This is a genomic window from Streptomyces sp. NPDC006335 (assembly GCF_040612795.1).
Lineage (GTDB): Bacteria > Actinomycetota > Actinomycetes > Streptomycetales > Streptomycetaceae > Streptomyces.
The window spans coordinates 1-57519 of the sequence record NZ_JBEXQX010000013.1 but is presented as its reverse complement, the minus strand read 5'-3'; the positions used below and the strand labels follow the sequence as shown (position 1 = coordinate 57519).

The 57519-nt window shown below is 68.7% G+C and carries 46 protein-coding genes and 12 pseudogenes; 42 read left to right on the top strand and 16 right to left on the bottom strand.

Annotated features, from left to right (window positions below; genetic code table 11):
* The first annotated feature begins 213 nt into the window (after positions 1 to 213).
* From ABZ098_RS30410 to ABZ098_RS30385, 6 genes and pseudogenes are all read left to right on the top strand, one after another.
* Positions 214 to 864 carry a (2Fe-2S)-binding protein gene (locus ABZ098_RS30410; RefSeq protein WP_356596542.1) on the top strand — a complete coding sequence of 217 codons (651 nt, stop codon included), beginning with the start codon at positions 214 to 216 and terminating at the stop codon, positions 862 to 864.
* A 12-nt stretch (positions 865 to 876) separates the two neighbouring features.
* On the top strand, positions 877 to 1857 hold the full coding sequence (locus tag ABZ098_RS30405; RefSeq protein WP_356596540.1) for a xanthine dehydrogenase family protein subunit M: 981 nt from the start codon (positions 877 to 879) through the stop codon (positions 1855 to 1857).
* Entirely contained in the window at positions 1854 to 4049 is a 2196-nt protein-coding gene (locus ABZ098_RS30400) for a xanthine dehydrogenase family protein molybdopterin-binding subunit (RefSeq protein ID WP_356596538.1), read from the top strand. The genes ABZ098_RS30405 and ABZ098_RS30400 overlap by 4 nt, the downstream gene beginning before the upstream one ends.
* 162 nt (positions 4050 to 4211) lie before the next feature.
* Positions 4212 to 5342 (top strand): XdhC/CoxI family protein, encoded by a 1131-nt coding sequence (locus tag ABZ098_RS30395; protein ID WP_356596536.1) that lies wholly within the window; start codon positions 4212 to 4214, stop codon positions 5340 to 5342.
* A gap of 170 nt (positions 5343 to 5512) precedes the next feature.
* Positions 5513 to 5758, top strand: a pseudogene (locus tag ABZ098_RS30390) (DUF2255 family protein); the annotation flags it as partial.
* 562 nt (positions 5759 to 6320) lie between these two features.
* Positions 6321 to 6527 (top strand): hypothetical protein, encoded by a 207-nt coding sequence (locus ABZ098_RS30385; protein ID WP_356596534.1) that lies wholly within the window; start codon positions 6321 to 6323, stop codon positions 6525 to 6527.
* Between the two features lie 189 nt (positions 6528 to 6716).
* On the opposite strand, the pseudogene ABZ098_RS30380 reads toward ABZ098_RS30385, so the two are convergent.
* Together ABZ098_RS30380 and ABZ098_RS30375 are read right to left on the bottom strand one after the other, a co-directional pair.
* A pseudogene (locus ABZ098_RS30380) lies at positions 6717 to 6913 on the bottom strand (IS1380 family transposase); the annotation flags it as partial.
* Positions 6914 to 7036: 123 nt separating this feature from the next.
* Entirely contained in the window at positions 7037 to 8302 is a 1266-nt protein-coding gene (locus ABZ098_RS30375) for a tannase/feruloyl esterase family alpha/beta hydrolase (protein WP_356596532.1), read from the bottom strand.
* Positions 8303 to 8306: 4 nt separating this feature from the next.
* Between ABZ098_RS30375 and ABZ098_RS30370 the strand changes: the two genes are divergently transcribed.
* On the top strand, positions 8307 to 8477 hold the full coding sequence (locus ABZ098_RS30370) for a hypothetical protein (protein WP_356596530.1): 171 nt from the start codon (positions 8307 to 8309) through the stop codon (positions 8475 to 8477).
* Between the two features lie 169 nt (positions 8478 to 8646).
* On the opposite strand, the gene ABZ098_RS30365 is transcribed toward ABZ098_RS30370, so the two are convergent.
* Both ABZ098_RS30365 and ABZ098_RS30360 read right to left on the bottom strand, forming a co-directional pair.
* On the bottom strand, positions 8647 to 10515 hold the full coding sequence (locus tag ABZ098_RS30365; protein ID WP_356596528.1) for an AMP-binding protein: 1869 nt from the start codon (positions 10513 to 10515) through the stop codon (positions 8647 to 8649).
* Positions 10516 to 10761: 246 nt separating this feature from the next.
* Positions 10762 to 12006, bottom strand: coding sequence for a helix-turn-helix domain-containing protein (locus tag ABZ098_RS30360; protein WP_356596889.1), 1245 nt, complete (start codon positions 12004 to 12006; stop codon positions 10762 to 10764).
* Between the two features lie 88 nt (positions 12007 to 12094).
* Between ABZ098_RS30360 and ABZ098_RS30355 the strand changes: the two are divergent.
* The 5 genes and pseudogenes from ABZ098_RS30355 to ABZ098_RS30335 form a co-directional block, all read left to right on the top strand.
* Positions 12095 to 12205: pseudogene (locus ABZ098_RS30355) on the top strand (GNAT family N-acetyltransferase); the annotation flags it as partial.
* A 956-nt stretch (positions 12206 to 13161) separates the two neighbouring features.
* Positions 13162 to 14241 (top strand): LacI family DNA-binding transcriptional regulator, encoded by a 1080-nt coding sequence (locus tag ABZ098_RS30350; protein ID WP_356596526.1) that lies wholly within the window; start codon positions 13162 to 13164, stop codon positions 14239 to 14241.
* Positions 14242 to 14375: 134 nt separating this feature from the next.
* Positions 14376 to 16997, top strand: coding sequence for a carbohydrate-binding protein (locus ABZ098_RS30345; protein ID WP_356596524.1), 2622 nt, complete (start codon positions 14376 to 14378; stop codon positions 16995 to 16997).
* 145 nt (positions 16998 to 17142) lie between these two features.
* On the top strand, positions 17143 to 19611 hold the full coding sequence (locus ABZ098_RS30340) for an RICIN domain-containing protein (RefSeq protein WP_356596522.1): 2469 nt from the start codon (positions 17143 to 17145) through the stop codon (positions 19609 to 19611).
* A 237-nt stretch (positions 19612 to 19848) separates the two neighbouring features.
* Entirely contained in the window at positions 19849 to 20157 is a 309-nt protein-coding gene (locus ABZ098_RS30335; RefSeq protein ID WP_356596887.1) for an aldehyde dehydrogenase family protein, read from the top strand.
* Positions 20158 to 20208: 51 nt separating this feature from the next.
* On the opposite strand, the gene ABZ098_RS30330 is transcribed toward ABZ098_RS30335, so the two are convergent.
* Positions 20209 to 20760: a snapalysin family zinc-dependent metalloprotease gene (locus ABZ098_RS30330; protein ID WP_356596520.1), complete on the bottom strand. Its 552-nt coding sequence runs from the start codon at positions 20758 to 20760 to the stop codon at positions 20209 to 20211.
* A gap of 184 nt (positions 20761 to 20944) precedes the next feature.
* Positions 20945 to 22159: pseudogene (locus ABZ098_RS30325) on the bottom strand (helix-turn-helix domain-containing protein).
* 377 nt (positions 22160 to 22536) lie between these two features.
* On the opposite strand from ABZ098_RS30325, the gene ABZ098_RS30320 reads away from it, so the two are divergent.
* Positions 22537 to 22956: a hypothetical protein gene (locus tag ABZ098_RS30320; RefSeq protein ID WP_356596518.1), complete on the top strand. Its 420-nt coding sequence runs from the start codon at positions 22537 to 22539 to the stop codon at positions 22954 to 22956.
* Between the two features lie 51 nt (positions 22957 to 23007).
* Complete coding sequence (locus ABZ098_RS30315) at positions 23008 to 24087, top strand: LacI family DNA-binding transcriptional regulator (protein ID WP_356596516.1); 1080 nt, start codon at positions 23008 to 23010, stop codon at positions 24085 to 24087.
* A 685-nt stretch (positions 24088 to 24772) separates the two neighbouring features.
* On the opposite strand, the gene ABZ098_RS30310 is transcribed toward ABZ098_RS30315, so the two are convergent.
* Positions 24773 to 26392 carry an amidohydrolase gene (locus ABZ098_RS30310; RefSeq protein ID WP_356596514.1) on the bottom strand — a complete coding sequence of 540 codons (1620 nt, stop codon included), beginning with the start codon at positions 26390 to 26392 and terminating at the stop codon, positions 24773 to 24775.
* Positions 26393 to 26535: 143 nt separating this feature from the next.
* Between ABZ098_RS30310 and ABZ098_RS30305 the strand changes: the two genes are divergently transcribed.
* From ABZ098_RS30305 to ABZ098_RS30295, 3 genes are all read left to right on the top strand, one after another.
* On the top strand, positions 26536 to 27501 hold the full coding sequence (locus ABZ098_RS30305; protein ID WP_356596512.1) for an Lrp/AsnC family transcriptional regulator: 966 nt from the start codon (positions 26536 to 26538) through the stop codon (positions 27499 to 27501).
* Between the two features lie 363 nt (positions 27502 to 27864).
* Positions 27865 to 28011 carry a hypothetical protein gene (locus ABZ098_RS30300; protein WP_356596510.1) on the top strand — a complete coding sequence of 49 codons (147 nt, stop codon included), beginning with the start codon at positions 27865 to 27867 and terminating at the stop codon, positions 28009 to 28011.
* Between the two features lie 27 nt (positions 28012 to 28038).
* Positions 28039 to 28383, top strand: a complete 345-nt coding sequence (locus ABZ098_RS30295; RefSeq protein WP_356596508.1) for a hypothetical protein — start codon at positions 28039 to 28041, stop codon at positions 28381 to 28383.
* Between the two features lie 107 nt (positions 28384 to 28490).
* Here the strand turns inward: ABZ098_RS30295 and ABZ098_RS30290 are convergent, their stop codons facing one another.
* Both ABZ098_RS30290 and ABZ098_RS30285 read right to left on the bottom strand, forming a co-directional pair.
* Complete coding sequence (locus ABZ098_RS30290; protein ID WP_356596506.1) at positions 28491 to 29057, bottom strand: XRE family transcriptional regulator; 567 nt, start codon at positions 29055 to 29057, stop codon at positions 28491 to 28493.
* Between the two features lie 235 nt (positions 29058 to 29292).
* Complete coding sequence (locus ABZ098_RS30285; protein ID WP_356596504.1) at positions 29293 to 29775, bottom strand: hypothetical protein; 483 nt, start codon at positions 29773 to 29775, stop codon at positions 29293 to 29295.
* Between the two features lie 173 nt (positions 29776 to 29948).
* Between ABZ098_RS30285 and ABZ098_RS30280 the strand changes: the two genes are divergently transcribed.
* The 9 genes and pseudogenes from ABZ098_RS30280 to ABZ098_RS30240 all read left to right on the top strand — a co-directional run bounded on the left by ABZ098_RS30280 (position 29949) and on the right by ABZ098_RS30240 (position 36182).
* Entirely contained in the window at positions 29949 to 30161 is a 213-nt protein-coding gene (locus tag ABZ098_RS30280) for a hypothetical protein (RefSeq protein WP_356596502.1), read from the top strand.
* A 471-nt stretch (positions 30162 to 30632) separates the two neighbouring features.
* The gene (locus ABZ098_RS30275; protein ID WP_356596500.1) at positions 30633 to 31406 is read left to right on the top strand and encodes a class I SAM-dependent methyltransferase; all 774 of its coding nucleotides are present in this window, start codon (positions 30633 to 30635) and stop codon (positions 31404 to 31406) included.
* Positions 31407 to 31693: 287 nt separating this feature from the next.
* A pseudogene (locus ABZ098_RS30270) lies at positions 31694 to 32176 on the top strand (Tn3 family transposase); the annotation flags it as partial.
* Between the two features lie 255 nt (positions 32177 to 32431).
* A pseudogene (locus ABZ098_RS30265) lies at positions 32432 to 32995 on the top strand (DUF6531 domain-containing protein); the annotation flags it as partial.
* Between the two features lie 329 nt (positions 32996 to 33324).
* Positions 33325 to 33492, top strand: a pseudogene (locus ABZ098_RS30260) (hypothetical protein); the annotation flags it as partial.
* A 27-nt stretch (positions 33493 to 33519) separates the two neighbouring features.
* Entirely contained in the window at positions 33520 to 35166 is a 1647-nt protein-coding gene (locus ABZ098_RS30255) for a hypothetical protein (RefSeq protein ID WP_356596885.1), read from the top strand.
* A 48-nt stretch (positions 35167 to 35214) separates the two neighbouring features.
* Positions 35215 to 35595 (top strand): RHS repeat-associated core domain-containing protein, encoded by a 381-nt coding sequence (locus ABZ098_RS30250; protein ID WP_356596498.1) that lies wholly within the window; start codon positions 35215 to 35217, stop codon positions 35593 to 35595.
* Between the two features lie 251 nt (positions 35596 to 35846).
* On the top strand, positions 35847 to 35975 hold the full coding sequence (locus ABZ098_RS30245; protein WP_356596496.1) for a hypothetical protein: 129 nt from the start codon (positions 35847 to 35849) through the stop codon (positions 35973 to 35975).
* A 15-nt stretch (positions 35976 to 35990) separates the two neighbouring features.
* On the top strand, positions 35991 to 36182 hold the full coding sequence (locus ABZ098_RS30240) for a hypothetical protein (RefSeq protein ID WP_356596494.1): 192 nt from the start codon (positions 35991 to 35993) through the stop codon (positions 36180 to 36182).
* A 62-nt stretch (positions 36183 to 36244) separates the two neighbouring features.
* On the opposite strand, the gene ABZ098_RS30235 is transcribed toward ABZ098_RS30240, so the two are convergent.
* Positions 36245 to 36541 (bottom strand): GNAT family N-acetyltransferase, encoded by a 297-nt coding sequence (locus ABZ098_RS30235; protein WP_356596492.1) that lies wholly within the window; start codon positions 36539 to 36541, stop codon positions 36245 to 36247.
* 446 nt (positions 36542 to 36987) lie between these two features.
* Between ABZ098_RS30235 and ABZ098_RS30230 the strand changes: the two genes are divergently transcribed.
* Complete coding sequence (locus ABZ098_RS30230; RefSeq protein WP_356596490.1) at positions 36988 to 37254, top strand: hypothetical protein; 267 nt, start codon at positions 36988 to 36990, stop codon at positions 37252 to 37254.
* Between the two features lie 144 nt (positions 37255 to 37398).
* Positions 37399 to 37558, top strand: a pseudogene (locus tag ABZ098_RS30225) (IS5/IS1182 family transposase); the annotation flags it as partial.
* A 15-nt stretch (positions 37559 to 37573) separates the two neighbouring features.
* On the opposite strand, the gene ABZ098_RS30220 reads toward ABZ098_RS30225, so the two are convergent.
* Positions 37574 to 38314, bottom strand: coding sequence for an AraC family transcriptional regulator (locus tag ABZ098_RS30220; RefSeq protein ID WP_356596488.1), 741 nt, complete (start codon positions 38312 to 38314; stop codon positions 37574 to 37576).
* 9 nt (positions 38315 to 38323) lie between these two features.
* On the opposite strand from ABZ098_RS30220, the gene ABZ098_RS30215 reads away from it, so the two are divergent.
* Positions 38324 to 39127, top strand: coding sequence for an NAD(P)H-binding protein (locus ABZ098_RS30215; protein ID WP_356596486.1), 804 nt, complete (start codon positions 38324 to 38326; stop codon positions 39125 to 39127).
* 107 nt (positions 39128 to 39234) lie between these two features.
* Here ABZ098_RS30215 and ABZ098_RS30210 read toward each other — a convergent pair.
* Positions 39235 to 39528, bottom strand: a pseudogene (locus ABZ098_RS30210) (IS5/IS1182 family transposase); the annotation flags it as partial.
* A gap of 354 nt (positions 39529 to 39882) precedes the next feature.
* Positions 39883 to 40776, bottom strand: coding sequence for a hypothetical protein (locus ABZ098_RS30205; protein ID WP_356596484.1), 894 nt, complete (start codon positions 40774 to 40776; stop codon positions 39883 to 39885).
* Positions 40777 to 40901: 125 nt separating this feature from the next.
* Between ABZ098_RS30205 and ABZ098_RS30200 the strand changes: the two genes are divergently transcribed.
* The 8 genes and pseudogenes from ABZ098_RS30200 to ABZ098_RS30165 all read left to right on the top strand — a co-directional run.
* The gene (locus ABZ098_RS30200; protein ID WP_356596482.1) at positions 40902 to 45464 is read left to right on the top strand and encodes an AAA family ATPase; all 4563 of its coding nucleotides are present in this window, start codon (positions 40902 to 40904) and stop codon (positions 45462 to 45464) included.
* Between the two features lie 299 nt (positions 45465 to 45763).
* A complete protein-coding gene (locus ABZ098_RS30195; protein ID WP_356596480.1) occupies positions 45764 to 46507 on the top strand; it encodes a DUF4241 domain-containing protein in 744 nt (247 codons plus the stop codon).
* Between the two features lie 268 nt (positions 46508 to 46775).
* Positions 46776 to 47897: a peptidoglycan bridge formation glycyltransferase FemA/FemB family protein gene (locus tag ABZ098_RS30190; protein ID WP_356596478.1), complete on the top strand. Its 1122-nt coding sequence runs from the start codon at positions 46776 to 46778 to the stop codon at positions 47895 to 47897.
* A 13-nt stretch (positions 47898 to 47910) separates the two neighbouring features.
* Positions 47911 to 48150, top strand: a pseudogene (locus ABZ098_RS30185) (DUF6431 domain-containing protein); the annotation flags it as partial.
* A 286-nt stretch (positions 48151 to 48436) separates the two neighbouring features.
* Positions 48437 to 48562 (top strand): hypothetical protein, encoded by a 126-nt coding sequence (locus tag ABZ098_RS30180; RefSeq protein ID WP_356596909.1) that lies wholly within the window; start codon positions 48437 to 48439, stop codon positions 48560 to 48562.
* Between the two features lie 35 nt (positions 48563 to 48597).
* Positions 48598 to 49032, top strand: a complete 435-nt coding sequence (locus tag ABZ098_RS30175) for an AAA family ATPase (RefSeq protein ID WP_356596883.1) — start codon at positions 48598 to 48600, stop codon at positions 49030 to 49032.
* A 255-nt stretch (positions 49033 to 49287) separates the two neighbouring features.
* A complete protein-coding gene (locus ABZ098_RS30170; protein WP_356596881.1) occupies positions 49288 to 49824 on the top strand; it encodes a hypothetical protein in 537 nt (178 codons plus the stop codon).
* Between the two features lie 671 nt (positions 49825 to 50495).
* Positions 50496 to 50699, top strand: a pseudogene (locus ABZ098_RS30165) (transposase); the annotation flags it as partial.
* Positions 50700 to 50707: 8 nt separating this feature from the next.
* Here the strand turns inward: ABZ098_RS30165 and ABZ098_RS30160 are convergent.
* Together ABZ098_RS30160 and ABZ098_RS30155 are read right to left on the bottom strand one after the other, a co-directional pair.
* Positions 50708 to 51025 (bottom strand): hypothetical protein, encoded by a 318-nt coding sequence (locus ABZ098_RS30160; protein WP_356596476.1) that lies wholly within the window; start codon positions 51023 to 51025, stop codon positions 50708 to 50710.
* Between the two features lie 309 nt (positions 51026 to 51334).
* A complete protein-coding gene (locus ABZ098_RS30155) occupies positions 51335 to 51703 on the bottom strand; it encodes a hypothetical protein (RefSeq protein ID WP_356596474.1) in 369 nt (122 codons plus the stop codon).
* A 41-nt stretch (positions 51704 to 51744) separates the two neighbouring features.
* Between ABZ098_RS30155 and ABZ098_RS30150 the strand changes: the two are divergent.
* The 5 genes and pseudogenes from ABZ098_RS30150 to ABZ098_RS30130 all read left to right on the top strand — a co-directional run.
* A pseudogene (locus tag ABZ098_RS30150) lies at positions 51745 to 52773 on the top strand (hypothetical protein); the annotation flags it as partial.
* Positions 52774 to 53804: 1031 nt separating this feature from the next.
* On the top strand, positions 53805 to 54104 hold the full coding sequence (locus ABZ098_RS30145) for a DNA/RNA non-specific endonuclease (protein ID WP_356596879.1): 300 nt from the start codon (positions 53805 to 53807) through the stop codon (positions 54102 to 54104).
* A 284-nt stretch (positions 54105 to 54388) separates the two neighbouring features.
* Positions 54389 to 54766: a histone-like nucleoid-structuring protein Lsr2 gene (locus tag ABZ098_RS30140; RefSeq protein WP_356596472.1), complete on the top strand. Its 378-nt coding sequence runs from the start codon at positions 54389 to 54391 to the stop codon at positions 54764 to 54766.
* Between the two features lie 227 nt (positions 54767 to 54993).
* Entirely contained in the window at positions 54994 to 55527 is a 534-nt protein-coding gene (locus ABZ098_RS30135; protein WP_356596470.1) for an SMI1/KNR4 family protein, read from the top strand.
* Between the two features lie 265 nt (positions 55528 to 55792).
* On the top strand, positions 55793 to 56647 hold the full coding sequence (locus ABZ098_RS30130; protein WP_356596468.1) for an IS5 family transposase: 855 nt from the start codon (positions 55793 to 55795) through the stop codon (positions 56645 to 56647).
* A gap of 46 nt (positions 56648 to 56693) precedes the next feature.
* Here the strand turns inward: ABZ098_RS30130 and ABZ098_RS30125 are convergent, their stop codons facing one another.
* On the bottom strand, positions 56694 to 57089 hold the full coding sequence (locus ABZ098_RS30125) for a contact-dependent growth inhibition system immunity protein (protein ID WP_356596466.1): 396 nt from the start codon (positions 57087 to 57089) through the stop codon (positions 56694 to 56696).
* Positions 57090 to 57519: the final 430 nt, after the last annotated feature.

Below are 57519 nucleotides of genomic sequence, written 5' to 3'. Positions count from 1 at the left end.
AGTGCCCCCGATGACGTCGGCCAGTCGCTCCTGACGGAGAGTAAAGGGGGAGGAAAGTCTCCCTGCCACGCGCGTTGCCAGGGGTGCAAGACTCCCCATGACCGGTCGCTGCTGCCAGGCGCACGGTTGCCCCGTTCCCCGCGGTGACGACGATCCAGTCTCCCGTCCCCCTGTCGAGTACGGCCGATCCGTCCGCGATACGAAGGCGTACGTATGTCCACTGAACTCCCCGAGTCTGCCGTTCCACCCCCCACCGGAGCCGGCGAGTCCGCCCCGGCGCCCACTCGGCGCACCTTCATCGCCACCAGTACGGCGGTCGGTGGTGCGGTCGTCGCGAGCGGGGTGATCGGAGGGTCACTCCTCGCGGCTCCTCAGGAGGTGGTCGCCGCCGAGGCGCCGCCCTCCGGCCACGTGTCCCTGACGGTCAACGGCACTCGCCGGACCGTGACGGTCGACAACCGCACGTCCCTGCTGGACCTGTTGCGCGAGCATCTCGGCCTCACCGGCTCCAAGAAGGGCTGCAACGCCGGGGCCTGCGGCGCGTGCACCGTGCTGGTCGACGGCCGGCGGGTCAATGCCTGTCTGACGCTGGCCGTTCGCCTGGAGGGGGCCGAGGTCACCACGGTCGAGGGCCTGGCCGAAGGCGACCGACTCCACCCGCTGCAGCAGGCGTTCATCGACCAGGACGCCTTCCAGTGCGGCTACTGCACACCCGGCCAGATCGTCTCCGGTGTCGGCTGCATCAAGGAGGGCCACACCGGCTCGCCGGAGGAGATCCGGGAGTGGATGAGCGGCAACATCTGCCGCTGCGGTTGCTACGTGAAAATCGTGCGCGCGGTCGAGCAGACCGCCGCCCGGAAGTAAGGAGCGGCCGTCATGCATCCCTTCACCTACACCCGCGTGTCCGACACGCAAGAAGCCCTCGACGCCGGTCGCAGTGGCGGGCGTTACATCGCCGGCGGCACCACGCTGGTCGACCTGATGCGGGAGACCGTCGAGCGGCCCGAGGCGCTGGTCGACATCAGCGGTCTGCCGCTGGACCAGATCACCGTCACCGAGCGCGGCGGCTTGCGCATCGGCGCCCTGGTGACCATGTCCGAGGCCGCCGCCCACCGCAAGGTGCACACCCTGTTCCCGGTCGTCTCCGAGGCGCTGGAGCTGAGCGCGTCGGCCCAGCTGCGGAACATGGCGACCATCGGCGGCAACATCATGCAGCGCACCCGCTGCACCTACTTCCGGGACGTGACCGCCGACTGCAACAAGCGCGAACCAGGTTCCGGTTGCGCGGCGCTGGAGGGCGTCAACCGTACGCACGCCATCCTGGGCACGTCCGACGCCTGCGTGGCGACCCACCCCTCCGACGTCGCCGTGGCCTTCACGGCGCTTGAGGCGCAGGTGCGCCTGCTGGGCCCGGACGGGGAGCGGCAGGTCGCCTTCGCCGACTTCCTGCTGCGACCGGGCAGCACCCCCAACCGTGAACAGGCCCTGAGAAAGGGCGAATTGATTACCTCCGTGGAGATCCCCGCGTTGCCGCGTCCGCTGAAGTCGGGTTACCTGAAGGTGCGTGACCGGCAGTCCTACGAGTTCGCCCTGACCTCGGCGGCCGTTGCCCTGCATGTGCGCGGCGGGGTGATCCGCGAGGGGCGAGTGGCCGCCGGAGGGGTGGGCACGGTGCCGTGGAAGCTGCCGGCCGTCGAGCGGTACCTCGTCGGCGAGCGCCCCTCGGACGCGTTGTGGACGGCCGCTGCCGCCAAGGCGGCGGAAGGCGCCCGTCCCCTTCAACACAACCGCTTCAAGGTCGAGCTGCTCAAGCGGACCGTCGAACGCCAGCTGCGCATCGTAGGAGGTACCAGGTGAGCCCCCAGCCGCAGGCAGCCGTGGGTGCGCCGCTGTCCCGGGTGGACGGCCGGCTGAAGGTCACGGGCAAGGCGCAGTACGCTGCCGAGTTCGATGTAGGCGGGGCGGTGCACGCCGTCATCGTGGACGCGAGCATCGGTCGCGGGCGTATCACCGGTATCGACACAGGCGCCGCCGAAGCCCAGCCGGGCGTGTTGCGGGTGATCCACCACGGCAACGCACCGAAGTTGCCGTACCGCGACAACGCCGGGTCGAACAACCCGCCGGGCCAGAGGCTGCGGGTCTTCCAGGACGACCGCGTCCGCTTCCACGGCCAGCCGGTCGCCGTCGTGGTCGCCACCACCCTCGAGGCCGCACAGCACGGTGCGAGCCTGGTCAAGGTCGAGTACGACGCCGAACAGCCCTCGACCGACCTGCACGAGGCGGAGCGGGACAAGCCGACCAACTACGCACGCGGCGATGCGGAAGCGGGCCTGCGCGACGCCCCCGTACGGCTCGACCTGACCTACGAGCTGGCGCGCAATCATCACAATCCGATGGAGCCGCACGCCACCATCGCCCGCTGGGACGGCGACAAGCTGACCGTCTGGGACAAGACGCAATGGGTGATGGGCACGCATGACGAGCTCGCGGCCGTATTCGGCCTGCCCGCGGAGTCGGTGCGCGTCATCAACCCCTTCGTCGGCGGCGGCTTCGGCAGCGGCCTGCGCTGCTGGCCGCACAGCGTCGTCGCCGCCCTGGCCGCACGGGAGACGAAGCATCCGGTCAAGCTCGTGCTGAGCCGCAAACAGATGTACTTCGGCACCGGTTTCAGGCCGTCGTACGAGTACCGGCTGCGCCTCGGTAGCGACCGGCGCGGCCGGCTGTCCGCCGCGATCCACGACATCGACGCCGAGACCTCCTCGTACGAGACGTTCACCGAGGCCGTCATGGGCGCCGGGCGGATGCTCTACAGCATGCCGAACGTCAGCCAGGCGTACCGGACGGTCCCCCTGGACGTGAACACCCCGATCTGGATGCGCGGTCCCGGCTTCGCCTCGGCGTCGTTCGTGATCGAGTCGGCCGTGGACGAACTCGCGCACAAGCTCGGCGTCGACCCGATCGAGCTGCGCCTGCGCAACGAACCGAGCGAGGACGAGTCGAGCAACCTGCCGTTCTCCACCCGTCGGCTGCGCGAGTGCTACACCGTCGGTGCCCGCGAGTTCGGCTGGCAGCGCCGCAACCCCCGACCCCGTTCGAGGCGCGAGGGCGACTGGCTGATCGGTCTGGGTATGGCCGCCGGCGTCTACGACCCCGGGCGATACCCCGGACAGGCTCGGGCCCGCCTGGATGCCGACGGCACCGCTGTGGTCGAGGCGGCCACCAGTGACATGGGGCCGGGCACCTACACCTCCCAGACCCAGGTCGCCGCCGACGCCCTCGGGCTGACCATGCGCACGGTCACCTTCCGGCTCGGTGACTCCCGGTACCCGCCGACCTCGCCGCACGGCGGCTCGTCGACCATGGCCAGCGTCGGCACCGCCGTCCACGACGCCTGCACCCAGGTGCGGCGGCAGGCGGTCAAGCTGGCCGTCGAGGACCGCGAGTCACCGCTGTACGGGGTGGCGGCGGACGACGTGGTGGTACGCGGCGGCCGGCTGCACGTGCAGGACGACCCGGCCCGCGGCGAGACGTACCGGACGCTACTGGCCCGCAACGACCGCACCCACCTCGAAGCGGACGGCTCCTACACCGGGCCGCCCAGTCCCGCGCGGCACTCCTACCACGCCTACAACGCCACCTTCGCCGAGGTCGCCGTCGACACGACCCTGGGCCTCGTACGGGTCAGGCGCATGCTCGGCGTGTACGACGCGGGCCGCATCATCAGCCCCAAGCTCGCCGACAGCCAGGCGATCGGCGGCATCGTGGGCGGCATCGGCACCGCCCTGCTGGAGCACACGGCCATCGACCACCGCGACGGCCGGATCGTCAACGCCAACCTCGCCGACTACCTCGTCCCCGTCAATGCGGACGTCCCCGAGGTCAGGGCGATCTACCTGGACGGTGAGGACAACGACGGCAACGCGCTCGGCGTCAAGGGGCTCGGCGAGGTGGTCCAGGTGGGTGTGGCGGCCGCGATCGGCAACGCGGTCTTCAACGCCACCGGCCGCCGCATCCGCGAACTGCCCATCACCGTCGAGGCGTTGCTCTGACCCGTACGCTTCGGCCCGGCGCGGCGCACACCACTCGTCCGGCAGCCCGCGCATCGTCCGGCGGCCGGACTTCCGAGGGCCGCCGCCGCGTGACGTTTTCCCCTGCGTCGCGGCGGCGGCCCGTTTCACCTTCCGATCCTGGTCCTGCCGTGGAGAACTGCCATGCTCAACATCGCGGACACACTGCACCGCTGGTGCCGCGAAGCACGCCCTTTCGCCCTGGCCACCGTCGTCGACGTGCACGGCAGCGCACCCCTGCCGGCCGGTACGTCGGTCGCAGTCGACGAGGACGGCACCGCGATCGGCAGCATCTCCGGCGGCTGCGTCGAAGGCGCGGTCTACGACCTGTGCCGACAGGTGCTCCGTGACCGGGGCGCACCGCAGCGGACCTGGTTCGGCTACTCCGACGACGACGCCTTCGCCGTCGGCCTGACCTGCGGCGGCGAACTCGACGTCTTCGTCCAGCGCGTCGATCCCGCAGGCCAGCCGCACCTGGCCACCGCCCTCTGCGAAATCACACAAGGGCGACCGGCCGCCGTGGCGCAGGTCGTGGACGGCCCGGAGCACCTCCTCGGCGCCACGCTGAGCGTGCTCGGCGGTGATCGTGCCGCTCACGGGCGGGTGGCCGACGGCCCGGGAGACCGGGTGATCGCAGGCCAGGCCAGGGCCCTGCTGCGGACCGGCCGTACCGCCCGCGTCGACATCGGCGGGGAGGGGGACGGATGCGCCGCACGGCTGTCCGTCCTCGTCCACGTGCACGCGTCCCGGCCGCGCCTGCTGGTCTTCGGGGCCGTCGACTTCGCCGCCGCCCTCAGCCAGGCCGGCCGCTTCCTCGGCTACCACGTCACCGTGTGCGACGCCCGCCCCGTCTTCGCCACCCCCGCCCGCTTCCCGCACGCGGACGACGTGGTGGTCGACTGGCCCCACCGCTACCTGGAACGCACGAGCGTGGACGGGCGCACCGCCGTGTGTGTCCTGACGCACGACGCCAAGTTCGACATCCCCCTGCTGCGGCTTGCCCTCAGCCTGCCCGTCACCTACGTGGGGGCGATGGGCTCCCGCCGCACCCACGACGAGCGCATGCACCTCTTGCACGAGGAGGGCGTCACGGCAGACCAGTTGGCGCGGCTGCGTTCCCCGATCGGCCTCGACCTCGGAGCCCGCACGCCCGAGGAGACGGCCGTCTCCATCACCGCGGAGATCATCGCCCAGGCCAACCAGGGCACGGGCCGGCCACTGACCCGGATCACCGGCCCGATCCACCGGCCGCCGCGGTTGATGAACTACCGATAGGACCCCACGGAAAACCGCGCGCAAAAGGAGACATCGCGATGACGCACGGGACCAGCGCCCAGCTCAACGCGACCGAGCAGATTGGCGCACTGCACATCCAGCCCGAGCGAGCCGGCGGCCGACTGCGCACGCCCACCACCATCGGGGCGGTGCGCTAAGGAGACGACCTTTACATGCGTTCTACCGTTTACAGCCCCGACGGTGCCTGGTTCCGCACCGCGAAGAACAGTGGCACCGGACACATCCGCTGCGGCGGCATCGCCCAGGACCTCACCTTGACCCCGATCCACGACGGCGCGCTCAACGACCGCATCGACGGGGCTTACCGCACCAGGTATGCCGCCGCCAGCGTCTACGTCCCGCCGATGGTCGCCGACCGGGCCCGCGCCGCCACCCTCGAACTCACCCTCCGCTGACCGAAGCTGGTCAGTCCCTCGCAAGAAGTACCTCGTGACCACGTTCGCCCTCATCGGAGGGCTCGGGTCCGGCTGGGCGGGCGTGACACTGGTGGATCGCATCTGATGCCGACTGGCGTGTGGCGTCAGCAACCCCGCTAAGGTTCACATCTCGTCCACAATTGCTCTCGGCGAGGGTCTTGTTCGTGTCGCGGATTGCTGCCAGTCGTGCTTCGGACCCGGCCCGGATCGGGCGCTTTCGGGTAGTCGGGGTGCTGGGCGCGGGTGGGATGGGCACCGTCTACGCCGCGGTCGGGGAGGGGCGAGCGAGTAGCGGCGAAGGCCGTACACGCCGGGCAGGCCACGGAAGACCAGTTCCGGGCCCGATTCCGGCGCGAGGTCCAGGTTCTGCGGCGGTGTCGGGTCCCCCCTGCCGCACGTCGCCCAACCCCCGTCAGCCGCAGGTTCGGCAGCCAAGATCGCACCACAGCGACCTCACGGTCCATCGCCCGCCAAAGCATCGATAACGGCGGCCACGACGGGAAGATTGCCCTGCTGCTCTTCGACGACGACACCGTCGCCGATGTTGTACTGGGCCTTCGAACAGATGGCAGCGGCCACCGTCCCCCGCCAACTGCTGCTGGACAACCCGCCCCGCGTCCTGGGCGCCCGCCTCATCCGGGGAAGCGCCAAGGCCTTCCCGCAATCCCTTTCCTGCTACGTGCCCGGCTTCACCGCCACGCCGGTCCAGGTAACCGGCAGTTTCATCACGGTGACCCGCACCGCCTAAGCGCTTCGGCAATCCGGCGACAACCACGCAGCCGTCACGCTCCTGGGGAAAGCGCTGCGTGACGTAGCCCAACTCGTCAGTTCCGGCGCCGGACAAACCTGGCGGACGAGGCTGCGGACCATGTAGGTCCGCTGCGGGCCGCCCTCGCCAACGCGACCGGCGGACGCGAAGGAGTCCCCTTAACACGCAAGCCAACGACCAGGCAAGGTGGCGGACTTCGGAACGCGCGGACCGGATGGCCTGCGCGGCTTCGTCGCCCGAGGCGGCGAGGATGTCGATCAGGGGGAGACGCTCGGGCCGAAGACGGCCGGCTCACACCGCAGCCTCGCAACGTCCGCGAGGCGGTCCCCGCCCAGTGTGACCGCCAGGGCGACATCCAGCAGGATCGGCCTGGTAAGAGCGCGCCTTGGATTCGCCTCACCCCCTCCACGATGAAACCCCCAGGTCGAAGACGTGGGGGTTTCATCGTCACCTACCGGTGGTCCGTGCCGACCGAGACGCTCGGCGCGTCACTGGCGGCCGGTGCAGCGGAAGTTGGCGGCATCGTTCGTGTTGCCGTATCCGTCGTAGCGGGCTACGGCCGGCCACCGGCACAGCGGGCGGCTCATGGGCCCGTTCTCGGCGCGCAGTGTGGTGGGGGCCTTGCCCTGTTCGACCCACTTGACCAGGGCCGTCAGTGGGTCGGCAGGGGCGGCGCCGGACCCGCCCCTGCAGTGGCCCACGCCGGGGGCGGTGAACAGGCGGGCGAACTGCTCGGTCTTCGCCCTGCCGCCCATCGCGGCGGTGACCTGGGTGTAGTAGCTGGTCGTTCCCTGGGGAGGGATCAGCTGGTCGGCCAGGCCGTGCCAGAGGAGCAGTTTGCCGCCGGCGGCACGGAAGGCGCTCAGGTCGGGGTCGTCGGTGCCGACCACGGGGCCCCACTGGTGACGGGAGCGGTCGAAGTAGTGGGTGAAATTGGCCATGGTCAGGCTGTGCCAGTCGAAGGACGGGTCCTTCGCCAGCCAGTAGGTGAACCAGCCCGAGGCGAGGGGCGTCGGGACTCCGTCGCCGTTGACGGTGGCGGCGAGTCTGGCGAACGAGGCGCCGGGCAGGATTCCGTACCACAGGCGGGTACCGTCCGGGCGTCGTGGCCCGTCCCAGATCCTTTTCACCACCGCCGCGTCCTCGGTCGTGATCGTGCCGCAGGGCGTCACGGTGCCGACCAGCGAGTCGGGGTTGAAGCGGCAGGTCCGGGGGTCCGTGATGACGCCGTCGGTCACACCGTCCCGGCTGTCGCATGCGGCTGTGACCGCCTGGTTGAACGCGTCGGACTTGCACGAGGGCACGAAGTCGTCGAACTCGTGCATCACGACCTGGGGCCACATCGCCGCGGGGAGGAACCGGTCTGCCTGGATCGCCGGCGCGCCTGCCAGGATGCCGTCGTAGTCGCGCGGCTGGACCTGCGCTTCCTGAAGACCTTCCCTGCCACCGTTCGAGCAGCCGTTCCAGTACGAGTAGGCGGGTGACGTGCCGTAGAACGCCTGCGTGACGGCCTTGCCCTTGACGGTCGTCTCGTGCAGCGCGCGCGAGATGAAGTCATGGATGAGGGACGCGTTCATGCCGGTCGGGGACCAGGCCCACGAGGCGTCGCTGGAGTCGGCGGTGTGGCCGGAGTCGGAACCCGCGGCGGCGTAACCGGTCTTCGCCGCGCTCTCGGTGTCCGGGACGGAGCCGTCGAAGCCACCGCCTCCGACGCCTTGGAAGCGCCCGTTCCAGGTGTCGACGGGTAGCGACACGCGCATGTGGATGCTCTGGGGAACCAGCAGTTCGACGTTGCAGATCGCCGGAGTGGTGGTGGTCTGCGCGGCCCTGGTGACCGTCGTGCCGTCCGAGAAGCGCAAAGCCGTGAGGCTCTCGCAGGACCGGATCGGCTGGCCGGGGCCTGTGGTCGCGGCCGCGCTCGCGCCGTGAACCGGCATTACGCAGAGCCCTGCCGCGAGGATCAGAGATCCTGAGATTGCCAGTCGGCGTCGGACGGGGCCTCGCGGGGATCGTGCATGCTCGGCGCTGCCGGGGGAAGCCTTCCACTTCATGCCCGCTCACCTCCCTCTTTCTTTCTTGGCTGTGCGGATGGTGCCGGTCAGCGGTCGGCCGGCTCGTGGACGTCGGAGGGGATCGGGTCGGCGTACAGTGCGGCGATGTCCGCGCCGTACTTCTCGGCGATCTTCTGCCGTTTGAGCTTCAAGGTGGCGGTGAGTTCGTCGCTCGTCGCGTCCCAGTACGCGGGGATCACCCGGAAGCGCTTGACCTGCTCGACGCGTGCCAGCCGGCTGTTGCCCGCCGCCACGGCGGCCTTCAAGGCGTCGATCACCAAGGGGGATCGGGCGAGAGCACGCGGGTCCGGCTGCAGCCCGTGCTCGGCGGCGAAGGCCGCTGCGGCCTCGGCGTCCAGGACGAGCAGAGCGGTGATGTAGGGGCGGCCGTCGCCGATGGTCACAGCCGTGCCGATGAGAGGACTGGCGGTGGTGAGGGCCGTCTCGACCGTGACGGGCGAGATGTTCTTGCCCCCTTCGTTGATGATCAGGTCCTTCTTGCGGTCGACGATGGTCAGGTAGTCGTCCGGGTCGGACACGATGACGTCGCCGGTGTGGAACCAGCCGTCCTGGTCGAAGGCTTCGCGTGTCCGGTCGGGGTCGTTGCGGTAGCCCCTCGTCACCGACGGCCCGCGCACCAGGAGTTCGCCGTCGGCGGCCTGGCGTGCTTCCAGGCCGGGCAGCAGTGTGCCGATGGTGCCGAAGCGTGCCTGCGCGGGCGGGCTGACGGCGCCGAAGCAGCTCAGCTCGGACATGCCCCAGCCCTCGCAGATGGGGACGCCGAGCGCGGCGAAGAATTCGAGGGTCACCGGCGGCGTGGGTGCCGCGCCGGTCACCGCCCACCGCACCTGGTCCAGCCCCAGACGGGACCGCAGGGCCGACAGGACGCCGACGTCTGCCTTGGCGTTCGCGGCGGCGAGCTCATCGTCGACCGGCATGCCCGCCTGCAGCAGGCGCGTACGCCTGAAACCGGTCTCCAACGCCTCCCTTGCGGCCGCCCGCCGGGCCGCGTCCGGCTCGCTCTCGATGCCGATTTCCACGGACTGTTTGATTTTGTTCCAGACCCTGGGGACGGCGCACCAGATCGTCGGCCGGCAATCCGGCAGGGCCTTGGCGATCTCCTTGATGTCGGACACGACCGTGACCTGCACACCGAAGATTGCCTGTGCGTAAAGGCAGGTGAAGCGGTCGACGACATGGGCTGACGGGAGGTAGGAGGTGGTCCGGTCGCCGAAGCGGAAGTCAAGTACCTGTGCCACTCCCGCGGCTTGGGCGAGCAGGTTGGCGTGGGTGATCTCCACGCCCTTCGAAGGGCCGGTCGTTCCCGAGGTGTAGATCAGGGTGAGCACGTCGTCCGGCTGGACGGAGCGCCAGGTAGCCTCGAAGTCGAAGGCGGTGTTCGCCCGGCCCCGGGCGCGGAGGGTCTCCAGACTGAGGGTGTCTTGCGCCGGCTTCGCTTCGTCGCCGACCGTCAGGATTTCGTCGCCGCGCGCCGGGGCTTCGTCGCCGTCCACCAGAATGAGATGCTCGATGGCTATGCCCGCTTCCCGGATGACGGGAAGGTACTGGGTCTCGCACACCATCACCCTGCTTCCGGAATTGCGCAGGACGTGGGCGAGTTGGGCCGGCGGCAGTGTGTTGTAGACGGAGAACGGGATGGCGCCCAGGTGCTGGGCCGCGAGGTCGACGGGGAAGAACTCGAGCCGGTTGGTCATCATCAGCGCGACAGTGTCACCGCGCCTGACTCCAAGCCCGGCCAGCCCGGCCGCCAGGAGGCGCACGTCCTCGGCGAGGGCCCGCCAGGTGACGGTGAGCGTCGCGCCCACGGTGCGCAGAGCCACCGTGTCGGGCGCGACGGCTGCCGTGCGCTGGAAGGCAGCACAGAGCGTGGCGGGTATGGGGGTGGGGTCGGTCATCTGGCTCAGTTCCCGTCGATCGGCTCGTACCGGAACACACGCTCGACAGACCCGACGCGCACACAAGGCTGCTGCGGCGTCGGCAAAGCCGCGGCGTGAGTGCGCGGGTTCGACGACGGCAACGCTAGGCATCCGTGGAGCGCATGGCATCGGGCATGACGCCCAACAAAGCGACCGCTGCACTGTGATCGGATCACACCGCTGTGGAGCGAGGTGATCGGTCCTCCACCTGTCGAGGTGATCGGGTCACACCGCGGTTCCGGAGCCGCCTCCGAACAGTCTGATCGCGATCAGTAGCTCCTGGAGGTCGGCGAGCCTGCGCAGGTCGCACCCCGTCCGTTCCTCGACCCGAGCCAGACGGTGATGTGCGGTGTTGATGTGGACACCGAGCCGCTGGGCCGCGGCCTTCACGTTCATATCGTTGGCCGCGTACTCCTCCACGGTTCTGATCAGGGTGCCGTCCGCCCTGGAGTCCTCCGTCACGAAGGTGCGGAGAGCCGTCGGCACGATCCGTGCGGCGGTCTCGTCAGCCCGGAGCGTCAGATAGTCCAGCACGCTGAGATCGGACAGGCCGACGACACCGCCCTCCGGCGGAAGCGTGCCCAGCGCCGAGACGGCCTCGTGGTACGCCTTACCCAGGTCGATGACGGTGTCGTACCGCGTGCTGATGCCCACCGCCAGCCGTGTCCCTTGGTCGGCGAGGGTTCGCCAGGCCGTCCTCACGGGTTCCCCGGACACACTGCGAGCGCTGTCCCGCAGCGCCCGCACGATCACGATCTCGTCCTGCCGCAGCACGGTCAGCGAACGCGCCGGATCCCCTGCGGCCTGGCCCAGGAGCGAGGCGGCGGAACGGAAGCCGTATGCGTCGCTGACGGGACCCACGGGCACCGCGACCACCACGGCGCACGGGGTATCGGGATGCAGCCCGGCCTTCGTGGCCGGGGTCAGCCGTGGTCCTGGCGCCGGCTCCCGACCCGCGATCAGGTCTTCGAGCAGGTCCCGGCGCACGCGGTCGCCTTCCACGGCCAGGAACTGTTCCTCGTCCAGATAAGCCCGGGCCGCGACCGTACTGCCCCGGTTGATCAGCTCCATGACGAGTCCGCCCGCTTCCAGCGCGGCGTCACGCCCACCGGTCGTGCGCACCGCCCAATCGGCGATGGCCTCCCACATCACGCGGTGCGCGATGCGCAGCGCGTGCATGAAATCGACAAGGGGCATACCCTGCCGCGCCCGCCGTGCGGCATGCGGGCGGACGAACGCCACATCGTCGTCCGTGACCGGTCGGTCGCGGACCAGGCTGACGCTGAGCGCGTCGACCGCCTCCGTCACGTGGATCACCACGTCGGCCAGCAGCGCTTCATCCACGAGGGCGGCGTAGCCGGGAATCTCTGTCCGCATGGCCTCCAGAGCCGCCTCGGCCAGCGACTGCCGCTGAGCCGCGATGACGTCGGCCACCTCGCTGAGGGCGGCCACCTGACCTGATCGGCGCATCACGGCCTCAGCCTAGGGGAGCCACGACGTCATCCCGCCGGGAGGTCACCGGGATGAACCGACGCGCGACAAGGACCGATGACGCCGGCTGGGCGCCGTCGTGTCACCCTCGGGCGTGACGATCGTTCCCGCCGGTCAGGTGGACGAGAGTCTGCTGCGGGCGGTGGATCGCGCGATCCGTGACGAAGTCGAGGCCAGCTGCCGCTGTTGTTGCTGGAGCTCGTCGCCAGACAAAAACGCCCCGTCTCCACGTTCTTAATGGTCCAGGCGGATGAGTCCTTGCCGACGGTGCAGTCCTGGTCGTCGTGGACCGAACCGGCCGCGAGCATGACCACACCGTTCGGGTCCGTGTCGAGGTACAGCGCGGTGATGGCCGGAACGATGCCGCGGCCGCGGACCTGGTCGCGACAGATGTCGTGGTCGTAGCCGCGATCGGCGAAGGGTGAGCCGGGTCTGCGGCGGGGGTGGCCGACCCGGCCGTAGACCGGTGGGGCCGTGCCGAGCACTGGGCCGCATGTGCCGCTGCGGGGCACGGCCTGGAACCGGCTCAGGCCCGCGCCCGTCCGCTGCAACCACCCACAGCTGCCCATCTGGGGCAGCGGCAGTAGCCGCTCCCTGCGCGGTACAGGCGGGCACAACATGACGCGCAGTTCTGGCGAGGTCACGACAGGGCCGCCGCCGGGGCAGGCCCGCTGAGGGCGATCCCTGTCGGCCGCCAGTCACCGTTGATTGATCTCAGCGACACCTATTGACACCCAAAGTGTGAGCGGTAACACTCAATCGCGCCACTGACGGACAGCCCCGCAGTCGCACGCGCGTCGGCGTCTCATCCGGCGTTTTTGTCCCCTGGGTTCCCTGACCGTTGCTCCTTCCGAACTCGGACGGGCTGCACGACCGGAGCGAAATGTGACCGCTGACATTTCTATTGCGGTGTCTTCGTGGGCGGATCGTCGTAGTCGGTGTCCACGTACTCCGCACCGCGAAGTCAGGGCTGGATCCGAGCAGGAGCGAAGGCGTACCCGCTCCGCCACGTCGAGCACGGCCTCACCTCCGCTGCAGGGGGCGGCCCACGTGAACGGGAGGCCCACCCTCTCGGTCAGGCCGAAGCCGCGGACGATTAGCTCAGCGACGACCAGCCGGTAGGAGCCGACCGACATGAGCGAAGCAATCCCGTCCAGCCGTGACGTGGAGCCGTGCAGGGACGGCCCGGGGCGCAACCGGTCGGTCAGTCTCCGTGATGTCGCAACGGCGGCCGGCGTCTCCCACCAAACCGTTTCCCGTGTCGTCAACGGCAGCCCGCGGGTCAAGAGATCCACGCGAGAACGAGTGCTTCGCGTCATCGAGGACCTGGGGTACAGGCCCAACCGCCTGGCCCGCGCGCTGGCCGGGGGAGTGGTGCGCTCGGTGACCGTGCTCACCTCGGACACCACCCTGTGTGGGGCTGCCCTCGCTCTGCGGGGCATAGAGGAGGCGGCCCGGGCGGCGGACTTCGCCGTGTCGGTCAGCGTCCTCGACGAGCGCTCCCGCTTCACGCCGGACGACGTCGCGGGCCGACTCGCCCGCCCAGGGGAACCTGTCCTGGTCATCGCCTTCAATGCGTCCGGAGAACGGGTCTGGCGTGCACTGCCCGCGGAGTTCCCGGCTGCGGCGGTAGTGGAGCGCCCACAGCAGGAGCACCCCGGAGTCAGGTTGGAGGCATGGCTGGACGACCGGGCAGCCGCGGTGCGGGCCACCAGGTACTTGCTCGGCCTCGGGCACCGAACCGTCCACTATCTGAGCATCCCGTCCTCGACGGCCCGCGTCGGGCAGCGCGCCATGGGCTGGAGGGACGCACTCCAGGGCGCCGACCGCTCTGTCCCCGAGCTCTTGGAAGGCGGCTGGAACCCGCGATCCGGGTACCTTGCCGCCCGCAGCGTTGTCGCCGACCCACAGGTCACCGCCGTACTCTGCGGCAACGACGACCTTGCGCTCGGTGTGCTCCGGGCGGCTCGGGAAGCGGGCCGGGACGTGCCGGGTGACCTCAGTGTCATGGGCTTCGACGACGCGCCGTACGCGGCGTACACCCATCCCACGCTGACGACCGTACGGCTCGACTTCGAGGGGCTGGGACGCGGCGCCTTCGGGATGCTGCACCGCTTGCTCGACCCGGACAACGCCCCGACGTTACCCGCCTGGGCCGAACCGGAGTTGATCGTCCGGGAGAGCACCGGCCCGGTGCCGCACCGGTCCATCTGACAGTCCTCCCGAGCCTGCGGGCTCCTGCGACCAAAGACACCTGCACCACTCCACCCGCAGGGCCAATGTGAGCGGTAACACTCCACTCCCGATCCGTCCTCCCACCGTGTCATGGGAGGGGAAAGCCAGGTCTCATGTCCCTCGTTTCCCGCACCCCGGGCGCTGCCCCGTCCGGCCGTAGAAGAGCAACCTGGACCAGAGCACTGCTGGCCGTCACCGCCCTGGTGGGCACGGCCATCGCCGTGCCCCAGACTGCTGAGGCCGCCGGTCAGACCTTCACCGTCGACCTCGGTACGACCACGGGCACCGTCCTGCGCGGCTCGAACGGAGCGCTCTACGGACAGAGCGACGACGGCGTGCCCAGCGACAACCTGCTGGCGCCCCTGAAGCTCACCACCGGATCGCAGAAGCCCCCCAACGGCGCCCAGCACCCCAACGGGGACATCCTGGACGTCGCTCCGTCGTTCTTCCGCAACGGTGGCGGCACGATGTACACCAACATCCAGGACGAATACTCGGACTGGCCGTACCAGAACCTCGGCATGGCCGACTACCTGACCAAGGTCGACGCCGCGGTCAATGCGATCAAGGGCACCTCGTACGCGGACAAGGTCGTCTTCGTCCCCTTCAACGAGCCCGACGGCAACTGGTACAGCGGCCTCGGCAGCAGCAACACCACCACCTACCAGAACGCCCTCACCAAGTTCGAGGCCGACTGGAGCACGGTCTACGACCGGATCCGCAGCGACCTGCCCGGCGCGAAGATAGGAGGGCCCAACACCGCCAACTACCTCAGCAGGTTCTTCGGCGACTTCCTGACCTACGCCAAGTCCAAGAACCAACTGCCGGACGTCTTCACCTGGCACGAACTCGGCCCCGGCTCCCTCTCCTCCTACCGCAGCCACTACGCCACATACCGGTCCCTGGAGAGCGCCCGCGGCATCAGCCCGATCACCATCAACATCGACGAGTACGCCAACCGGCGCGACCTGTCGGTGCCTGGACAGATGGTGCAGTGGGCCACGATGTTCGAGGACACCAAGGTCTACGCCCAGCAGCCCTATTGGGACATGGCCGGCAACATGGACGGCAACACCGTCCGCACCAACAGCGGCAATGGCGCATGGTGGTTCTGGCACTGGTACGCCGGGATGACCGGGCAGACCGTCAAGACGACTCCGCCGCAGCCAGGCGTCCAGGACACCCTCCAGGGCATGGCCTCGCTGGACACCACCAGCAAGCAGGCCCAGGTCATCGTCGGCGGGTCGGCCACCGACACCAACGTGGTGATCGACAACATCCCCAGCGCCACCTTCGGCAGCAAGGTCGAGGTCACCGTCCAGGCCCTGGACTGGAGCGGCTACGACGGTTCCTCCGAGCCACCGCAGACCATCTCCCGCGCGGCCTACACCCCGTCGAGCGGCTCCATCACCGTGCCGTTGACCGGCCTGAACGCCATGTCCGCCTACCGCATCACGGTCACCCCGAACGGCGGCGGCACCGCGGTCACACCCAGCGTGCCATGGAGTGCCTCCTACGAGGCCGAGAACGCCGCCATCACCAGCGGCTCCGTCGTCACCCAGGGCAACGGCGCCAACTACAGCGAGGCCCAGAAGTACGCGACCTCCGGCACCAAGGACGTCGGTTACCTCAACCAGAGCACCAGCAAGGTCGTCTTCACCGTCAGCGTCCCGTCCTCCGGCTCCTACAACCTGCGCATCTTCTACGGCAACCAGAACGGCTCGCCCTCCCAGCAGGTCCTGCGCATCGACGGCGCCAACCCCAGGTTCGTGAACTACCCCTCCACGCTGAACTGGCAGTACCGCTCCACCGTCACCGTTCCGGTCACCCTCAGCGCGGGCAGCCACACCGTCTCCCTCGCCGTAACCGACCCGACCCTCGGCACCTCCGCGGGCCAGGTCACCCTCGACAAGATCGACCTGGAGGCCGCGCAGAGCAACCCGGAGACGCTGTACGAGGCCACCTTCGCCGACACCAGCGGCAGCCCCGGCTGGTCGTACGGGAACGTGGGCGAGGCCGGGACCGGCGCCGTCGTCCTGGACTCCGGCGACAGCACCACGTTCGACGCCAACGCGCCCACCGACGGCTACTACACCGTGAAGACCGACTACTCCTCCACGGGCGGGACGGCCGCCCTGGCGCTGAACGGCACCACCGTCGCCACCCTGGCGAACACCAGCGGCGCCACGACCACCGCGAGCAACCGCCTCTACCTGGTCGCCGGCATCAACCGGATCAAGGTCAGCCCGAACAGCGGCGCCACGGTCACCCTGCGGGACCTGAAGGTGGCCGGCTCGGGTGACACCACCGGCGTCACCAAGTACGAGGCCGAGAACGGCACCCGGGCGGGGCAGGCGGTGGTGCAGTCCGACACCTGGGCCTCCGGCGGCAAGAACGTCGGCTACATCGGCAACGGCAGCTCCAACACGCTCACCTTCGGCAACGTCAACACGTCGGCGGCGGGCCGCTACACGGTCGTCGTCCACTACGCCCAGAACGACCGCGCGGGCACCGGCAACTACAACACCAACGTCGAGTCCCGAACCGCGCAGCTCTCGGCCAACGGCGGCACCGCCACCACCCTGACGTTCCGCAACACCTACAGCTGGCACGACTACTGGACGCTGAGTACGACCGTCACGCTCAACTCCGGCACCAACACGCTGAAGCTTTCCAACCCCTCGGCCTGGGCGCCCGACATCGACTACATCGAAGTCGCCCCGGTGAACGGCTGACGACCTCGCTTCCAGGCGCGCGGGACCGCGCCCACCCGATTCCGCGGTCCCGCGCCCACTGGCATCTCGCACCCCTACCGCCGTTTCCCTCTCACCCGTGCCCAGGCCCCGGCGCGCGGAAAGCAACGCCCAGGAGGACCGACCCTTGCCCGACATCCTGCGTCTGCCCGACAGACACCTCAGACGAATAGCGGCCGCTGCCGCCCTGTTCCTCACGCTCGCCCTGCTCTGCGGGCGGTTCCCGACCACCGCGTACGCCGCCACCAACACCGCGATCACGGTGGACGGCACCAGCAGCGGCCGCACCTTCGACGGCATCGGCGCGATCAGCGGCGGCGGCGGCAACAGCCGCCTGCTGTTCGACTACCCCTCCACCCAGCGCAGCGAAATCCTGGACTACCTCTTCAAGCCCGGCTACGGCGCATCCCTGCAGATCCTCAAGGTGGAGATGGGCGGCGACGTCAACTCCACCGACGGCGCCGAGATCAGCTTCCAGCACTCCCGGGGACAGATCGACTGCAACGCGGGCTATGAGTGGTGGCTGATGGAGCAGGCCAAGGCCCGCAACCCCAACATCAAGCTCTCCGCCATGGCCTGGGGCGCCCCCGGCTGGGTCGGCAACGGCACCTTCCACAGCCAGGACATGGTCGACTACTACATGGCGTGGTTGGGCTGCGCCAAGCAGCACGGGCTGACCATCGACTACCTCGGCGGCTGGAACGAGCACGTCTTCAGCGCCTCGTGGTACGAGAGCCTGAAGTCGGCCCTGATCGCCAACGGCTACACCTCCACCAAGCTGGTCGGCGGCGACAACTGGGGCGACAACGCCTGGACGATCGCCACCGCCATGAAGAACGACAGCGCCCTCTACAACGCCGTGGACATCGCCGGCGCCCACTACCCCTGCGGGGGCATCTCCGCGATGACCACCTGCACCTCCACCACCGACGCCCAGACGCTTGGCAAGCCGATATGGGCCAGCGAGAACGGCTCGCAGGGCGCGGAGGTCGGCGCGGCCCCGATCGCCCGCGCCCTCAACCGCGGCTACATCGACGCCAAGATGACCGCCTACATCAACTGGCCCATCGTCGCGTCGATCTACAACAACCAGTCCTTCAACTCCACCGGTCTGGTCAGCGCCAACCAGCCCTGGTCCGGCAACTACACCGTGGGCCGCACGGCCTGGGTCATCGGCCAGACCACCCAGTTCACCTCTCCGGGCTGGAAGTACCTCGACACGGCCAGCGGGTATCTCGGAGGCGCCCGCGCCAACGGCAGTTACGTCAGCTACGGCGCGCCCGACAAGAGCGCCTGGAGCACGGTCCTCGAGACGATGGACGCCACCGCACCGCAGACGGTCACCCTGAACGTCGCCGGCGGTCTGCCCGACGGCACCCTGCACGTGTGGTCCACCGACCTCTCGCAGCCCGGCCTCGGCAACCCGCACATGGTGAAGAACGCCGACCTCACGGCCACCGGCGGCACCTACACCCTCACCCTCGACCCCGGCCACGTCTACACGGTGACCACCAGCACGGGTGGGGGCGCCGGCAGCACCACCCCGCCGCAGCGCGCCCAGCTCGCACTGCCCTACTCGGACTCCTTCGCCGGCTACAGCACCGGCCAGGAGGCCAAGTACCTCGCCACCATGAACGGCGCCTTCCAGGCCGCCCCCTGCTCCGGCGGTCGCACCGGCCAGTGCCTGCGCCAGACGGCTCCCATGATGCCGATCACCTGGGTCGCCCAGCCCGGCCCCCAGCCCTACACCATGATGGGCGACACGGGCTGGAGCAATTACACCGTCAGCTCCGACGTCCTGCTGGAGAAGAGCGGCAGCGCCGCGGAGATCCTCGGCAGGGTCGGCACCCAGGCGACCAACAACGGTGGGCTGGGCGCCTATCACCTGCGGCTGTCGGACACCGGCGCATGGTCGCTGCTGAAGTCGAACAGTTCATGGGCGTGGACCACCCTGGCGAGCGGCACGGTGACCGCCCCCGGCACGAACACCTGGCACAAGCTGGCCCTGTCCTTCCAGGGCAGCACCATCACCGCCAAGATCGACGGCACCACCGTCGGCACGGTCACCGACAGCAGTTACGGCGGCGGCCTGGTCGGTCTCGGCACCGCCGGCTACTACCCCGTGCAGTACTCCAACCTTTCCATCACCCCGGGTACCGTGCCCGACCTCTCCGGCACCTACAAGATCGTCGGCGTCCAGAGCGGCAAGGCGCTGGACGCGGTCGGTGCCGCCACCGCCAACGGCACGAAGATCGGCCAGTGGACCTACAGCGGCGGCACCCACCAGCAGTGGAAGTTGGCCCGTAACAGCGCCGGCTACTACAGCATCGTCGGCGTCGGCAGCGGCAAGGCCCTGGACATCGACCACGCCACCGCCTGGCCCGGTACTCAGCTGCAGCTGTGGGGCCCCACCGGCAGTCCGAACCAGCAGTGGCAGATCGCCCCGACCGACAACGGCAACTACATCATCGAGTCCCGTCTGGACGGCTACCGGGTAGACGTCCTCGGCAACTCCACCGCCGACGGAGGAATCATCGACCAGTGGCCCGCCGGAGGAACCACGAACCAGCAGTGGACGCTGGTGAAGCTCCCGTGACGACCTGACAATTCGACCACGGCCCCGGGAGAGGGCAGACCGGCGCATGCCGGTCTGCCTTGCTCCGTCTGCTGTACATCGGTGGTGGGCTGCACTCCTTCGGCCGCGGCACGGCGCACCTATCGGGTCATCGTCGCCGCTGGCGCCCGACTGCTGAACGGAGGCAAGCCGCTCCCCGGCGAGGGTTACTTCTAGCCAGCCGACCGTCCTGCCGGACACCGGCCCGGGCATGCGTGCCTGCGACGAGGAGACTCCGGCCCGCTTGCCGCCATCATCATCGCCCGGGACGCCGAGGACGCCGTACGGCTCGCCAGCGCCCCGCCGTACGGGCTCGGCTTGAGTATCTGGCCGTCCGACCCCGGTGGCGGTGCCGCCCTCGCCAGCCGTATCACCAGCGGAGCGGCCTCCGCCCACGCGATCGTGGCTTCCCACCCGCGCTTGCCCTTCGGAGGCACCACGCGCAGCGGCCAGGGCCGTGAACTGGCGGCCGCCCGCATTCGCGAGTTCACCAACAGGCGCAGCTACTGGGGCGCCGCCTGGAGATGACGATGCGGGTCCTGGCGGCGGTCCCGGTCGGCGGCCCGATGGCAACTCGACCTACCGTGCAGCGAGCGCCGATCCCCACCAAGGGACCTTGTCGCCGACATTGTTGGTGGCGAAGAAGTTCCTGACGGCGGCTCTCTCCGCAACGTCTGGCTGATCGTTGACGCAGTCCGATCCACCCCAGGCGCCCGACATCACCTTGGAGCAGGGGCTGCCTGGGCCCAGGTCGGGCAGCGACAGGATGTGGCCCAGTTCGTGGACGACGATGCGAGAAGGCTTGTACAGCTGGGCGTCCCCGACTTCGAGGTACACCCAGCCCCGCCCGGCACCCTTGATGTTGACGTGGGACTGGACTCCCCTGGCTGTCTTGTACTCCATGACCCGAAGTGGTGCCGGCGTGTCCTGTTCGACCAACTTGATCGACGGGACGGCCGTGTTCCAGATCTCGATCGCCTCGCGGGCCGCGTCCGTATAGGAACCGGCCAGCATCAAGTCGATCGGAATGACCTCAGGGGCAGAGTCGGCCGCGCCTGCCGGAGTGCTGACACCCAGCAGGGCACCGGACGTCAGGACCGCCGTCGACAACAGGTTCAGTGCTCGGGCCACAGAAACGCCTCCATTCGATTTTCAAAGGAGGCTAGAGATCTCGGGAGTAGTCCTCTACGCACCTTCAGGCCGGTTCATTTGAGGGGTGGCCGGTAGATGACCCTTCGCGTACGCTTCTCGGCTCTGTGTCAGTCGCTGTGGAAACGTGAGCCCAGGAGACACTGACCTGCAGATCAATTGGCGCTCACCGACCAGGCGAATCCGGCGCACGTAGTGATTCTGCGCGCAGGGCGAGGATGAGGTCGAGGCGGATGGCGTCGTTCAGAGCCTCCCCGAAGAGCTGCTTGAGCTGGCGTAGACGGTAGCGGATCGTCTGCGGGTGGAGGTGGAGACGGGCGGCGACGTCAGGCACCTTGTTGCCGCTGAGCAGCCACGCCAGCAGTGTCTCGGCGTGCCGCGAGTGTTGTTCTGCCGAGACCGTGTCCAGCGGAGCAAGCACCTGCGACCGCAGTTCGTCGAGCAGCGGCTCGTCGCTGCGCAGCAGGAGCGTGGCAAGGTGGTCCACACAGCGCACGACTCCCTGCCGGGGCAGAACCCCACGGCCCATCAGTCCGAGGGGTGCGTGAGGCCCACACCGGAGACCGTGCCGCCTTGGTCAGGGAGACCGCGGGACCAATTGCGGCCGGGCGCTCGCGTACGGCCGCCGCGAAAGCCCGCCCGGCGAAGTGGGTCTGGTTATGTGGATCTGGCACCAGCATGCGGGGTGGCCGAGACTCCATGTCGACGAGGACGTCAGGGGCGGTCAGCGGCCACCACTCTTCCCGTATGTCCGGCGACGACGCGACTGCGACCACCGCGACCTGCTGAGGGACCGGCCAACGTGCGCCGTGAGCCAGCTCGTGCACGGCTTCCAGAGACACCGGGCCTTCGCCCAGCAACAGTCCGATCAGACGGCGCCGACGTCGCTCCACCTGGTCGGAACTGCGCAGTTGTTCCTCCGCGTATCCCCGGGCCGCGGCCCCCGCCATTTCGTGTGCCGTGTGCAACGCGAGCTCGCCGAGTGCGGACAACACTCCCGAGCCCAGCCCCATCCCCTCCGCCGTGCGGCTCAGCCGGCGCCAGGCCTGCATCCCCCCTACGCGCAGCGCAGACTGCAGAGCATCCAAGCTGCGGCCTTCCTTGGCCACGGTCCGCCCCAATGCGTGGTACTTGGCCGCGACGGCGTTGCTTTGACTCCGAGGGTCGGCGATCAGATCCACGAAGAGCGTCCGTGCCTCCACGACGCGGGATCGGAGATTTCCTGTGGGGGCCCCGAGTACACGGGAGCGTGCTTGAGTACCGTCTGTACCACCTCGTCAGCAACGACTTCGAGGTCGTTCCGCAGCGGTTCGGCCAACGCGGGCGGTATCGAAGGGGCTTCGGGGCCGCTCGGCACACCATGCGGAGTGGGTGCTGCCACGAGACATTCCTTTCGACCGGAGGAGACTCATATCGCCTCTGGCTCGGGTCACGCACCTTTCAGTAACGGCGAGCGGCTCGCTACGGTCGGGGAGAGAGCCGCCACAGGGCGCGGACACCGCTGGCGGGCTGGCAGCAGGACGGCAAGCAGTACGGCCTCGCCCTCTCGTCGGCCAACGGCCCGACCGACTGGTGGGACGCGGCCACGCAGAACTGCAAGCCGCAGTTCAACCAGGACTGCGGCTGAAGTACCACGTGGCGGTTCCCGCCTCCGTCAACAGCCCCCCAACGGGGCCGCACTGCCGCAGGTCATGGCGCGGAAGCAGGCGGCCGTAGTGTGGGACGGCAGCTGGGATCTCAACGCCTTACCGGTCCTCGATGAAGGGCAACTTCGAAGTGGCCGAGCTGCCCGTTGGTCCGATGAGGAAGGGGACGGTGTACAACGGGCTCAGCAATGCCCTGTACGTCGGCTGCAAGCACCCGAAGGAGGCGGGGGAACTGGTGAAGTGGCTGGCCTCCCAGGAGGCGCAGAAGATCATCGTCGCGACGGGGTCGGTGTGGCCCGGCATCCCCGCGCTCAACCAGGACTTCGTGGCCGTCTGGCAGAAGCAAGGTGTGGACGTCAGCGCCTTCTCCAAGGAGCCCGAGGGCATGACGTTCGGATACCCGCTGACCACATCGTGGGCTACCTATAACGTCGAGGTGCAGGACGTCTTCAACCAGGTGTGGCTCGGGCAGCAGTCGCCGCAGAAGGCGGCCGACTCCGTCAACGAGGCGTCCAACGCGGTGATCAAGTAGCCGCATACCCTGACCGTCCGCACGCCCCACAGTCCGCCAGGAGCCACCAGCATGCAGAAGCCGACCCCGGACCGTTCCGGCAAGGAACCCTCCGAGCAGGGGGCCGACCGGCACCGTTCGGTCAGCATCTTCGACGTGGCCAAGGCGGCCGGGGTTTCCCACCAGACCGTCTCCCGGGTGATCAACGGCCGCCCGAGGGTGAGCAAGGCCACCCGGGAGAGAGTGCTGGAGGTCATCGACGACCTGGGCTACAAGCCCAACCGGCTCGCGCGGGCGCTGGCCGGGGGAGTGGTGCGCTCGGTGACCGTGCTCACTGCGGACACCACCCTGTACGGGGCGTCCCTGGCACTGCGGGGTATCGAGGAGGCGGCGCGAGCGGCCGACTTCGCGGTGGCGATCAGTGTCCTGGACGAGCACTCTCCGCTGACATCGGACGACGTGGCGAGCAGGCTCGCCCGGCCGGGAGAGCCGGTGCTGGTCATCGCCTTCAACGCCCCGGGGGAGCGCGCTTGGCGTGCGCTGCCCCCGGATTTCCCGGCGGCCGCCGTGGTGGAGAGGCCGCAGGAGGTCCGAATCGGCAGTCGGCCCGAGGCCTGGCTGGACGACCGCGTGGCGGCGGCACAGGCCACGCGGTACCTGCTCAGCCTGGGCCATCGCACCGTCCACCACATGGCGATCCCGTCCTCCACCGCCAGGGTCGGCCAGCGGTCCCAGGGCTGGCGGGACGCCCTGGTGGCCGCAGGACGGCCCGTCCCCGAGCCGCTCGAAGGCGGCTGGAGCCCGCGATCCGGGTATCTCGCCGCCCGCGTTCTGGTCGCCGACCCGGACGTCACCGCGGTCCTGTGTGGCAACGACGAACTGGCCCTCGGTGTGCTGCGCGCGGCACGGGAAGCCGGGCGGGACGTGCCGGGCGACCTGAGCGTGGTCGGCTTCGACGACGCGCTCTACGCGGGCTACACCCACCCGGCTCTCACCACCGTACGACTGGACTTCGAAGGGCTCGGGCGGGGGGCGTTCGGCATGCTGCACCGGCTGCTCGACCCGGAGAACGCCCCCCTGCCGCCGCTGTGGGCGGAGCCTGAGCTGATCGTCCGCGAGAGCACGGGCGTGGCACCTCATCGCGCACACTGAGCCGCCCGGCGGATCGTCCGCGCCCCCTTCCGCGACCACATCCCTCATACGACCTGTCTCCGCATCACGGGGCCCCTCCCACCAACGGGACCGAATCCGTCGTCGACGACGAGCCGAGAGAGCCGCACAGCTCCTTCGCGGGGAACGCGAGCGACAACACCTCGTGTTCCGGCCCTACCCTCCGACCTGCCGCAGCGCGGCCGGAGGGGAAAGCCAGGTTTCCATGCCTTCTCGCATCTCCGAGGCGGCGCAGCCGCCAGGCCGCCGCCCGTGAACAGCTCTGACCGGAGTCCTGCTGGCCGCCGCACTCGTCGACACGGTCCTCAGCCGGCTGGAGTGGCGGCCACCCAGACCCTCATCGCCGACCTCGGCACGACCACCAAGGCGCAGTCCGACACCTGGGCATCCGGCGGCAAGAACGTCGGCTACGTCGGCAACGGCAGCGCCGACCCGCTCACCTTCTCCAACGTGAGCGCGTCCGCGGCCGACCGCTACACCATCTCATCCACTACGCCCACAACGACCGGGCCGGCACCGGCAAGTACAACATCACCGTCCGGTCGCGCGGTGCCGGCGATGTCCACGCGGGCACCGCGAGGTCTTCTCCAAGCCCCGCCGTCAAGAGGTCCATCTCAGCGGCCGCTGATGCCACCAGGACAGAGCCGGTCACGACTCGATGGGCTGATTACCGCGTGCCGCTCTGGGTGACCAGGAGGCCGCCGACGAAGGTGTGCGTGGGGCGGAGATCGCGCAGCTCGTCGCCCGTGCAGTGGGAGGGGTCCTGGTCCCAGACGGTGAGGTCGGCGAGGCGGCCCGGAGTGAGGGTGCCGCGCAGGTGCGCCTCGCCGGTCAGGCGGGCGGCGCCCGCGGTGTGCAGGGTGAGGGCTTCGTCGTAGGTGATGGCGTGCTCGGGGCCCTTGATGCCGATGACGGTCTGCCGGGTGGTCATGCCCCAGATGGAGCGCATCGCGCCGAACTGGCCGACGGGGAAGTCGGATCCGGCGCTGACCTCGGCGCCCAGGTCGATCCAGCCGCGGGCGGGGAACAGCCGGGCGACGCGTTCGGGTCCCCAGAAGCCTTCCTCGACCTCGGCGGTGTCGTGCAGCAGCGGCTGCTGGATGGTGACCGGGACGCCCAACGCGACGGCGCGGGCCTGCTGTTCGGGTCCGGCCAGGCCGCCGTGCTCCATCACCAGCGTGCCGGCGGGCAGCCCGGGATTGCGCTCGAGGACGCGCTCGTAGACGTCCAGCAGGGTGCGCACCGCGCGGTCGCCGTAAGCGTGGGTGCCGACTCGCCAGCCGCGCCGGACCACAGCCTCGACGGCCTCGACCAGCAGGTCCGGCTCCCAGAGCAGCATTCCGGAAAAGGCGTGGTCGCAGGCGTACGGCTCCTCGGTGGCCCCCGCCTCCAGACCGCCGTCGAGGCCGAACTTCACACCCCACACCGACAGCCACGGGTCCGATGTGTCACGCCACACCTCCATGACGTCGAGCAGGTCCTCCACCTGGGCGGTGCTGGTCAGCCCGAGCGCGGAGATCAGCGCCCGCACCCGGGTGTTGAGCGCTCCCGCCTCGCGAGCGGCCAGGAGCACGGCGTAGTCCTCGGGTGTGACCGCGCAGTCGCGTACGGTCCCGATGCCGGTGGCGGCGTAGTCGCGGGTGGCCAGGCGCAGTCCGTCGATGCGCTCGGCCCGCTCCGGGGCCGGGACCAGGTGCTCCACCAGGTGCAGGGCGTTGTCGATCAGCCGGCCGTCGAGCGTGCCGTCGGCGCTGCGGCCGATGGTGCCGCCCGGCGGTGCGGGGGTGTCCTCGGTGATGCCCGCCAGCCGCAGCGCGTAGTGGTTGACGACGTCGTTGTGGCCGCCGCGCTTGACGAGGACCGGGTGCCGGTCGGTGGCTTGGTCGAGTTCGGCTGCGGTGGGCATGCGGCGCTCGGTCAGGTTGAGTTCCTGCCAGTTGGTGGTGGTGCGGATCCACTCGCCCTCGGGGGTGGCGGCGGCCCGCTGCCGGATCAGGTCGAGGAACTCGGGGATGTCGCGGGCCTGGTGCACGGGGACGTCATGAGCACCGAGCGCTGCGAAGATCAGGTGGGTGTGGGTGTCGTCGAAGGCGGGCAGTACGGTGGCGCCGGGCAGGTCATGGACCTGTGTCTTTGCGCTCACCAGGTGATCGAGACCGTTCGGGTCGGCGGACACGGCGGCGATACGGTCGCCGCGCACGGCCACGGCCCGCTGCACGGCCTGACCGGGCACCAGGGTGTGCACCGCCCCGGCGCGGATCAGCAGGTCGACTCCGTGATCAGTCATCGTCTTCTCCCTCAACTCGCGTGCCGGATCCCGAACGCGTCGTCCGGTGACGAGACCGTTGTAGGGGGGATGCGGGAATTCACCGCCAGGCTGATGGCTCCTGCGCAGAAAGTACGCCAGCGACTGGACCTACCATGCGGATCATGCGACAGCTCGATGAAACCGACCGGCGGATCGCGGCCGCCCTGGTTGCCGCGCCACGTGCCTCCTGGCGTGAGGTGGCCCGCTGCCTGGGGCTGTCCGAGCGCACCGTCGTACGCCGGGTCGCCCTGCTGTATGCCGACGGCACCCTGCGCGCCACCGCCGTACGCAACCCGGCCCGCTTCCCACACCTGATCCCCGTCGCCCTGCGCATCCGCTGCCGCCCCAACAAGATCCGGCAGGTCGCCCAGGCACTGGCCCGCCGCCCCGACACCGTCTGGGTGGACATCCTCGGCGGCGGCGACGAGATCTCCACGATCTTCTTCCTGGAAGGTCCCGAAGCTCGCAACAACCTGCTGTTGCGCGACCTGCCCGCCACCGACGCCGTCGGCTCCTGGACCGCCCACACCCTGCTGCGTGTCTTCCCCACCGCCTTCCGCTGGACCGCCGGCCTCCTCTCACCGGAAGAACTGGCCGAACTCGCCCCCGACCCCGCGCAACCAACGGCGTCGGCACCGTCGTACACGCCTGTCGACGTCGACACCGCGCTGATCGCCGGGCTGACCGAGGACGGCCGGGCCACCTACACGGACCTGGCCCGCCGCGCCGGCACCACCGCGCTCACGGCCCGCCGACGGCTCGAAGCCCTCCTGAAGAGCCAGGCGCTGCGCCTGGCCACCGAGCTCGATCTCGCACTGCTCGGCGCGCAGACCGAGGCACTGCTGTGGATCTCGGTGCGGCCGGGCGCGCTGCAGGAGACCGCGCGGCCCCTGAGTGCCCACCCGCACGTCCGGTTCTGCGCCGCCACCACCGGGCCCGCCAACCTGGTCGTCGCCGTCGCCGCCGAGAACCTCGACGCCCTGTACACCTTCCTCACCGACGCCGTCGGCCCCTTGAAAGCGGTGACCGCCATCGACACCACCCCGCTGCTGGCGACCGTCAAACGCACAGGCCTGATACGACACTGACGAGAGTAACGACCGCCACGTATGGGGCGTGGGTGTGAATTCACCCCCTGATCGGCCCCTCCAACTGGGGATCCACGTCAGAGACCTCGCCGCGGGCCGTTGGCGCCGGACAACGGACAACGGACACCAACAAACTCTGTCCATAACTTGGCTCCGCAGCACAGCCAGGCCGCAGATCGGGCCCGGACACGGGGGTGGTCAGCATCGGCTCCGGCAGCGTCCATGTCACCTCCCCTCCCTTCCACCCGCACTGTCCGCCACCTGAGTGACTGCGCATAGCCCGGCGAGCGACGTACAACTCCGCTCGCCCACGACACGAGGGTCCCGGCCGCACTCCCCAGGGGCGTGGGCATGCTGCTGGCCATGACGACCCCGCTCCGTACCCGCGTATACGTGATGACCGTCGCGGTGCTGGTGTCGGTGGTGGGCAGCGGAGCCTGCTTCGGCTTCGTCCTGGACGGCCGGGTGGGCGCCGTGGTGGGCGCGACTACCACCAGCCTGGGCGCGTGATTCGGCATGCTTGTCCCCCGGCCCGCGGTGGCTTCCGTCCAGGCCATCAGCGGCTACGGCCATGCGGAAGGGCTCGCCGACACGGTCCTGTTGAGCATCGCGATGTACGAGGAAGCGGTCTTCCCACTGGCCCCTGACGGGGCGAACGACGAGGAACAGGATGCCCGCCGCACCATCGCGTACCGGCTCTCCGCCTACGACGGCCTGCCCCGTTCAGTACGCATGTCGGCGGCCGCAGCGTTGGAGGCTCCTGACGACGGAGCGGACACCGAACGTGCCCGCGCTGACGTGAAGGAACTGTCGCTTGCGGTATACGAGTCTCGCAACGGCCGCTCTCTGACGGGTGATGCCTCTGACCTCAGCAGCGGGTAGAGATCACCCAGTTCCTAGGGTCCGATGCCTCTGCATGCCCGGCAGGCCGGAAGCCTCGCCCGTTCGAGGGAATTCGGCGGCTGGTGTCTTCGGGTAGTTGTTGCGGGTCATGACGTTGTTGGTGGTGGGTTCGGGGTGGTCGGCGGGGCGGGATCCGTTGTGGATGGTCTGGTGCGGACGATGGCTTGGTCTCCTCGTGGACCGAACAAGTGCAGGATTTCCACGGTGGTCGTGTCCGCGGGGCCGAACCAGTGGGGCTCGGTGGTGTCGAACTCGGCCACTTCGCCGGGCCGCAGTGTGAAGTCCTGTGCCCCGAGGATGAGGCGTAGCCGACCGGCGAGGACATAGAGCCATTCGTAGCCCTCGTGGGTGACCAGTTCCGGCTGGCGGGGGGTCAGTACCTGCTTGAAGACCTGCACTCGGCCCGGGTACTGCGTCAGGGGTACGAGGACGCTGCCGCGTTCCTTGTGCAGGGGCCGGAGGTGCACCCGAGGGTCACCGCTGGCGGGCGCCGCCTCCAGTTGATCGAGTGCGATGTGGTGGGCCCGTGCCAGCGGGATGAGCAGGTCCAGAGTCGGGCGCCGTTTGCCCGATTCCACCCGGGACAGTGTGCTGACCGAGATCCCGGTCGTGGCCGCGAGTGCCTCGAGCGTGAGTGTTGCACAGTGCGTCATCGGGCTTGTCCTTGTTGGGGAGGCGCTCTGGGGAGGCCGTGTCGAGGGGATGTGTGTGACGTCCTGTGCGACCGGTGGAGGGTCCCAGGCATGGGCCGGTCGCCCTTACGGGCAGATGCGGGCGAGTTCGTGGGGTGCGGCTTGGCCGTTTCGTACGCCATGTGCTGTGTCTGGTCGTGCGGAGCTCACCGCTGCGGTGGTGCGTGCGGTGCCGCGCTTTGGTCTGTCGGCTGCGTCAGGCACCGCTGTTGGTGGTCGGCTTCCAGGGAGCTGTGACGTCCGGATCCGGGTCGGCGGTGTTCTCGTGCGCCGTGATGGCAACCCGTCCAAAGCTGCCTTCGGCCAGCGGGGCCGGCATCGCCAGATCCGGGCTCTCCTCGTAGGGTTCGGGCTCTAGAGGGCCATCGATCAGGCCGGCGTCCTTGGCGAGCCGGCGGTGCCGGATCCCGGTCCGCGGCTTGTGGTAGTCGTGGACGAGCAGGACGTCCAGATGGAACGGCCGCCGCAGGTGGCGCCGTAATGCCTCTTCCAGAGCCGGGTGCCACACCGGGGACTGCAGGGTGGTGAGTGTGGTGCGGTCGGCCACGAACACCGGCACGTCCAGGTGGTCGCGGTGCATGCGGGGCTGCAACTCCGTGGCGGCGCGCAGCGCGCGCACCTGCTGGCGGCTGAGCAGCCCGGAGCGGTTCGGCAACAGCTCCGCCCAGGCTTCCCGCACGCGTTCAGTGAGCTTCGGGCAGTCCGGGCACGTGGCGCGCACCAGCACCACATCGGACAACCGGATGCGGAACGTGGCGGCACACTCCGTGAGATCCGGCTTGGAGCCGACGCATCTTCCTCGCCCTGCGCACCGACATCGACGGCCACGGCGACGTCGGCTTCGAGGTCCTGGTGGGCTGCGCGGCCGACGACGAATGCGAGGGCAAGGCGTGGGCGCCGGCCTACAACGTGAGCGATCTCCTGCGGGCCCTGACCGGCGAGCTCATGAACGACCCGGACGTGTACTGCACCGTCCGCGGCCCGCACCAGGACGACGGCCCCGAGGCCGACCTCGAAGCCCACGGCGGCCTGGAGGCGCACTACGCGGACACCGTCCATGCATAACCCAGCCGCCTGCGCGCCGTCGATGACAAGGAGCACCGACATGACCACCGTCTCATCCTCCGCCGCCGGCGAGGACACCAACCTGACGCCGCCTGCACGGCCGTTGCAACCGCGGTCGCCCGCACCGACAGCAAGGCATCCTTGTTCTCCGAACTACTTGGCAGTAGAGGCGGTCGCTGGCGGTCCTTCATCCGAACGCGGCGTTTCGGCAATCAGTTTGGATGGCTGTGCCTAAAAGGGCCCCGCAGTGAACGCGCGCTTGCTGGCCGCGGTCCCCATCGCGGCCGATGGGGCGCCGGTGGAGTGGGGACCTGCCTCGGTGCGGCGTGTCGCGGTGTCCCACGAAATCCGGTGGAGTCTCAGCGGCCGGAAGTGGTTGGGTCCTGCTCAATGCTTCGCTGACACGGCCCGGCACAGTGCGAGGCGCAAGGTCCGAATCGCAGGGCGGTCTAGCCCGCGCGTCGTCGAGTGATGGAGGTTATCGCGGTGGCTGGTTATGGGGCGCTTTCCGACGTATACGAGTGGCTGATCGGGGACGACAGGTCAACGCCCGCCAAGGCAGCCGCGGTTTACTACAGCGATGTCGTGGGCTCTCTGCCGCCCAACGCACGCGTCCTCGACTGCGCGTGTGGAACCGGCCAGCTCGCCGTCGGTCTCGCGAGTCTTGGCCTTGACGTGGTCGCCGCAGACGCCAGTGATGGGATGGTTCGCCGGACCGAGAAGGTCGCCGACGAGCAGGGTGTTTCGCTTCGAGCCCTCCGCGCGAGTTGGGACGAGTTGCCCGACCACCTGGAGGACTCCACCTTCGATCTGGTTTTCTGCGTCGGCAACTCGCTAGGGCACGCTGAGGGCGCAGCCGGGCGCCTGACCGCACTGGAAGCGATGTCGCGGCTGCTCAATCCGGGCGGACGCCTTGTGCTCCACTCACGCAACTGGGAGCTCGTGCGCTCCGCCGGCTCACGGGTAGACGTCCGCGATCGACTCATCCGCCGCAACGACCGCGATGCGGTCGTCAGCTACTACTGGCAGATCGAGCAGCGCTGGGAGCAGGAACACTTCCTCGAGATCGTGGTCGCCCAGATCGAGCCGGATGGGGCAGTGCGAGCCTGCTCGGAGCGGTTGTCCATCTGGCCCTACCGGTACGAGGACCTCGTGGCGCAGTTGCGGAGCGTCGGGCTCATGGTGCAGTCCACCACCTTCGACCCCGAGAGCGACGGATACCTGGTGGTCGTCAGCCGCGACTAGGAGCTGTCTCCTTGGTGTTCAGTGACGGGACGGCTGACGTCGGCCGGCGCCAACTGGGTCGGCTCCACCACCGACCAGCTCGCGTAAGCTCCCCAACCACCCCGGCTCCAAGGCAGCAGGCAAGCCGATCAAGTACCTGCCTGCGTCTGTGCGGGATTCGGACCTGAACCGGAAGGTCATCTGCCCGGATGGCTGGGCCAAGACCTACGGCAACCCCGACACCACCCCCATCGACACCAGCGACACCGCCAGTTGCGATGAGTTCGCCTACGCCCGCCTCCTACAACTCGGGGCGCGACGTGTTCGCCGCCCCGTCGAACCGGTTGGCGGACCCGCGCGCCCGGCTGCTGGACGGTCCGCGGTGGGACGCGATGCGCGCGGACGTGCTCGCGAGCCTGTCCCTGACCGAGGACGCCGAGGAGCACCTGGCCCGGCTCGTGAGAGGGCTGGACGCGGCGTGGCGGCAGATGGCCGACCGCCTGGAGGAGGCCGGCGCCGACGCGAAGGTGGAGATCGTCGTCCCCGAGGGCGGCGGACGCGCCCGCCTGTCGGTGGACAAGCTCGGCGCGGTGGGCGAACCGGAGTCGCTGACCTGGCTCAAGGCCACCACGGAGGCGATGCTCCCGAGGATCGACCTGCCGGACCTGCTGTTCGAGGTCCACTCCTGGACCGGGTTCCTCGACGCCTTCGGCCACGTCTCCGAACGGCGCACCCGCATGGAGGGCCTGCTCATCTCGCTCGTCGCGCTGCTGGTGGCGGAGAGCTGCGACAAGCGGATTGGGAAGCGCTTTCAGCCAAGTCATCTGTCATATTCGCTGCCGGTACTGAGTGTTCCTCACCCTTTGGGTCGGGATTCAGGAGTCTTTGGGCCTTTTTGGGAGTGCGAAGGGGTAGGGCTGATTCCGGCCCGCATCAGAACGGCGTTCGTGGGCACGAAGCGCCGTTTTCTGTATCGCCTGTGACAACTTGTGCGTCGTCTGTGACCGCTGGGGTCACGATTTCTGACTTCCTGTGGGGGGAAGCTGATGCACTCACGTGCTGCGCGCACGTCGTCTTGGCGTGCCCGGAGATCGTCCAGAACCGCTCTTACTGCCGCCATCGCCACCGCGGCGTTGGTCGTGACCGCCGCTCCGGCTGTGGCGGCCCCGTCTGCACCGGAATTGCCCAAGCCGCAAAGCCCGTGGACGAAGCCGACGAAGGTCGACGTCCCGGCCACGCCGGCCAGCGTGACGAAGGCGCCGGCCTCCCAGGCGGAGACCGAGGTGCCGTCACAGGTGGCCGCCTGGCGCGCCGCCCAGAAGACCCGCCTCGCCGGCAAGCCGGGCTCGGCCCGGACCGCCGCCGCGCAGGAGCTGCCGTGGGTGCCCGAGGGGCAGGGCCAGGTGCCCTGGCACCGTCTCCTCGACACCCGCCTCAGCGACTCCCTGGTCGCGCGGGCGAACCTGTCCAACGGCAACCTGATGCTGGCGGCCACCGACTTCGACATCGCCGGCGTCGGCCGGAAACTCCAGCTCACCCGGACGTACAACTCCCTCGACGCGCCGTGGGGCAAGGTCTCCCAGCGCTGGTGGCAGGGCTATGAACGCTACCTTCAGGCCCACGACGGCGAGGTGGACGTCTTCGACGCCACCGGCGACTCGCTGCGCTTCAAGACGACCAGCACCGGCGGCTACACCACTCCGACCGGCTACTCGAAGGACCTGAAGAAGAACGCGGACGGCACCTACACCCTGACCGAGCGCAAGTCCGGCAGCCGCGACACCTACAACCAGTACGGCACGCTGCTGAAAGTTGAGGACAAGAACCACGGCACGATCACCGTCGACCAGCGCGACGAGAGCGGCGAGCACAAGGGCTTCAAGCTGACCGAGACCCGCTCGGGCCGCTGGATCGACCTGGTCAAGACGTATCCGAACCAGTGGCAGGCCAAGGACCACACCGGCCGCACCGCCGTCTTCGATCTCGACTCCGCCGGTTGTCTGGCCAAGGTGACCGACACGGCCGGCAAGGCCACCAGTACACCTACGACGGTGACGGCCGGGTCATCAAGGTCATCACCGCCGAGGGCACCACCACCGTCTTCACCTACGACGACCACAACCGCGTCAGGTCGATGCAGCGCGTCACCGAAACGACCAGCAGCGGCCACATCGGGCCGACCTGGCGCTTCGACTACTCGGCCGCCACCCCGCAGGAAGCGGGGACGACCACGGTCACCGACCCGGACGGCGACCAGACGCTCTACACGCACAACGCGGACGGCGAGGTCACCAAGGTCACCGACCCGCTCCAGCACTCCCGCCACAGCAAGTACGTCAACCACCTGGTGCAGACCGCCATCGACGCGATGGGCAGCGGGAGCGACGGCACCGGCGGCAACACCACCACCTACGGCTGGGACTCCCGCAACAACGCCACCTCCGCCAAGCTCCCGCTGGGCGCGACCGCGTCGGTGACGGCGTACCAGACCGTCGCGGGCACCGATCTGCCCAACGACTTCACCAGCGCCGACGGCCGCAAGGACAGCTTCAAGTACGACACCAACGGCAACACCATGTCGGTGACGACCTCGGGCACCGCGGGCGCCACCCGTGAGTACACGTACAACAAGGCCACCCCGACCTGCGGCGGCTTCGAGGGCCAGCGCTGCACCGCCAAGGACGGCAACGGCAAGGTCACCTCGCTCACCTACGACACCGAGGGCAACCTGAAGAAGGTCACCCCACCCGCGCCGCTGGGTGAGACGACGTTCACCTACGACGCGTTGGGCCGTGTCGAGACGGTCACCGACGGCCGGGGCATCAAGACGGTGTACGTCTACGACACCCGTGACCGGGTCAGGAAGGTGTCCTCCACGAACTTCACGGTCACCTACGACTACGACGGCGACGGCAACCTGAAGGTCCGCACCGACGCCTCTGGCACCACGAAGTGGGACTACGACAAGCTGAACCGCGAGAAGGTCCGCACGTTGCAGAGCGGTGCGCAGGCCGTGCTCGCCTACACCCCGGGCGGGGACATCGACTACTACACCGACCCCACCGGCAAGACCGACTACACCTGGGACAAGGCCGGTCGCCTGGATTACCTGACCGACCCGGCCGGCCGGAAGACCGACTTCGACCACGACGACAACGACAAGCGCACCAAGACCGTCTACCCCGGCGGCACCACCCAGACGGTCGGCATCGACAAGAACGGCCGTCCCGAGACCGTCAAGACAACCTCTGGCACGACCACACTGGTCGACCTGGCCTACAGCTACGCCAACGCGGGCAAGGACACCACCAAGATCCGCACCCGCACCGACAACCTCACCAAGTACAAGACCAGTTACACCTACGACTCCCAGGACCGACTGTCCTACGCCCTGGAGGCCGACTCGGCCGGCACCCGCAAGGCGTCCTGGCTGTACTGCTTCGACAAGGCCGGCAACCGCACCTCCCAGGACGGCACCGCCTCCGCCTGCCCCGGCAGCACGGTCTTCACCTACGACGACGCGAGCCAGCTGACCGGCCAGAGCGGCTCGACCACGCCGTGGTCGTACGACAAGCTCGGCAACGAGACCGCAGGCGGACGCGTCGCCGCCTCCGCGCGCACGAAGGAGACCTGGACGGACTACAGCCAGCTCTCCGGCATCACGGTCGCCGGCACCGCCTACGACCTGGTCCACGCCGGAACCGGCAACTCCGAGCGCACCAAGCTGGGTTCGACCTGGTTCCACCACACCGCGCTCGGCCTGGCGTCCACGACCACCTAGGGCGTCGACACCGGATTCATCCGCGAACCGGCGGGCACGTTGAATTCCATGACGACTGGGGGGAAGTCCTACTACTACCTCACCGACGGCACCGGCAACGTGCTGGGCCTGGTCGACGACGCGGGCAAGCGCACCCACACCTACGCCTACGGCCCCACCGGCCTGCCCCGCGGCACGACCACCGAGGCAGCCCCGCAGCCGTTCCGCTACAGCGGCGCCTACCTCGACCCCACGGGCCTGTACAAGATGGGCGCCCGCTACTACGACCCCCAGCTCGGCCGCTCACCCAGCCGGACCCCTCCGGCCAGGAGAAGAATCCGTACCTCTACGCCGCGGGCGACCCGATCAACAACAGCGATCCCTCTGGGCTGCTCTCGCTGGATATCGGCGCCGAGGGCTGCTTCTGGCTCTGCCTTGGTGCCGGTGTAAGCAGCAACGGGGTCGGCAGCGTTCATCCCTACGTCAGCGCCGGCGTCGGCACTCCTGGAGGCAGTGCTGACGCGAGTCCTGCGTCGGGATCTGCCGATCAAGGGTGGACCGGCGAGGTCGCCTGTGGTTTCGGGCCGGCCGAACTGTCCGTAGCCACGGACGGCAGCGAGGGCGTGGGCACAGGCGGAAGCACTGGAAAGTGCTCAGGCGCTGCCAAATACACCTTCTGACACACCACAGGGAGACTACGTATGCTTGAGCTCATCAGTCTCGCCAATGACCGGCCTGACGGCCCCTCGTGGTCTCCCTACCTGGCTATCGGCATGTTCATCGTGGCCGGGATCTTCGTCGGCATCATGTATGCCAAACGTCGTCGCTGAATCGGGAGATCCGACATGAACGTTGTCGTGGGTATCCTCATCGCGCTGTTCGGGCTGATTACCGCATTCATGGGCCCGCGTGTGGCGACCACGCTCAGCGGCCGGTCCCAGGGGCGGTTCGGAGCGTCCAACGCGCTTGCCTTCCGTCTGATCGGCACGGTCCTGGCCATTCTGGGACTGCTCTACGCAACGGGCGTGGTGGGCTGAGACCTATCGGAACTATCACAGACAGCCCCTCCGCGCCCATGCCTTGACGCGGAGGCGATCTTTCAAAGCCGGATAGGCCGCCGCTCATTGCGAGCGGCGGCTTTCCAGCTCGGGGGCCAGTGGCGTGATGCCGAGCACAGCGCCCGGCCAACCCCCTGCCTGTGGTTCGCCGGATTGACCACGACATCCTGGACGTAACAGATGTGCTCGTCGTCGGATATGGTCCGTGCCAGTCCGAGGAGCGTTCCCGATCCATCTCGTGCCGTGATGACGAGGTGAGAGTTCACGAGACCGCGACAGAGCTTGTCGACGTCACTGGTGTAGCCCTCCAAGCCGACCGAACCGTAGAGGTTCAACATCTCCGCAGGATAAAAACGCCCTCTTCTGCTATGAACATGTCGATCCCTATGCGGTGGTGCCACTTCTCGTCATCAACTTGACACCACATCTGACTCCACCCACGTCGGGCACGTCAAGATCGACTACTCCCGGACCCAACCAACTCTCGCTGACTCCTGGGCTCGTGGACGGATACCGGCGACGCGGTCAGCACACGCGGCGGTATCAAGAGGCCCTCGCGATCGAACACCGGGGTAACGCTCCGCGACGGCTCCCCAAGGTCTGTGCCAGAACCTCCTAGACATCAACGACGCCACCCGCACCAGCGGCCGCGGCGGCATCCGGCTCGACTGGGAGGAACGCCAGGGCTGGTACTACGCCCTGACCGGCCTGCACGCGTACGACGTGCTCCTCTACACCGTGGTCACGGCACCGCGCACGCCGATCGCGGACCCGGGTGGCGGACGTGGCGGAGGAGCTGGTGCGCTTTCGTCGGCTGCCGGATGTGGAGTACCGGGAGGAGTGGGAGGGCGCGCGGGAGCTGCGGGCTGCCGCGGACGACTTCCGCCGCGGCCGCCTGGGTTTCGGTCTCTTCGGGCTACGAGAGGACGGCACCGGCTCCGAGAGTGGGAGCGGGCCGGGTGTGCAGTTGACGATCGACATCCGGGCCGACACCTACGAGCAGGCGGTCACGGCGCTGCGGGCCGCGTACGGGCGTGGATTACAGACGTGAGTCCGCGACGCCATGATTGTGACCACGAGTTGGCGCCAGCCTGAGAGGTCGCGCAGATAGGCGCGATGGGGCCCTCGGGAGAAGAAGAGGCCTAGGCCTTGGTGATCATGGAGGTTGCGACCCTCTGTGATCACCGGGAGACCTGTGCCTGCCTTGCCGTCATGGCTGACCGAACCCTTGTGGGCCCAATTCGCGGCGCTGCTTCCCGCAGCGGCCCGTCTACGATCCAACCCACCCGCTGGGCTGCCACCGCTCGCGGATCAGCGACCGGACCATCCTCGACAAGCTGCTGAAACTCCTCCTTTGTCAGTCTGGGAACTCAGGCAGTGCATAAAGTCGCGGCGGGGCGCCGCCCCGCTGTGTACGCGGCCGGTGGGACACCCATGAAGTGGCGGAACTCGGCCGTCATGTGGGACTGGTCGTAGTAGCCGGCCGTCGCGGCGATGTCCGCCCATCGGCCGGCATCTGCCGCGAGCACGGTGCGAACGCGGTCGATGCGTGCGAAGTGCTTGGGGGACAGGCCGGTGCCGTCGGTGAACAGGGTGTGCAGGCGGCGCTCACTGATGTGCAACCGGGCTGCGGTCGCGGTGACAGTGGCGCCAACCAGTAGACGCGCCGCCTCTTCGAGCCGCTCTGATGGCTCCGGGCGGTCGGCCAATGCTCTTTCGAGAGCGGTGACCGGGTCGGCGGCGAGATGGTCGACGTCCAGGCCCGGTAGTTCGCGGAGCGGCAGGGCGCGGTCGGCGAGATCATTCAGCGGACGGCCGAGCAGGGCTTGGGTACGACCGGGCCGCATGCGAACCTGCACGCACGAGTGGCCGGGCGCGGCGACGTGATAGGCGGCCCGGGTGCGGGGGCCCATGACGATCAGCTCGCGCTTGTCAGTGCGCAGGAGAAGTGTGGTGGCGTGATCGGGCACATCGACCGCCGCCGAAGCGCCCGCCGTAGCGACATCGATTCCGGCCACCCAACGCAGAAGGGCAGGCGGCACGTTGAGAGAACTCACGCCGCCCACGATAGTGCCGAAACTTCCTATCACGCGGCGTGAGAGCGCTGTCATCGTCGGGCCATGATCCTTGTTACCGGTGCCACCGGCACCATCGGTAGTCATGTCATGCGTCTGCTCACCGAGCGGGGCGTGCCGTTCCGGGCCATGTCCCGCCGCGAGCGGTCCGGCGGGGTGCGGGCCGACTTCGACGACCCGGCGTCGCTGGCGCGCGCGGTGGCCGAAGTCGACACGGTCTTCCTGGTGACCGTGCCCCCCGTGCCGACTGCGGACCACGACATCGCCCTGGTGACGGCCGCGCGGGCGGCGGGCGTCCGTAAGATCGTCAAGTTGTCCGCGATCGGCAGCGGCGAGCGGTTCGACGGGACGACCGTCGGGGCGTGGCACGTGGCCGCGGAGGAGGCGATCGAGGCCAGCGGGCTCGTGTGGACGATGCTTCGCCCGCCGAGCTTCGCCTCGAATTTCTTGTGGTACCGGGCGCTGATCCAGGCCGGAGAGCCGATCCCGAACCTGGTCGGCGACTCCCGGCAGGCCATTGTCGACCCGAGGGACGTGGCTGCGGTCGCCGTCGCCGCCATGACCAGCGATGCACACGATGGGCAGCGGTACGACGTGACCGGGCCGGAGCTGCTGACGTTCGCAGACCAGGCGGCGATTCTGGAGGGCGTGCTGGAACGGCCGGTCAAGCTCACCGACACGAATGCGCTCGACCAGTTGCCGGCCGGGATGGTCACTGGCATCGGCTGGGCGCGCGCCGGCGGTGCGGCCTACATCACCGACCACGTGCCGCAGGTGCTCGGCCGTTCGGCGGGCACGTTCGAGCGGTGGGCACGCGACCACCGGGAGGCGTTCGCGGCAATGCCGTAACCCACCGCTGCGGACGGCTGCCAGGCTCTGGTAGCTCAAGGGACAGCGGCCGTTCTCCCTTGGTGCTTCGCTGGAGCTGGTGAGAAGTCGCGCAGATGGGTGTGGGGTCATGGTCGCCGGGTGGGGCGGTCGACCCAGCGGTGGGTGGTCCAGGCGCGGCGAATGAGGCTACGCGCGGTGATGACGGCATCCGTGAGGTCGAAGAAGGCATCGATGACGTCGATCCGGCGTTCGTAGCAACGCGCGAGTCGATGGAAGGCGTTCTGCCAGGGCTGGGTGCGCTCTACGTGCCAGCGCCCTGTGGCCTGGACGGGAGCTTTCTCGCCCCTGTGTGCGATCCGGCCTCGTGGCCCGCGTTCGTCGAGGGTGGTGCGGGTCTTGCCCGAGTCGTAGTCGGCGTCCGGGATACCACTGACCTGGGCGCCCTGCTGGACGCGCAGACCGGCTGAGATTGTCCAGGCGCCCCGGCGACCTGAGAGGCCATGATCCAGTTTCCTCACGTACCACGCACCGTGTCTAGCCACTTGCACGGAGTGGATGTTGCGTTCGACCACGGCAGGGCCGGAGCTGAGGCTGCTGCCGTGTCTACAGTGCGGCCGGATAGAGGAAGTTGCAGACTGTGCGGTGCTGGGGAGCGGCCTGTCCGAAGGTGAATCAGGTCGTCCGAGCCGCCTCGATCGCCACCGATGGACGGCACACCCTGCGTGTGACGTGTCTGCGACGTCCGGACCGGATCATGGAACCCGCGTCCCCAGTCAAGCGGCCTGTGCCTTGGCGATGCGTTCGAGGACGGCGTCCTGGGCCAGGTAGCGATGGACATCGTGCGCCTTGGCGACGCCACCGTTGTGCGCCACGGCATCGGTAACCCCCACTGCAAGGTGAGAGAGGCCCGCTCCCTTGTTCACGACGTCGTTCGGGGAGTGGAGGTTGGTCCACTCCACCCCGGCTGGCACGGACAGCGGAGCCCCCGGAGTGTGGACCCCCTCCCTTACACACAGCCAGCTCAGCGGGGACCCGCAGGTAATGAAGGTGGTCACGCCCGGTCCGCCGTCGTGCCCGGTGGGCACCTCGCCGCGGCTCAGCATGTCGTAGAACACCACGCTTCCCAGTGAGTGTGCGATGACCATGCGAGCACCCGTGGCGGTCAGCGCCGCCCGGATCTCGGCGCGCACAGCAGCCGCCGTCTCCTCGTGGCGCAGGTAGCCGTGGGCTTCGCGGACCACCCACAGCAGGCGACCGGTCACCCCCTTGCCGGCCACGCGGTCCACCGCGTGCGCTCGGCGCAGGATCCGGGGCGTCAGCCGCCCCACCACGCCGAGGGTGTGACCTGCCAGTGGCGAGTCGTCTTCCTCGGCCAAGGCGGACGGGGCGTAAGACGCCAGTGCCTGAAGGATGAAGGTCTCTTCGTCCTCGTCGACGGGGGCGTCGTCAGCCTCCTCCGGTCCCAGACGAATGAAGCGGGTGGCCGTCTTGGGAAAGGCCCGCTGGTAAGAGGGAACGGTGAGCTCGACCGGACTCACTTGCTCGGCGTGCTTGGAGGCTGCTACAGCCGTGTCCAGGGTCTTTTGCCACTTGCTACTCAGTCCCGCAGTCGTCGCTGAGGAACCCTGCTTGATTCCGTGCACACCGATGACTTGAAAGGCGTTCACGACTCCCCCCGTTCTTCTCCGCCGAGTCGTGTTGGTGATGGTAACCGTGCGCCGCGGTGTGTAGGCCTCTGGTTAGGCTGGCGCACCGCATTCATCGCAGTGCGCGAAGAGCCCGGGGGAGAGCTGTGAGCACGGAAGACCTGGACGGCGTGGTCCGACGGCGGCTGATCGTGGTCGCGATCGACGGATACGACAATCAGCCGGACGGCTTCGAGCGGGCCATCGCCGAGCAGGTGGACCGGATCACCGGCTGGCTGGCCGACCCGAGTCTCGGTCCTGACCGCCGCTTCGAGGTGAGCCGGGCACCCTCGGTACGTACGGTCGACGAGCTCCGTGACTTTCTGCGGAGCGAGAGCCTCGCGGCCGCCAGCTACCAGGAAGCCGTCGTCGTCTACATCACCGGCCACGGCCTGCGCCGGGACGCGACTCGCCACTTTCTCACGCTCCCCGAGACGGAGCCGGACCGCCCGTTCGCCACGGCCTTTCCCACGAGCGAACTCATCACCGCGATCCTCGACAGCGAGGCCGAGCACGTGATGGTGCTCGTCGACTCGTGCTTCTCCGGCATCCTGCGCGCCGAACTGCAACCGTTGTTCCTAGCCCTGTCCGACGATCGCCGCAGGCACCATGGGCTCGCCGTCGTTACCGCCGGGGACTTCAAAGAGCAGCCGTTGGTGGGCTCGTTCACCCAGCGCCTGGCGCTCGCCCGCGAGCGGATGCTGGACGAAGCTGCCGGCTACACCGCCTCCCACCTGTCCTACGCCGAGTGGGAGCAACTCCTGCACCAAGTGGGGCAACACGACAACGGCCAAGACAAAGACCTGATCAGCGCCGAGTGGATCGTTCCCAATTCCCGTCAACAGCAGTTGAGCGCCTGCCTGCCCAACCCTCGCTACCGGCCTCTGCAGAGCACGGCCGGCCCGGCGCTGCGCCAACTCGCCCTGCCCTCTGCGGCAGGGATGGAGACGGAAGCGGGCGACAGGCCGCCGCAAGGCTCCCTTGATGAGTTCTGGCTCGAGCGGGCGTCTGGGCGCGCGGCCGCCGACGACCCTGGCTGGTATTTCAGCGGGCGTGCCGAGCAGATGACCCGTGTGACCGGGTTCTTGCACGGCGCAGCTGGCGTCCTGATCATCACCGGCGCGGCCGGGTCCGGCAAGTCCGCCCTTCTGGCCCGCCTGGTCACGCTCTCCGATCCGGACTTCATCACGGATCCACACCACGAGGCCATGGTGGCGAACATCCCACCGCAACTACGGCCCGCGCCGAATTCGGTGGACGTCGCGGTGATGGCCCGCAGTAAATCCGTGCGCATCGTCGTGGAGGACCTGCTCACCGCACTCGGTGGCGAGGACGGCACGCACAGAGGGGATGACAGGGAGCTGCCGCTCCAGGCCTTGATCCGGCTGGTGAGCGGCCGGTCCGAGGAACTGGCGAGGCGGGTCACTGTGGTGGTCGACGCGCTGGACGAGGCCGAAGACCCGCTCGCCCTGGTCAATGATGTCATCTTGCCGCTGGCACGTCTGAGGTCGCCGGACAGTGGCAGCCCCGTCCGTCTCCTTCTCGGCATCCGCAGTTCACCCGTTGTGTCCTACACGTCCGACGAGCATCTGCACGATGGGCGAGCGGACCAGCTGTTGAGGCAGCTCACCGAGAGCCTGTCGTCTGAGGACAGCGCTGTGAAGGTAGTCCGCACCGACGGCCCCGAATCCGTTGGCGACATCGCCGCCTATGTCGCCACGCTACTGCTGGCACCAGCGGACAGCCCGTACCACGGAGCACCGGAAGCAGCAGCGGAGGCTTCACGAGCCGTCGCGAAGGCGGTCGCCCCGTCCTTCCTGGACGCTCGCATCGCTGCCGACCAGCTACGCAGGGCAGAAGCCCGCCAGGACTTGACCGAGGAGAGGTGGCTTGAGCGCCTTGCCGATGGCACTGCCGGGCTGCTGCGCGAGGACATCAAGGCCGTTTCCCTGTCGACCAACGTACCGGCCGCCCTGCTGGTTGAGGCTCTACGCGCGACCGCCCTCGCCCCAGGAGCAGGCATGCCCTGGGCCGAGGTCTGGCCAACGGCAACCGCCGCGCTGGTAGCGCAGGAATATGGCAGTGGCTACGCCTCCCCCGAAGCCGCCGATGGCGCCATCCGCAGGCTCCGCTCCAGCCGGCTCACCGGCTATCTCGCCACGGACGAGGAAGACGCCCGTACGGTCTACCGGCCTGTGCACCAGCGACTCGCAGACCTGCTGGTGAAGAACCATGACTGGCTGCTGGCTCCACCCTCGGCCACCGCCTCCCGCTGGCGGCCTCCGGTCGCCGAGTCGCAGATGGTCACCGCACACGCGGCGATCGCAGAGGCACTGGCCAAGCTGGTCAGGCGCTCCCGACCGCATCTGACCCACCCATACATCCGCAGGCACTTCGTCCAGCACGCGGCCGCCGGCAATCTCCTGACCGACGAGGCGGTGCCGCTGGAACTTCTGGCTCAGGAGACCTCGGGCGCACTGCGGGCCCACCTCGGCCTGCCACTCCCGGCAGCGGACCCGGAGCGCAGAACTCTGACAGCCGCCGCAATCATCGAGCCGTACCTCGACAGCAGCGTCGACTACACGTCTCGCCTGAGTAGCATCGTCTTTCACGACAACGTACGACGAGAGGTTCCTGACGGACTCCCGACCGTACCTGTCTGGAGCCAGTGGGCAGCACCAACGAACGTTGTGGCTCCGCCCTCCAGGCAGACAGCCGCCTTGTGCGTCCTGCCGACCATGGACGGACGCACGCTCATCGCAGCAGCCGCAGCAGAAGAGGCGCGTATTCGGGTCTGGGATGCCGCGACGGGCGAACGCACCGCAGAGCTCGATGGGGGTGAACACCCGGATGGAATCCGGCCCATTAAAGCCACGGGCGGACGGACGTTCCTCGTCTCACTCGACACTGCCGGCGTCACGATCTTCGACCCGACGTCGGGTCAGATCATCACCACCGTGTCCCTCCCCGGCGCGGTTGAAGTTCACGTCTTGGAGGACGGCTTCGCGCTGTGGAAACTCTTCATCCGCACCCAAAGCGCCGCGTACCTTTGGAGGCCCTCACCCCGGCACACGCGAACCCCGGCCCGGCACCCCCGTTCCGGGAAGCTGGTCGAGGCCAGCGGATTTCCGCCAGTGAAAACCTGGTACGGATTCCCCAAAACGGCTGTCGTGCGCAGGGCGAGCGGTCATGCTCTGGTCGCTGCCAGCACAGCGAAAGGGATCCGTCTCTGGGACCCTGTGGCGGGACTCGTCGCGCAGGCGCCCTTTGGGGGCCGGACGGCGGCCATACCCACGGCAGTTGCCAGGCCCGACAAAGATGACCTGCTCCTCGTGGAGAACGGACCGGTGGGCCGGTACACGGAAGTGTGGAACCCGTTCACCCGCGTGCGAACGGCACAGCTCGATGGGGGAGGTCGTGGCGCGGTGGCGCTGGCGGGAGGCACGGGGATCGCACAGGTCCTGCGTGGCCGACTTGCTGTACGAGACCTCGACTCCGGCAAAGAGCGATACTTCGAGGCGGACGTCCCGACTGTCGACGCCCTCGCCGTATCGGAGGATCCTGCGGCCCGGCGGGTCTTCTCAGCCGGATCGCAGGGCATCAGAGTCTGGGACATCGACGGCGAGAGCGAGTCCGAGGCTCATCCTGACGTGCGCAGATTCAGGGGAACGCAATACCGGACCCCACGGGCGGCGCCGCCGCTACTCCACATGTGGCTCCTGGCCAGGGCACGTATTCCGCGAAAAGGCGCAGACGCGCCCGTGGATGTTCTCGCCTTGGGCACACCCACGGGGCTGGAAATTCACGACGCGGTGACGGGGAAAGAACTCAAGCGCCTCGACATCGGAGAGGTCGTCGCCGTTCAGGCACTCCCGTCTGCGCCGCATACCGCCCTGGTAGCTGTCACAGGGCGGAGGTCGTGGACCGTTATGGACCTGGTGCCCGGGCACCCCGTGGCGTCCATGCACGTCTCGCAGTTGGGCGGAGGACCATCATGCATGGCGTTGACACCTGCGGGAGGACCGATGCTCGTCATCCTGGAGCGCCCGCGCCCTGCAACGTTCCGCTACTTCGAGTGGGATGCGGATGCGGGCGAAGTAGTGGACTCGGCCGTCGTCTGTGACTGGGACGTTGGCCAGCCCACTTCTCTCGTCGCCGTGCCACCGCGTTGGACCGGCGACCGGGGCGTCGTCGCCGCGGCGGTCGCGGAAGGCATCCTTCTCGTCGACATCGCCTCCGGCGCATGCGCAGGCAGGCTGCGCCTGCCTGCCCCCTGGGTCGGCTCTCAACACCTGTGCAGCTTCACGGCCCAAGGCCGAAACCTGCTCGCCGCCTCGACTCGTACCATCGATGTCCGCGGCGTGACAGACGACGGGGCCGCCATTCACGTATGGGACACAGCCGACGGCACGCTGCTCGCCAGCTGGGCCTCCCCGGACACGCTGGCCCTGACCGGCCTAGACCTGCCCGACGGCCGAACCCTACTGGCCTCAGGTGACGCTGGAGGCGTCCGCATCTGGGACCCCTTCACTGGCTCTCTCCGGCACAGTCTGCTCACCGGTGCGCCAGTGCACGCGCTCGCCGCTGGTTCCGGCCCAGGGGGCACTGTCCTCCATATTCACGGCCCGGCCGGCCTGGCCACGGTGTCGGTGGACGAACGGCTGCTGTGAAGCTTGAGTGCGCAACAGCCGCAATGCTGGAGAGGGCACGCGTGGATCTCTCCGAGGAGATCGCACAGGAACGGGTCCTGGACGCCGCCCGGAAGTCCGTGTGGGAGGCCGTGGTCGCCCTGCCACGACTGTTCATCGCCGTGTGACAGCCCGGCCCGGCCCATACCGAGGCCAGCCCTCCCCACCCATCACACGGGGCACCGCCACCGCATGGTCCCGCCGGCCACTCGTGTACCGAGAGCGGGATGGGAGGTGCCGGGACGTCGGGCTCTGTCAGTGGGGCCCTCTACTGTTCGGCCATGGGATACACAGCAGATGAGCGTCTGGCGGCAGGTCCGGAAGAGAGCCGGTACTTGGAGGCGGTGTTCACACTGGGGGCGCAGGTGGGCACGCATGCCGAGGATCCGGCGAGACCCGTGTACGTCGTCGAGGTGACGGAGGTAAGCCCGATCCGGGTGCCGAGCGGCCGGCTCGTCGTCGCCTCACCCTGGCCGGATGATTCCGACTGGGAGTTGCCCACCCCGGCCGGCCGGGAACTGAAGGACCGGATCCCTCCTGGCGTTCACCGGATGCAGGCCTCCTGGACGGAAGCGCCGTATGAGTACAACGGCGAGCAGTTCGACGGCCGCGAGGCGGTCGCCGTCCGCCTGCTTGTCAGCGATGCCCCAGTGGCCTGCTGGGAGGTGGGCCTCGGTGTCGGTGAGAGCATCGAGCAAATCGTCCACGGTGAGCGGCCGGGTTTCGACTCCGAGGAAAATATGGGGAGTTTCGCCGACGCCACCGCCTGGCCATCGCTGACCGAGCCGTTCCGCCAGGTCTGGCTCGACGTCGATGCGGGCAAGCAGGATGCATCCCTGGCCGCCGAGTCTCTGGGCGAGTCGTTCGAGCGGGTGAGCGACGAGGCTCTCGGAGCCGACCTCGTGACGTTCACGGCCGATGGGGGGAGCGTTGTATGGCTGGGGCGCACGGAGACCGGGAGTATCGCCTCGATCGTCACGACTGGAACGCCTGCCTTTCATAACCGGCTGTTCACAGCCATGTGAGCAAGGCCTGCCGGACGCGGTCGTAGCCCACCGGGCGCGGCGGGTCAGTGCAGGCGGGCACTCCATCCTCGCGTCTTGACGATTACTTGTTGGACGACTCTCTGCGTGAGTACGAAGGTGGGGGTTCGCGACACTCGCGATGAGCATGATCTGTGATCCTGCTGGGCAGTGTGCTTCTGCTTTGTGCGCGACGACACCGTGTGGATGAGGAACCTGGGTACGTCGTACGCCTCAGTAGGCTTGTGCGTCGAACAAAGGAGCGCTGCGCATGAGCTATCGCCTGAAGGCGATCACCCGCGAGGAGCATCTGGCCTTCGTCAAGGCCCGGCCCTCGGTGAGCCACATGCAGGTTCCCTCGTGGGGGGATGTGAAGCCGGACTGGCGGGCGGAGAGTCTGGGCTGGTTCGACGAAAGTGGCCGCCTCGTCGGGACCGGCCTGGTGCTGCTGCGGCCGTTGCCGAAGCTGAAGCGGTACCTCGCCTACCTGCCCGAGGGCCCGGTTATCGACTGGACCGCGGCAGACCTGGAGCACTGGCTTGAGCCGATGCTCGCGTACTTGAAGGAGCAGGGCGCCTTCTCGGTGAAGATGGGACCGCCCGTCGTCGCCCGCCGCTGGAGCGCCGAGGCGGTCAAGGCCGCGATCGCCGACCCGCAGGCCCGTCACCTGCGGGATGTGGGGGCCACTGCGCACGAACCGCGGGCCTTCGACATCGCCGACCGGCTGCGCCGGATGGGCTGGCAGCAGACCGAGCCCGGTGGCGAGGACGGCTTCGCCGCCGGCCAGCCGCGCTACGTGTTCCAGGTCCCCTTCGCCGGGCGGCCGTTGGAGGAGATCCAGCGCGACTTCAACCAGCAGTGGCGGCGCAACATCAAGAAGGCTGAGAAGGCCGGCGTCAAAGTCGTCCAGGGCGGCTACGAGGACCTGCCTGCCTTCTACGGCCTCTACGTCGAGACCGCCGAGCGGGACCGGTTCATCCCGCGCCCGCTGGCCTACTTCCAGCGGATGTGGACCGCGATGCGGGCCGAGGACGACGACCGGATGCGCCTCTACCTCGCCTATCACGAGGGCGAGGTGCTCGCCGCTGCCACGATGCTGACCGTCGGCGAGCACGTCTGGTACTCCTACGGCGCCTCGACCAGCCGCAAGCGCGAGGTCCAGCCGAACAACGCCATCCAGTGGCGGATGATGACCGACGCCCACGAACTCGGCGCGGGTGTCTACGACTGCCGAGGCATCACCGACACCCTGGAAGAGGACAACCACCTGCTGGGACTGCTCCGGTTCAAGGCCGGCACCGGCGGCCAGGCCGTCGAATACCTCGGCGAGTGGGACTACCCGCTCAGCAAGGTTCTGCACAAGGCCCTCGACCTCTACATGTCCCGGCGTTGAGACTGCGGGTCGCGTGCTGATCGTCGACTCCGATGCGGTGCGCGTGGAGCGCCAGTCGCTGGCGGGCGAGTTGACCTGCCCGTCCTGCGGGGCGCCCCTCGTGCCCTGGGGGCACGGCCAGCGACGGGAAGTACGCGGCGATCTCGGAGTTCGCTGGTTCGTACGTCCTCGCCGGTCGCGCTGTTCGGGTTGCCAGGTCACGCACGTGCTGCTGCCGGAGACGTTGTGGCCGCGGCGGATGGATGCGGCCGAGGTGATCGGGGCCGGGCTGGAGATAGCGGCTCTGGGCATGGGGCACCGCTGGGTCGCCGCCCGTCTGGGGCTGTCGGACGGCGCGGTCCGGGGTTGGATCCGCCGCTTCCGCCGCAGGTCGGAGGATGTCCGCCGGTACTTCACCGTCGCCCTGATCGCGCTCGCGGACGATCCGGTGATGCCGGAGCCTGCGGCCTCGCCTCTTGCGGATGCGGTCTCGGTGATCGTGGCCGCCGCCCACCGGGCGGCGGCCACGAAGCTGGTGCATCAACAACAAGGCGATCGGCGTGGTCACCGGCGAGGTCGGCGCGGGCAAGACCGTCGCCCTCAAGGGCGCCGTCGCCTCCCTCGACCCGGCTCGGTTCACCGTGATCTACCAACCCAACCCCGAGGTCGGCATGCGCGGCCTCTAGGACGGCATCGTCACCAGCCTGGGCGGCACCCCGAAATACCAGTCCGCCGCTCTCGCAGCTCAGGCATCCGCAGCGCTGGCCGCCGAGGTCGACGAGAGAGGCCGCATCCCGCGGTCGTTATCGACGAGTCGCACCTCCTCGACCACCACGAGCTGGACCCGATCCGCATGCTCACCAACTACGACATGGACTCCACGACGCCGTTCGCGGTGTTGCTGATCGGGCAACCCACCCTGCGCAAACGGATGAAGCACGGCATCCTGGCGGCCCTGGACCAGCGCATCTCGATCAGCTACCAGATGCCGACCATGAACAAGGACGAAACCGCCAGCTACATCAAGCACCACCTGACGATCGCCGGACGGTCCGATCCGCTGTTCTCCGACGACGCCGTCGACCTGATCCACCTCACCAGCCGCGGCCTGCCCCGCTCGGTCAACAACATCGCCCTGCAGTCCCTACGGGACTGACCGGGCGGTTGAGCGGGGCGCATTCCTGATCGCCCGGGGCCGGGACGGCCCACGTCTCAGGCCCGCCCGCGGGCCGACCCCCGCGCCGGGGCGGGCGGCAGCGGGTTGTCGGGGCGTGCGGCAGCGGTTTCTCCATACTTCCGGCAGAAAACGTGCAACCTTTCGGCCAATCCAGCTGTCTCCCCTACTAGGACATTCACCCGCTTGGGGGACGAGATGGTTAGAAATAGGACAGTCTGGGTGACGGCGGCTCTCATGGCCACCACGCTGGGAGCGGCCACGGCGCCGGCCATGGCCGGCACCGCCCCCGCCACGCAGGCGGCGACCGTCTGCCCGGCCGGCTGGGGCAGCGTCGGAAAGACGAACTCGGCCAGCACGGCCGGCCACTACGTCACGAACGCCAGGACCGGCCGCCACGACTGCTATGACCGGTTCGTCATCGACGTCCCCGGTGCGCCCGCCGACCAGCTCGGCTACAGCGTGCGGTACGTCGACCAGCTGATCCAGGACCCGACCGGCCACCGCATCCCCGTCAGCGGCGGCGCCATCCTCGAAGTGATCGTGCGCGCACCCGCCTACGACATCGACTCCGGCACCCCCACCTACCCCGGCCGGGCGGGCAAGCTGTTGCCCGGCGTGAACCTCACCGGCTACCGCACCTTCCGCGACGCCAAGTTCGCCGGCACCTTCGAAGGCCAGTCCCAATTCGGACTCGGACTACGAGCCCGACTGCCCTTCCGCGTACTCCAGCAGGCCGGACACCTCGTCGTGGACGTCGCCCACACCTGGTGAACCACCCACCACCCCGTACCCGAACCGAACCGAGCCGCGCTGCCACGGTCGGGAGCCATGAGCTGGCTTCCCGATGATTTCGTCCACCCTGTCCGGGTGCCGCTCCGCCTCGTAGGCGGCATCCGCCTCCGCTACGGCGTCTCGCTCGCCATCAACCGACGGTGCTGCGCGCGCGGATGGCGGCCAGCCGGTCGCACCGCGGCGTCGCGTGACGGCTGTGGGAGCGTCAATGTCTGCCGCTAGCATGGGAGTTGCTGCATCATGTGCTGTCTGGCCGCATTTCGCGGCCGACTGCCGGGATGCGTGTAACCGGGAGGCTGAGCCGACGTGGGTGTTCCTGCCCAGCAGGGGCCGGGCGAGGATCTGGTCCCTGTGTGGGGGCGCAAGCTGACGGTGCCGTGTACGCACTGCACCCTGGCGACGCAGCGTCACCGCACCCTGGACTTCGACGGTGTGAACATTTACCGGTCCCAGGCCGGTCCTGATCCGGCTCGTGTGGTGGAGGGCGAGGATCCGTCGCTGGAGCGGGTGTGGATCGCGCTGATGCCGGGGGACTGTCCGGCGAGGCTCTTCGCGGACACGGAGCTCTACCATCTGGTCGGCGGGATTGCCTGGCCAGGCCCGCATCACCGCGACTACGGCAACGCCAAGGTCGACCACAACGCGCGCTTAGAGGGTTCAGAAACCTGCGCACGAAGACCGGGTCTCCGGCTGGTGCACCGAAACCTTCCCATCCCGGCCATGGCCGGCCACAAGGTTCGAGAAACCGCCGCCCCGCCACCCGTCACGACGTAGGCAGAGTCCTCGCCACCGGCGAGGCATTCAGCCGTACCGCTCACCACAAGGTCGGCACAAAACCGCGCCGAACTGGCTGAGGAAAGGGTCAGACGCGCAGCAGTGAGGCGTGGATGCGGGCGATGGCCCGCAGCACTTCGTCGCGATTCTTGGCCTGCTGCATCCAGGCAGGCAGGCAGGCCACTACGGTCATCTTCCGGCCGTGGTCGCGCCAGGGAATCCCTTCACGCAGTGGTGCCTGCACAAACCGCTTGATCAACTCCAGGTGCTCCAGGTTATAGGCCCATACCCACCCGTGCCGGGTCTCGATCTGCAGCCAGAGACGCACATCGAAGTACGGGTCTGTGGCCGGCGCATGCCGATCCCGGTGCAACGCCACACCACCACGGCTCCAGTCCTTGGCCATCCCGCAGCTCCGACAAACGAGACGCCTCCGTGCGAAGAGGCCCTGGTCATGAACCCCAGACGGGTCTGGTGCTGTACCGACATGCGCGACCTTTCCGCAGCCGGGACAGCACACGAGAACCGACGTGAGGAAGTCGTACTTCGTGCTCCGGGGGTCTTGGAACCGGTGGTGCATGGAGATCGAGCTCATCGGGCCAGTATGCGAGCCGCACGCCCAAGGCTCCTAGGAGTTAAATCTCAAGCTAGGTAAGTGTTCTTGATCCCCAGTTGACGAACGGCAAGGCGGCACCGGTGGCCATGGTGTCCGGCGTCAAGGCGTCCTGTGCGGCTGGGCTTCGCTGTGAGACGGCTTGGGCGTGATGGTGCGCAGGAGTATCCGGGAGGGCACCACCCACATCAGGCCGAGCAGGGCGCCCAGGGTCGCGATCCACAGACTGGGGCGCAGGCCGATCGTTGCGCCGAGCCACCCGCCTGCCAGTGCGCCGATGGGTCGGACGCCGTAGTTGCACAGGCGGCTGGCTCCTGCGACGCGGGATCGTAGCGTGTCGGGTATCAGCGACGCCGTGAGTGATCCACCTGCGATATCCAGGACCATCACGCCGAACCCGGAGCCGAACTCCGCCAGAAAAAGACACGTTGCCGCAAATAGTACGGGGCCCTGCGCCAGGGGGACCAGCACCAGCGGAGCGGGGAAGGCGAAGAGACCTGGGGCCGTCCGGGATGCTCTCGTCCACGTTCGCCTACGACACGACCAACCGGATGACCCGGTACACCGACTCGACGGGCGCCACGACCCTCTACCAGCTGGACGAGCGGCTGCAGATCGTCGCGGAGACCGACCCGGTGGGCCACACCACCTCCTACGTGTTCGATGCGCGGGACCGGATTCTGGAGCAGACCGACGCGCTGGGCCGCACCGTGCGTTTCGAGCGCGACGAGCGGGGCAACCTGGTCGGGTTCGTCGCGCCCGATGGGGTCCGCACCAGCGCGGTCTTCAACGACTGGGACCTTCCGGTGACCATCACAGAACGCGGGGGCCGCCAGCGGCACTTCGCATACGACGCGCGGGGCAACCGCACCGCGGTCATCGCTGTCGACGGGGCCCGTACCGACTACGAGGTCGACGAGAACGGTCACGTCACCGCGGTGCGCAACGCGGCCGGAGAGGTCACCCGGATACGCAACGACGCAGCCGGTCTGCCGGTGGAGATCACCGCCCCCGACGGAGCCCGCGTGAGCCTGGCCCGGGACCGCTTTGGCCGGCTCACCGAGGTGACGGACGCCCTCGGCGGCACGATGCGCATGACCTGGACCATCGAGGGCCGGCCCCTTTGGCGGGAGCTGCCCGACGGCACGCGCGAGGAGTGGGCCTGGGACGGCGAGGGCAACCTGCTCGCCCACACCGACCGGGCCGGGCACACCACCACCCACGCGGTCACCCACTTCGACCGGCGCACCGCCACCCGCACCGCCGATGGCGCCGCCTACCAGTTCACCCACGACAGCGAACTGCGCCTGGCCACCGTCGTGAACGCACAGGGGCAGCAGTGGCGCTACCAGTACGACGCCGCCGGCCGCGTGACGGCGGAGACGGACTTCGACGGCCGCACCCTGACCTACGAACACGACGACCTGGGCCGTCTGACCCGCCGCACCAACGCCGCCGGACAGTCCCTGACCTACGAGCGTGACCTTCTGGGGCGGATCGTGCGCATGCAGCACGACGACGGCACCACCTCCACCTTCACCTACAACACCGCCGGTCATCTGGTGGAGGTCACCAACCCCCACGCCCAGATCCACCTCGAACGCGATCCGGGCGGGCGGGTCGTGACCGAGAGCGTCAACGGCCGCGCCCTGGAGCGTGCCTATGACGTGCTGGGCCGGCGCACCCACCGGCGCACCCCGTCCGGTGCTACCAGCACCCTCGCCTACGACCACTGTGGGCTCGCGGCGTATACGGCGGGCGAGCAGACCTTCCGCTTCGAACGCGACGTACGCGGACGGGAAGTCTCCCGCACCCTCAACGGCCAGCTCACCTTCAGCCAGACGTGGGATCCCGTCGGCCGCATCGCGAACCAGGCCTTCACCGGCCCGCACGACACCCTCTTCGAGCGCTCCTTCGCCTACACCCTCAACGGCGCCCCGCACACCATCGAGGACTCCCGCACCGGCCGGCGCACCTACACGCTGGACGCAGCAAGCCGCATCACCGCCGTCACCGCTGAGGGCTGGAGCGAGCAGTACGCCTACAACACCGCCGGCGACCAGGCCCACGCCGCGCTGCCGCCTGGCACCCCTGGACAGGACGCCGCCGGTGAACGCACCTACTCGGGCAGCCGGATCACCCAGGCCGGCCGCACCCGCTACACCTACGACGCCCAGGGCCGCCTCGCCCAAAAACGCCTCACCACGCTCAGAGGCAAACACCTGACCTGGACGTTCACCTGGGATGCCGAAGACCGCCTCACCCAGGTCCAGGCCCCCGGCGACGTGTCCCGCCCCTACGAGATGAACGCAGTCATCACCCGGGACATGCTCGACGAGGGCACCCACGCGCGGAACTCGCTGGAGCCGCCCTGCTTCCCGACCCCCTGGGTCTCGCCCCGGCCGTCAACCACTACACCTACGTCCCCAACCCCTTCACCCCCACCGACCCGCTCGGCCTGGCCGGCTGCACGGCGGATCCGACCTGGGGCGGGTTCTACGATGCGCTGGGCCGCCGCACCGCCAAGCACCGGCTGCGCGCCGGCGGCGACTACAACCAGGCCCGCGGCCACATGCTGGCCCGGATGCTCGGCGGATCCGGCGACACCCTCGACGACCTCTTCACCATCACCCAGAACCCGACCAACAGCCCCGACGTGCGCGATCACGAGCAGGACATCTACAACGCCGTCCAGCACAACGGTGAAGTCGTCACCTACAACGTCTACCTCGAATACAGCGACGACCTGCCGGACTCGGTCCCGAAGTACATTCAGCTCGAAGTCCACGGCACCAAGGGCTTCGCCCTGGACCAGCTACTGGACAACCCCGCCCACGAGCAGCAACAGCGACACCGACGAGGACTCCTGTGAGCACCATCGACGACCTCACGCGTATCTGCCCGCCACCCGCGGCCCCACCCGCAGTGGACTGGACGGCCGCAGAGGGTGGTCTCGGCCGCCCGCTGCCCCGAGACTACGAAGAGCTCGCCGCCGCGTACGGGCCGGGCAGTTTCTGCAACTTCCTGCACGTCTACCACCCGTCCGGCAGCCTCGCCGGGCCCCTGGCCTCAAGCGTCCAGGAACAACTCCAGCGCGACCGCGACCAGGGCACTTTCCCCGTGCCGCACGACCCGCGGCACCTCCTCGTCGCGGGAGTGACCGACAACGGCAACTACCTCTTCTGGATCACCGAACCCGAGACTGAGCCTGATGCGTGGCGTATCGCCATCAACGAGGCCCGTGGTCACGACTGGTACACCTACGACGGCACCCTCACCGACCTCCTCATCGCCTTCCTCAGCGGCGAACTCCACATCCCCCTCTTCCCCACGGACGTCCTCCACCAGGGCATCACCTTCACGCCCTCCCGTCGTGACGATGCAGCACCGCCAGCGCCCCCCGCGAGCCGGTCAGTCGACACCAACACCGTCCGCGAGTGGGCCCGCGCCAACGGCTACGACGTCCCCGACCGAGGCCGCATCCCCGCAGCCATCCGCGCCGCCTGGCAGCGAGCCACCCAAGGCGAGCAGTAGCGTTCGGCCGTTCGGCCACAGGGGATATCCGGCCTGGTGTGCCGCAGGATTGCAAGCGCACTCGCGCCGCTTCGGAACAAGCCCGTCTCACCCGCGTGACCGCGACTTCGCAGGTGGCCGCCGAACATCCTGCCCGGGGGCTTCGCCGGTAGCAGCTCATCGTCAGGACAGCCGGAGACGGGCACGAGGAAAGCCGCATTCATGGAACATCCACGCAGGAAAGCGTCATGAACACCGCACTCGCCCGCCTCACCCAGTTGATCACACCGCCCTCCGAACCCCGGGCCACGGACTGGGACGCGGTCCAGGAGCAACTCGGCATCACCCTCCCCTCCGACTACAAGGAGCTCATCCGCGCCTACGGCGGCAGTAACTGGGATGACTACCTTTACCTCCTCGAGCCAGGCTGCCCCAACGACAACTACGACCTGATCGAGTGGGAGGACCAGCAGACCGAAGCCCTCCAAGGGCTCTGGGAGTTCGAGAAGAAGCCCGACGAACTCGCGGATGCCGGCAGCCGGGTCATCCCCTGGGCCACAACCGACAACGGTGAGTGCCTCTACTGGCTGGTGAAGACGGGCCAGGATCCCGATCAGTGGACGGTCATGGTGAACGAGGCCCGCGGCGATCGCTGGGAGCACTACCAGATGACCTGCACCGAGTTCCTCCTCGCCGCCCTCGAAGGCGACGTGCACTCCGACGCGCTCTCCTCCCGCTTCCCGCGCACCACGCACGAATACCGACAGCTGACAGCCGTCTGAACAGTCCCAAGTCCGTGCACGAGACAGTCCCCGGCCGGCCGAAGCCGCCCCGGGTGCCGCTAGCAGTCCAGAGGGCATTGAAGCTCACCGTGAGCTCTCGCAAATCACCGGACCAAACGCTCGGTCAGTGTGCGGTGAGGGCCGTCGGCTACTCCTGCTCTGCTTTTTGGACGGATCCGAGCAGTCCAGGGTCTGCGGCGCTGACCTCTGAGACCGCGTTTGAGATCTGCCGTGTCCCAGGGCGGGCGTGGCTGTTGAGCCTTGCGTGAGTGGTTCTGGGGGCGGGTATCCGTCGGATCTGACGGATGAGCAGTGGGTTCTGGTCGAGCCGCTGCTGCCGGCGGCGAGGGTCGGGCCGAAGGGCGGGCGGCGGGAGAAGCACCCACGTCGGCGGATCGTGGACGCGATCTTCTACGTGGTACGGACCGGGTGCGCCTGGCGCCAGCTGCCGAAGGACTTCCCGCCCTGGCTTACCGTGTACTGGTACTTCACCTGGTGGCACGACGACGGCACCGTCGAGCAGGTCCACGACACGTTGCGCGGCCGGGTCCGTGAGGCCGACGGCCGTAACGCGGAGCCGAGCGCCGGGCTGATCGACTCGCAGTCTGTGCGCACGGCCGGCACGGTCCCCGCCAACACCCGGGGCCTCGATGCGGGCAAGAAGGTCAAGGGCCGCAAACGGTTCATCGTCACGGACACCCTGGGCCTGCTGCTGGCGGTTCACGTGGTCGCGGCGAACATCCAGGACCGCGACGGCGCGAAGCGTTCGTTGCTGTGGACCCGCCTAGACCATCCGGGCGTGCAGAAGATCTGGGCGGACCAGTGCTTCGCCGGCCGCCTCGTGGAGTGGTCATGCACGATCCTCGGCCGCGAGCTGGAGATCGTGCGCAAGGCCCCGGGCCAGCGCGGATTCCAGGTCCAGCCCAGGAGATGGGCGATCGAGCGCACCTTCTCGTGGCTCATCGCCCACCGCCGCCTCGCGCGTGACTACGAGGCCAGCCCGGCCCGCTCCGAGACCATGATCCGCTGGGCAATGATCGGCCTCATGGTCCGCCGACTCACCCGCGGCCGGCCGGCGACGCGTCCGGGCCCGCGCTTGCTCCGGCGAGACGTTCCGTAGATAACGCCGGCCTTCCCTTCAATGGGACACGTCCTGCGGCGGTGCTCTATCGAGCCAGAAACCGTTCAACCTTCTGTTGCAGGTCAGGCGGCAGGTCGGTCAAGTTCGAGATGATCACGCGAAGCTCTCGGCCGAGTTCGGAGGACTCCGTCCAGACCGCTGGGTTCCTGGTGAGGACCGCGGCCAGCAGATCACCTTCATACATGTGCCCTTCTGCCATCGGGTTGTCCCGCAGCACCTCCAGTGCCAGTGGCAGCAGGTAGGGCAGTCCTATGTCCTGCCCGATCAACAAGCGCATGTCCTCGACGGTCAGCTCGCCGATCGGCCGACGCCGCAATGCGTGTGCAGTAGCGACAAGGCCGGTGGCGCCGGCTGATGGAGCCGGCCAGCGGTCGCGTTCAAGCTCTTCAAGAGAGCGGTCACGATTCAGGGGTCGCGTCACCGCCCGATTGTCCTACGACGAGATCTCAAACGCGGTCTGAGAGAGCGGTGATCCTGCACTGCCGTGAGCCGATTCGGACACAGTTACGCCGGTCGACTAAACGTTCCTGCCCTCTCAGCACATGTATAGGTGTACGCGTTTCGGACTGAGACAAAGAGGGTGACTGGGAGATGTGGACGGAGCTGGGGCTGGACGGCCCTACCTGGCCCACCGTGTGCGTTGTGCTGCTGTTAGGCAGAGCGCTCAGGCTGCTAGTGGAACGGTCCCGCCGCAGGACGCTCGTCGAGGTCGCGACACGCTCGCCGGCCGGCACGCAGGTGGTCCAGGACGGCAGTCCGGACGGGCCTGCCATGTGGATCAGTGTGGGAAGCGGTCCCACGGCCCCTTCCGCGGGCAGGGAGTCCGGGTGAGCCGTATCCCACCGAAGCAC

Excerpts from the sequence above, each read along its gene's own strand:
- ABZ098_RS30410 (WP_356596542.1), top strand. The coding sequence starts at position 214 with ATGTCCACTGAACTCCCCGAGTCTGCCGTTCCACCCCCCACCGGAGCC.
- ABZ098_RS30405 (WP_356596540.1), top strand. The coding sequence starts at position 877 with ATGCATCCCTTCACCTACACCCGCGTGTCCGACACGCAAGAAGCCCTC.
- ABZ098_RS30395 (WP_356596536.1), top strand. The coding sequence starts at position 4,212 with ATGCTCAACATCGCGGACACACTGCACCGCTGGTGCCGCGAAGCACGC.
- ABZ098_RS30385 (WP_356596534.1), top strand. The coding sequence starts at position 6,321 with ATGTTGTACTGGGCCTTCGAACAGATGGCAGCGGCCACCGTCCCCCGC.
- ABZ098_RS30370 (WP_356596530.1), top strand. The coding sequence starts at position 8,307 with ATGTGGATGCTCTGGGGAACCAGCAGTTCGACGTTGCAGATCGCCGGA.
- ABZ098_RS30365 (WP_356596528.1), bottom strand. The coding sequence starts at position 10,515 with ATGACCGACCCCACCCCCATACCCGCCACGCTCTGTGCTGCCTTCCAG.
- ABZ098_RS30360 (WP_356596889.1), bottom strand. The coding sequence starts at position 12,006 with ATGCGCCGATCAGGTCAGGTGGCCGCCCTCAGCGAGGTGGCCGACGTC.
- ABZ098_RS30350 (WP_356596526.1), top strand. The coding sequence starts at position 13,162 with ATGAGCGAAGCAATCCCGTCCAGCCGTGACGTGGAGCCGTGCAGGGAC.
- ABZ098_RS30345 (WP_356596524.1), top strand. The coding sequence starts at position 14,376 with ATGTCCCTCGTTTCCCGCACCCCGGGCGCTGCCCCGTCCGGCCGTAGA.
- ABZ098_RS30320 (WP_356596518.1), top strand. The coding sequence starts at position 22,537 with ATGAAGGGCAACTTCGAAGTGGCCGAGCTGCCCGTTGGTCCGATGAGG.
- ABZ098_RS30315 (WP_356596516.1), top strand. The coding sequence starts at position 23,008 with ATGCAGAAGCCGACCCCGGACCGTTCCGGCAAGGAACCCTCCGAGCAG.
- ABZ098_RS30310 (WP_356596514.1), bottom strand. The coding sequence starts at position 26,392 with ATGACTGATCACGGAGTCGACCTGCTGATCCGCGCCGGGGCGGTGCAC.
- ABZ098_RS30305 (WP_356596512.1), top strand. The coding sequence starts at position 26,536 with ATGCGACAGCTCGATGAAACCGACCGGCGGATCGCGGCCGCCCTGGTT.
- ABZ098_RS30300 (WP_356596510.1), top strand. The coding sequence starts at position 27,865 with ATGACGACCCCGCTCCGTACCCGCGTATACGTGATGACCGTCGCGGTG.
- ABZ098_RS30290 (WP_356596506.1), bottom strand. The coding sequence starts at position 29,057 with ATGACGCACTGTGCAACACTCACGCTCGAGGCACTCGCGGCCACGACC.
- ABZ098_RS30275 (WP_356596500.1), top strand. The coding sequence starts at position 30,633 with ATGGAGGTTATCGCGGTGGCTGGTTATGGGGCGCTTTCCGACGTATAC.
- ABZ098_RS30255 (WP_356596885.1), top strand. The coding sequence starts at position 33,520 with ATGCAGCGCGTCACCGAAACGACCAGCAGCGGCCACATCGGGCCGACC.
- ABZ098_RS30250 (WP_356596498.1), top strand. The coding sequence starts at position 35,215 with ATGACGACTGGGGGGAAGTCCTACTACTACCTCACCGACGGCACCGGC.
- ABZ098_RS30245 (WP_356596496.1), top strand. The coding sequence starts at position 35,847 with ATGCTTGAGCTCATCAGTCTCGCCAATGACCGGCCTGACGGCCCCTCG.
- ABZ098_RS30240 (WP_356596494.1), top strand. The coding sequence starts at position 35,991 with ATGAACGTTGTCGTGGGTATCCTCATCGCGCTGTTCGGGCTGATTACC.
- ABZ098_RS30235 (WP_356596492.1), bottom strand. The coding sequence starts at position 36,541 with ATGTTGAACCTCTACGGTTCGGTCGGCTTGGAGGGCTACACCAGTGAC.
- ABZ098_RS30220 (WP_356596488.1), bottom strand. The coding sequence starts at position 38,314 with ATGACAGCGCTCTCACGCCGCGTGATAGGAAGTTTCGGCACTATCGTG.
- ABZ098_RS30215 (WP_356596486.1), top strand. The coding sequence starts at position 38,324 with ATGATCCTTGTTACCGGTGCCACCGGCACCATCGGTAGTCATGTCATG.
- ABZ098_RS30195 (WP_356596480.1), top strand. The coding sequence starts at position 45,764 with ATGGGATACACAGCAGATGAGCGTCTGGCGGCAGGTCCGGAAGAGAGC.
- ABZ098_RS30190 (WP_356596478.1), top strand. The coding sequence starts at position 46,776 with ATGAGCTATCGCCTGAAGGCGATCACCCGCGAGGAGCATCTGGCCTTC.
- ABZ098_RS30170 (WP_356596881.1), top strand. The coding sequence starts at position 49,288 with ATGGCCACCACGCTGGGAGCGGCCACGGCGCCGGCCATGGCCGGCACC.
- ABZ098_RS30160 (WP_356596476.1), bottom strand. The coding sequence starts at position 51,025 with ATGGCCAAGGACTGGAGCCGTGGTGGTGTGGCGTTGCACCGGGATCGG.
- ABZ098_RS30145 (WP_356596879.1), top strand. The coding sequence starts at position 53,805 with ATGCTGGCCCGGATGCTCGGCGGATCCGGCGACACCCTCGACGACCTC.
- ABZ098_RS30135 (WP_356596470.1), top strand. The coding sequence starts at position 54,994 with ATGAACACCGCACTCGCCCGCCTCACCCAGTTGATCACACCGCCCTCC.